45 protein-coding genes and 1 pseudogene are annotated in these 57671 nt (G+C 43.4%); 21 read left to right on the forward strand and 25 right to left on the reverse strand.

Annotated elements, in window-relative coordinates; genetic code table 11:
• The first annotated feature begins 287 nt into the window (after nt 1–287).
• The 4 genes from FTT87_RS09095 to FTT87_RS09110 all read left to right on the forward strand — a co-directional run bounded on the left by FTT87_RS09095 (nt 288) and on the right by FTT87_RS09110 (nt 3809).
• The gene (locus FTT87_RS09095; protein WP_180174715.1) at nt 288–1247 is read left to right on the forward strand and encodes a VacJ family lipoprotein; all 960 of its coding nucleotides are present in this window, start codon (nt 288–290) and stop codon (nt 1245–1247) included.
• Between the two features lie 112 nt (nt 1248–1359).
• Nucleotides 1360–2328 carry an RsbU family protein phosphatase GigA gene (gene gigA, locus FTT87_RS09100; RefSeq protein ID WP_086197449.1) on the forward strand — a complete coding sequence of 323 codons (969 nt, stop codon included), beginning with the start codon at nt 1360–1362 and terminating at the stop codon, nt 2326–2328.
• A 113-nt stretch (nt 2329–2441) separates the two neighbouring features.
• A complete protein-coding gene (gene gigB, locus FTT87_RS09105; protein WP_086197450.1) occupies nt 2442–2960 on the forward strand; it encodes an anti-anti-sigma factor GigB in 519 nt (172 codons plus the stop codon).
• Nucleotides 2961–2984: 24 nt separating this feature from the next.
• Entirely contained in the window at nt 2985–3809 is an 825-nt protein-coding gene (locus tag FTT87_RS09110) for a carbon-nitrogen hydrolase family protein (RefSeq protein ID WP_180174716.1), read from the forward strand.
• 129 nt (nt 3810–3938) lie between these two features.
• On the opposite strand, the gene gspE is transcribed toward FTT87_RS09110, so the two are convergent.
• Nucleotides 3939–5426: a type II secretion system ATPase GspE gene (gspE, locus tag FTT87_RS09115; protein ID WP_180174717.1), complete on the reverse strand. Its 1488-nt coding sequence runs from the start codon at nt 5424–5426 to the stop codon at nt 3939–3941.
• A gap of 93 nt (nt 5427–5519) precedes the next feature.
• On the opposite strand from gspE, the gene FTT87_RS09120 reads away from it, so the two are divergent.
• Complete coding sequence (locus FTT87_RS09120) at nt 5520–6350, forward strand: hypothetical protein (RefSeq protein WP_086197453.1); 831 nt, start codon at nt 5520–5522, stop codon at nt 6348–6350.
• A gap of 9 nt (nt 6351–6359) precedes the next feature.
• Nucleotides 6360–7286, forward strand: a complete 927-nt coding sequence (locus FTT87_RS09125; protein WP_180174718.1) for a mechanosensitive ion channel family protein — start codon at nt 6360–6362, stop codon at nt 7284–7286.
• 100 nt (nt 7287–7386) lie between these two features.
• On the opposite strand, the gene FTT87_RS09130 is transcribed toward FTT87_RS09125, so the two are convergent.
• Nucleotides 7387–10101, reverse strand: a complete 2715-nt coding sequence (locus tag FTT87_RS09130; protein WP_180174719.1) for a DUF2339 domain-containing protein — start codon at nt 10099–10101, stop codon at nt 7387–7389.
• 163 nt (nt 10102–10264) lie between these two features.
• On the opposite strand from FTT87_RS09130, the gene polA reads away from it, so the two are divergent.
• Entirely contained in the window at nt 10265–13030 is a 2766-nt protein-coding gene (gene polA / locus FTT87_RS09135; protein ID WP_180174720.1) for a DNA polymerase I, read from the forward strand.
• A 261-nt stretch (nt 13031–13291) separates the two neighbouring features.
• Here the strand turns inward: polA and FTT87_RS09140 are convergent, their stop codons facing one another.
• Genes FTT87_RS09140 through ppx form a run of 5 tightly spaced genes read right to left on the reverse strand, consistent with a single transcriptional unit; the run spans nt 13292 to nt 18430 of the window.
• A complete protein-coding gene (locus FTT87_RS09140) occupies nt 13292–13861 on the reverse strand; it encodes a YggT family protein (protein ID WP_086197458.1) in 570 nt (189 codons plus the stop codon).
• 27 nt (nt 13862–13888) lie between these two features.
• Entirely contained in the window at nt 13889–14719 is an 831-nt protein-coding gene (gene proC / locus FTT87_RS09145; protein WP_180174721.1) for a pyrroline-5-carboxylate reductase, read from the reverse strand.
• 29 nt (nt 14720–14748) lie between these two features.
• A complete protein-coding gene (gene tilS / locus FTT87_RS09150; protein ID WP_180174722.1) occupies nt 14749–16098 on the reverse strand; it encodes a tRNA lysidine(34) synthetase TilS in 1350 nt (449 codons plus the stop codon).
• Nucleotides 16035–16859, reverse strand: a complete 825-nt coding sequence (locus FTT87_RS09155) for an acetyl-CoA carboxylase carboxyltransferase subunit alpha (RefSeq protein WP_180043821.1) — start codon at nt 16857–16859, stop codon at nt 16035–16037. The genes tilS and FTT87_RS09155 overlap by 64 nt, the downstream gene beginning before the upstream one ends.
• 50 nt (nt 16860–16909) lie before the next feature.
• Nucleotides 16910–18430 carry an exopolyphosphatase gene (ppx, locus tag FTT87_RS09160; RefSeq protein ID WP_086197462.1) on the reverse strand — a complete coding sequence of 507 codons (1521 nt, stop codon included), beginning with the start codon at nt 18428–18430 and terminating at the stop codon, nt 16910–16912.
• A gap of 260 nt (nt 18431–18690) precedes the next feature.
• Between ppx and trxA the strand changes: the two genes are divergently transcribed.
• The 3 genes from trxA (at nt 18691) to FTT87_RS09175 (ending at nt 21281) form a co-directional block, all read left to right on the forward strand.
• Nucleotides 18691–19017 (forward strand): thioredoxin, encoded by a 327-nt coding sequence (gene trxA, locus FTT87_RS09165; protein ID WP_092820879.1) that lies wholly within the window; start codon nt 18691–18693, stop codon nt 19015–19017.
• Between the two features lie 328 nt (nt 19018–19345).
• A complete protein-coding gene (gene rho / locus FTT87_RS09170) occupies nt 19346–20614 on the forward strand; it encodes a transcription termination factor Rho (protein WP_005007569.1) in 1269 nt (422 codons plus the stop codon).
• Between the two features lie 421 nt (nt 20615–21035).
• Complete coding sequence (locus tag FTT87_RS09175) at nt 21036–21281, forward strand: hypothetical protein (RefSeq protein ID WP_180043824.1); 246 nt, start codon at nt 21036–21038, stop codon at nt 21279–21281.
• A 230-nt stretch (nt 21282–21511) separates the two neighbouring features.
• Here FTT87_RS09175 and FTT87_RS09180 read toward each other — a convergent pair whose 3' ends face one another.
• The 3 genes from FTT87_RS09180 to pheS form a co-directional block, all read right to left on the reverse strand.
• On the reverse strand, nt 21512–21808 hold the full coding sequence (locus FTT87_RS09180) for an integration host factor subunit alpha (protein ID WP_086197465.1): 297 nt from the start codon (nt 21806–21808) through the stop codon (nt 21512–21514).
• Nucleotides 21805–24186, reverse strand: a complete 2382-nt coding sequence (gene pheT / locus FTT87_RS09185; RefSeq protein WP_180174723.1) for a phenylalanine--tRNA ligase subunit beta — start codon at nt 24184–24186, stop codon at nt 21805–21807. Before pheT ends, FTT87_RS09180 begins: the two co-directional genes overlap by 4 nt.
• Nucleotides 24187–24323: 137 nt before the next feature.
• On the reverse strand, nt 24324–25304 hold the full coding sequence (gene pheS, locus FTT87_RS09190) for a phenylalanine--tRNA ligase subunit alpha (RefSeq protein WP_086197467.1): 981 nt from the start codon (nt 25302–25304) through the stop codon (nt 24324–24326).
• A 157-nt stretch (nt 25305–25461) separates the two neighbouring features.
• On the opposite strand from pheS, the gene FTT87_RS09195 reads away from it, so the two are divergent.
• Nucleotides 25462–26505: a hypothetical protein gene (locus tag FTT87_RS09195; protein ID WP_180174724.1), complete on the forward strand. Its 1044-nt coding sequence runs from the start codon at nt 25462–25464 to the stop codon at nt 26503–26505.
• 90 nt (nt 26506–26595) lie between these two features.
• Here FTT87_RS09195 and FTT87_RS09200 read toward each other — a convergent pair whose 3' ends face one another.
• Nucleotides 26596–27372, reverse strand: coding sequence for a ThiF family adenylyltransferase (locus FTT87_RS09200; protein WP_180174725.1), 777 nt, complete (start codon nt 27370–27372; stop codon nt 26596–26598).
• 147 nt (nt 27373–27519) lie between these two features.
• A complete protein-coding gene (gene orn, locus FTT87_RS09205; RefSeq protein ID WP_086197470.1) occupies nt 27520–28074 on the reverse strand; it encodes an oligoribonuclease in 555 nt (184 codons plus the stop codon).
• Nucleotides 28075–28199: 125 nt separating this feature from the next.
• Here orn and rsgA point away from each other — a divergent pair, with 125 nt between their 5' ends.
• The 4 genes from rsgA to secB all read left to right on the forward strand — a co-directional run bounded on the left by rsgA (nt 28200) and on the right by secB (nt 30528).
• Complete coding sequence (gene rsgA, locus FTT87_RS09210) at nt 28200–29258, forward strand: small ribosomal subunit biogenesis GTPase RsgA (RefSeq protein ID WP_180174726.1); 1059 nt, start codon at nt 28200–28202, stop codon at nt 29256–29258.
• A 94-nt stretch (nt 29259–29352) separates the two neighbouring features.
• Nucleotides 29353–29760, forward strand: coding sequence for a rhodanese-like domain-containing protein (locus FTT87_RS09215; protein ID WP_086197472.1), 408 nt, complete (start codon nt 29353–29355; stop codon nt 29758–29760).
• A gap of 18 nt (nt 29761–29778) precedes the next feature.
• A complete protein-coding gene (gene grxC / locus FTT87_RS09220) occupies nt 29779–30033 on the forward strand; it encodes a glutaredoxin 3 (RefSeq protein WP_086197473.1) in 255 nt (84 codons plus the stop codon).
• Between the two features lie 39 nt (nt 30034–30072).
• Nucleotides 30073–30528, forward strand: a complete 456-nt coding sequence (gene secB / locus FTT87_RS09225; protein WP_166169354.1) for a protein-export chaperone SecB — start codon at nt 30073–30075, stop codon at nt 30526–30528.
• Between the two features lie 97 nt (nt 30529–30625).
• On the opposite strand, the gene FTT87_RS09230 is transcribed toward secB, so the two are convergent.
• From FTT87_RS09230 to FTT87_RS09275, 11 genes and pseudogenes are all read right to left on the reverse strand, one after another.
• Nucleotides 30626–31432: an enoyl-ACP reductase gene (locus FTT87_RS09230; protein WP_086197475.1), complete on the reverse strand. Its 807-nt coding sequence runs from the start codon at nt 31430–31432 to the stop codon at nt 30626–30628.
• Nucleotides 31433–31605: 173 nt separating this feature from the next.
• Nucleotides 31606–32340: a Bax inhibitor-1/YccA family protein gene (locus tag FTT87_RS09235; protein WP_180174727.1), complete on the reverse strand. Its 735-nt coding sequence runs from the start codon at nt 32338–32340 to the stop codon at nt 31606–31608.
• Nucleotides 32341–32514: 174 nt separating this feature from the next.
• The gene (locus FTT87_RS09240) at nt 32515–33336 is read right to left on the reverse strand and encodes a TatD family hydrolase (protein ID WP_180043838.1); all 822 of its coding nucleotides are present in this window, start codon (nt 33334–33336) and stop codon (nt 32515–32517) included.
• Nucleotides 33336–34331, reverse strand: a complete 996-nt coding sequence (locus FTT87_RS09245) for an RsiV family protein (RefSeq protein ID WP_180080897.1) — start codon at nt 34329–34331, stop codon at nt 33336–33338. The genes FTT87_RS09240 and FTT87_RS09245 overlap by 1 nt, the downstream gene beginning before the upstream one ends.
• 67 nt (nt 34332–34398) lie before the next feature.
• Nucleotides 34399–35223 carry a hypothetical protein gene (locus FTT87_RS09250; protein WP_180174728.1) on the reverse strand — a complete coding sequence of 275 codons (825 nt, stop codon included), beginning with the start codon at nt 35221–35223 and terminating at the stop codon, nt 34399–34401.
• 155 nt (nt 35224–35378) lie between these two features.
• On the reverse strand, nt 35379–36968 hold the full coding sequence (locus FTT87_RS09255; RefSeq protein ID WP_180174729.1) for a peptide chain release factor 3: 1590 nt from the start codon (nt 36966–36968) through the stop codon (nt 35379–35381).
• A 350-nt stretch (nt 36969–37318) separates the two neighbouring features.
• Nucleotides 37319–37861 carry an OmpA family protein gene (locus FTT87_RS09260; RefSeq protein WP_180174730.1) on the reverse strand — a complete coding sequence of 181 codons (543 nt, stop codon included), beginning with the start codon at nt 37859–37861 and terminating at the stop codon, nt 37319–37321.
• A 74-nt stretch (nt 37862–37935) separates the two neighbouring features.
• Nucleotides 37936–41751, reverse strand: coding sequence for an autotransporter outer membrane beta-barrel domain-containing protein (locus tag FTT87_RS09265; RefSeq protein ID WP_180174736.1), 3816 nt, complete (start codon nt 41749–41751; stop codon nt 37936–37938).
• A 574-nt stretch (nt 41752–42325) separates the two neighbouring features.
• Nucleotides 42326–42391, reverse strand: a pseudogene (locus FTT87_RS16235) (hypothetical protein); the annotation flags it as partial.
• Between the two features lie 124 nt (nt 42392–42515).
• The gene (locus FTT87_RS09270) at nt 42516–44585 is read right to left on the reverse strand and encodes a bifunctional diguanylate cyclase/phosphodiesterase (protein WP_180174731.1); all 2070 of its coding nucleotides are present in this window, start codon (nt 44583–44585) and stop codon (nt 42516–42518) included.
• 357 nt (nt 44586–44942) lie between these two features.
• Nucleotides 44943–47141, reverse strand: a complete 2199-nt coding sequence (locus FTT87_RS09275) for a carboxy terminal-processing peptidase (RefSeq protein ID WP_180080889.1) — start codon at nt 47139–47141, stop codon at nt 44943–44945.
• Between the two features lie 199 nt (nt 47142–47340).
• Here FTT87_RS09275 and nagZ point away from each other — a divergent pair, with 199 nt between their 5' ends.
• Together nagZ and FTT87_RS09285 are read left to right on the forward strand one after the other, a co-directional pair.
• On the forward strand, nt 47341–48363 hold the full coding sequence (nagZ, locus tag FTT87_RS09280; RefSeq protein WP_180174732.1) for a beta-N-acetylhexosaminidase: 1023 nt from the start codon (nt 47341–47343) through the stop codon (nt 48361–48363).
• A gap of 183 nt (nt 48364–48546) precedes the next feature.
• Nucleotides 48547–49407, forward strand: a complete 861-nt coding sequence (locus FTT87_RS09285; protein ID WP_086197486.1) for a class I SAM-dependent methyltransferase — start codon at nt 48547–48549, stop codon at nt 49405–49407.
• A gap of 29 nt (nt 49408–49436) precedes the next feature.
• On the opposite strand, the gene FTT87_RS09290 is transcribed toward FTT87_RS09285, so the two are convergent.
• Nucleotides 49437–50768 carry an alpha/beta fold hydrolase gene (locus FTT87_RS09290; protein ID WP_180080885.1) on the reverse strand — a complete coding sequence of 444 codons (1332 nt, stop codon included), beginning with the start codon at nt 50766–50768 and terminating at the stop codon, nt 49437–49439.
• A 303-nt stretch (nt 50769–51071) separates the two neighbouring features.
• Here FTT87_RS09290 and FTT87_RS09295 point away from each other — a divergent pair, with 303 nt between their 5' ends.
• The 4 genes from FTT87_RS09295 to pta all read left to right on the forward strand — a co-directional run bounded on the left by FTT87_RS09295 (nt 51072) and on the right by pta (nt 56589).
• A complete protein-coding gene (locus tag FTT87_RS09295) occupies nt 51072–52337 on the forward strand; it encodes a glutamate-5-semialdehyde dehydrogenase (RefSeq protein WP_086197488.1) in 1266 nt (421 codons plus the stop codon).
• Between the two features lie 126 nt (nt 52338–52463).
• Nucleotides 52464–52865, forward strand: a complete 402-nt coding sequence (locus FTT87_RS09300) for a hypothetical protein (protein WP_016168218.1) — start codon at nt 52464–52466, stop codon at nt 52863–52865.
• A 303-nt stretch (nt 52866–53168) separates the two neighbouring features.
• The gene (locus tag FTT87_RS09305) at nt 53169–54392 is read left to right on the forward strand and encodes an acetate kinase (RefSeq protein ID WP_180174733.1); all 1224 of its coding nucleotides are present in this window, start codon (nt 53169–53171) and stop codon (nt 54390–54392) included.
• A gap of 55 nt (nt 54393–54447) precedes the next feature.
• Nucleotides 54448–56589, forward strand: a complete 2142-nt coding sequence (gene pta, locus FTT87_RS09310; protein WP_180174734.1) for a phosphate acetyltransferase — start codon at nt 54448–54450, stop codon at nt 56587–56589.
• 111 nt (nt 56590–56700) lie between these two features.
• Here pta and FTT87_RS09315 read toward each other — a convergent pair whose 3' ends face one another.
• Entirely contained in the window at nt 56701–57312 is a 612-nt protein-coding gene (locus FTT87_RS09315) for a trans-aconitate 2-methyltransferase (RefSeq protein ID WP_180174735.1), read from the reverse strand.
• Nucleotides 57313–57671 lie beyond the last annotated feature (359 nt).

The following is a 57671-nucleotide window of genomic DNA, read 5'->3' on the forward strand; positions in this document are numbered from 1 at the left end:
ACTTTCTTTCTAAAACCAAATCTCAACACTTCGCGCTAAGTTGCTGTTTTATCAGAAGTTTTAATCTTCATCACCGCCGATGGATGTGCATTCTACACCATCCCAAACCCAATGCAACTCCTTTTTTTAACTTTTCACACCATAAGGGTATTTTTTAGCCATTTTGGTATTTTTTCCTACATATTTTGATCAAATTTGTTTTAATACGCCTGTTCAAAGACCTGTTAATATATTCAATTACGTATTTTGCTTTAAGTACCGGCTTATATAGAACTCTAGGATTTTTTATGCGTCACTTTCATTATATTTGGGCTAGCTTTTTATCTTTAGGGTTAATTTCTCCTGTATTTGCGCAGGATTTAGTTGCTCCTTATGAAGCACAGAATACTTCAGAGCTACAATCTGCTACAGCACAAACTCAATCTGCTCAACATACCAACTCCAGACTTGAAGTATTGAAAGAATTAAAAAACATTAAAGCCAAAGATTTGAAAGTGGATGCAAGTGCAACTCAACCTGAAAACCAGAAAGATCCATTACAACCCTTAAATAGACAGATCTTTGCTTTTAATGAGGTATTAGATCGTAAGGTTGCCCGTCCTCTCGCGATTCAATATAAGGAAAAAGTTCCTAATGAAGTACGTGGCTCTTATCGCCAGTTTCGTAAAAATTTAGGGGAACCATGGAATGCAGTAAACCAGTTGATTCAAGGCCGTCCACTTCGTGCCGCGGAATCTTTAGGTCGCTTTACCGTTAACACTCTAACCACCCTAGGCTTTGCCGACCCTGCTCGTCGTATCGGCTTATATGTCGAAGAAGAAAATTTTGGCACTACGCTAGGTTATTACGGTATTTCTTCTGGTCCTTATCTAGTCCTGCCTGTGTTTGGCCCTAGCACTTTCCGTGATACTTTAGGTCTGATTGTCGATGGTCAAGCCCGTCCCCAAAAGTATATTTTAGAAGATCATGATGGAGTGTACTGGGGTGAGCAAATGTTAGGCGGTATTGATGCACGTTCCCAGCTTTTAGACATTGAAGATGTTTTACAAGGTGACAAATATGCGGCAATCCGTGATATTTATTTACAGCGTAAAAGTTTTTCCATTGCTGAAAAGAGAGGTCTAGAACCTGAAACCATGTTCATTGAAGATGATCAGGACAGCAATGAAGATCAAGATCAACAAAGTAATCCTGATTCATCCAATGATGAAATCCAAGAAGATGACGTAGACACCACAACCAAATAAGTCGTATCTATTTAACAGCAATATGATCAGCACAGCATCTTCCTTTGCTGATCATTAGATTGTTATAGTACAACTCTAGATGATATCAATTTAAGGGTCATACAATTTCTTTATGTATTTCATTCAACCGACTCGCAATATTCCTTATTTAGATCAGGTACTCAGTGCACTTCCCGGTGTGCAAATGATTCACATAGATGATATTAATTTATATGATCCGACCATTTTAGCGATTGCTGATGTACAAGACTATCTGACTCACCAATGGTCACTCCCGACCATCGTCCTGGCTTTTGAAAATGAAGGGATGGCATTGGCTCAGGCATGGGAATTGGGTGCTTTAGCCGGCTGGATCTGGAACAAGCTGCCACGTGATCCGGAAGCTTCCTTATTAAAAATTGATGCCCAATACAAGCGTAATCAGGATAGTCGTGACCTGCCTTCAGCAGCAGAATTACAAAAACGTTTACTTCCCAACCCTCTAGAATTAATAAACTATAAGGTTGAAACCCTGTTTCAACCTTCTGCCTATCTGTCTGGTGACTGGTACGATTACTGGAAAATCAGCGATAAAGAAATCATGTTTTATCTGGCTGATGTTTCCGGACATGGGGTCACCAGCAGTCTACTGACATCCTGGATGGCGGCTTTTCATGGCCGATCCAAAACACCCCGTGAATTGATTAAAAAGCTGAATGGCATGCTGGTTCAGGAAAATATCGAAAAGCACATTACCATGATTGCAGGCGTTCTTAATTTAGAAACCCATCAATTACGCTGGTCCAGTGCCGGACATTATCCTCCTGCCATTATCTTTGAACCCAATCAGCCGCCTAAAATTTTAAACACCAGCAGTTTCCCTTTGGGGCTGACTGAAGACCTGGAAGTGGAAGAATTCGAATGTGTGCTAAATCGACATGCCCGGTTTATTATTTGTTCAGATGGTGCACTGGAACCGTTTGATGGCGGGCTGAATGAACAATTTGAAAAATTAGTCTTTCATTTGCAGAATCAATCCTTTCAGGCCCCTGAACATGTGGCAGACGACATCGCCATCTTAAGTTTACGCCGAATGAATTAATCGTATAATCAATATGTTAACTTTCAACTAAGCGATATACGACTCTAGGCTACTTGAGTCTATAGTGGCCCTATGTGATAATTTTAATATCCTTCTCTGCAAATGGCATTTATATGTCAACAGGTCATGTTGAATATGCAAGCTTGAATGGAACGCATATTTTTAAGCTTATTGGCGAAGTGCGTGCTCAATCTTGTATTAGTCTAGACAAACTTCTTAGTAAAATTGAACAGCAATCAAATGTCGTTGGGGCAATCGTAGATTTAACCCAAACCACATTTATTGACAGCACTGTTTTAGGTGTACTGGCCAAGCTGGGTTTAAAGCTGAAACAGGTCCATCAAATTCAGGCAGTCATGTTATCCACCAATCCGGATATTACTACCTTGGCCAATAGCATGGGCTTGGGACAGGTCTTTGTGATTTTAAATTACTGTGGTGATCCGAAAGTATGTACTCGCGAGCTAATCGAAGAGCACATTACCCATAACGCAATGTTAACCACTGTTCTAGATGCACATAAAACATTGATGAAGTTAAATGAAAGTAACCAAAACATGTTTGAACCTTTGGTGAAACAATTACAAAAAGAACAAGACACCTTAGAACAAGTGTCGCAGCAAAATGTATAAAAATGATGATTTAGAGCTTACACCATGACTTTACTCTCTGTTGCACAAATGAATTCCCAGGATGATATTGAAGCCAATTTCATCGTGATCGAGTCATTGGTACAACAAAGTAAAGCCGATGGTGCAGAGCTGATTGTTTTCCCGGAAAACTTCGTCTGTTTTGCAGGTGGAAAACAACGCGAGACCGCAGCACAGTTTGAAAGCCTTCAGCAACGTCTGGAAAAACTGGCACATCAATATCAAATCTGGATTGTAGCAGGAACACTTCCCTGCCCATTCCGCCCAGATGGTTCCATCATTAGTGATGGCCGTGTACGTACCGTCAGTTTATGTATTAGTCCTGAAGGGACTGAAGCACGTTATGACAAGATTCACCTGTTTGATGTACAAGTGGGTGATGTTGTGGGTGGCTATCAGGAATCTCGATTCTTTGAACCGGGTACTGATGTAGTGATTGCAAAAACCCCGTTTGGTAATATTGGCTTAATGGTGTGTTATGACTTGCGTTTTCCGGAACTGGCATTAACCTTACGCAGTCAAGGTGCAAACATACTTACCGCACCATCAGCATTTACCTACACTACCGGCCAAATGCACTGGCAATTACTGCTACAAGCCCGTGCGATGGACAACCAATGCCAGGTTTTAGGTGCAGCTCAACAAGGCTGGCATGGTGAAAAACGCCAAACTTGGGGGCATGCAGGCGCTGCTAACTCACGCGGGCAGTTGTTGGCAATAGTAGAGAATGAAGGCACTCAACTAATTACCGTACCGTTTGATTTAGCCGAACAAACCAAAATCCGTGAGTCAATGCCTTTGATGCAGCACCGTCGTTTGCTGCAATTCTAAACTTAGATTTTTTAATACCCATAAAAAAGGTTGATCAACAAATACGATCAACCTTTTTAATTTTAAGTACAGTGCCACAAAGCTTTACAGATAGTTTTTACCATTACAGATGATCAGTCATGATCCCACTTATTCGGCAGCTTCATTGGTCACACGCAGTACTTCCTCCAAAGTGGTTTTTCCTGCCAGTACTTTACATAAACCATCATCGCGGATTGAACCGGACTGTTTACGCGCATAACTTTCCAGCTCATATTCCGCAGCATTGCCATGAATCAGACGGCGCATCGGCTCATCCACAGGGACAATTTCATAAATCGCTGTACGTCCCATAAAACCGCTATGCGAACAGTGATCACAACCTTTCGGTTTCGGTAACTTCAGTTCAGCTCCAACATCCAAATGCCTGAAAATTTCGGTTTCAAACGCATCTGCATCATGCCATGTGGCACAGCGTGAACATAAGGTTCGAACCAAACGCTGGGCAATCACTCCAATTAGGGAGCTGGCCAGCAAGAACGGTTCGATGCCCATATCTTTTAAACGGGTGACTGCACCAATTGCGGTATTGGTATGTAATGTCGATAAAACCAAGTGACCAGTTAAGGATGCTTGCACGGCAATTTCGGCGGTTTCCAGATCACGGATTTCCCCGACCATCACCACATCCGGGTCCTGACGCAGCATGGCTTTTAAAGCACGGGCAAAGGTCATGTCTACTTTACTGTTGACCTGAGTTTGTCCGATACCTTCCAGTTGATATTCAATTGGATCTTCAGCCGTCAGAATATTTTTTGAGCCATCATTCAGGTCAGACAAGGCTGCATATAAGGTGGTGGTTTTACCCGAACCGGTTGGTCCAGTCACCAGAATAATGCCGTGTGGACGATGTACCAGATGGGTTAAGCGTTCATAATCCGGTTGCATTAAACCCAGATGGGTCATATTCAGACGTCCGGCCTGCTTGTCCAGTAAACGCATGACCACCCGTTCACCATGTGATGAAGGCAGCGTCGAAACCCGCACATCCACTTCACGTCCAGCCAGTCTTAAAGACATACGGCCATCTTGTGGAATACGCTTTTCAGCAATATCCAGTTTGGCCATGACTTTAATCCGTGACACCAATAATGGTGCCAGTTCGCGGCGTGGCTGCACAATTTCACGCAACTGCCCATCGACGCGTAAGCGTACCGACAGTTTTTTTTCAAAGGATTCAATATGAATATCGGAAGCCCCCACGCGGATAGCTTCAGACAGCAAGGCATTGATCAAACGTACAATCGGAGCATCATCTTCCTGATCCATCAAGTCTTCAGCTTCTGGCACCGAATCTGCCAAACTGAGTAAATCAGGATGATCTTCCAGACCGGCTGCCACTTGCTGCGATTCTCCGGTATCACCAGCAAAACTGGAACTGAGTAACTGATGAAATTCCTGCTCAGAACACAACTGGTGCTGTGCCGGATGCCCCAAATAGCGACGTGCTTCCTGTATCGCCAGCAAGGGCGTATTTTCACGGCGTACAATAAAAGCCTGATTGCCCTCGTAACGCAGCAATACGCCATGACGCTTGGCAAAACTATATGGTATTTGTAATTGTTTAAGTACTTGCATCAAAGTTTATAATGATGAATAAATTGATTTGAGTGTACTCTAAGCATAAGACAGCGTGAAGTCTGTTTTTAATGATTAAGCTATAAAGGAAATATGCCGTTGTCTAAAAACGATGAACTGATAGATGCAGAGCAGCCCAATTTAATCAAATGGTGGGGCGAACAAAGCTTTGAATTGAATCAGCCTAAGGCCTGGCAGTTTGGTTCACTGTTATTTCGTCTGACTCGTGGTCTGCAAGAATGGCGCATGGAATATCATCGTCCACAGGTGCAGTACGACTATGAACAGAAGTGGCATGCGATTGAAGATCCGAATTTTGCTTTTCCGCAACCGCTGAAAGTTGAACGTTATATGTTCAAGTCCACTCACAATAAATTACAGCTGATGCCGCGTCTGGCCGATCGTTCCGTGGTGATTAAACCGGTCGATCCGATTTATATTCCGGCAGGACAGCGCGGTACGCTGTATATCAGCACCCCGTTATGGATTGCAGGCTTTGTCGAAAGCCAAAAAGACCCGCTGTTTGATATTCCGGTGATTCTGCCCAAAGATACCTGGTTCGGGCCCAATCATCGTATCGGTGAAATTTGTTATGCCACCGCGGTCGATGGCCGTACTGAACTGCATCAGCTCAAGCCACGTGCCTTTCGCGCGGTGACTCCAATTGAATTTCATAATACCAGCCATCAGCAGTTACGCTTTGACCGGATGAATGTGCCGGTTTCTGCACTTCCCCTGTTCTACAGTGAAAGTACCGGACGCTTATGGACGTCACAGATTAAAGTTTTGCATGAAGGGTTGGATAAACCGCCACGAATTCGAATTGAAAACCGTACCCCTCCTCATGCGGGTGAAGTAATGTATGTCCATCCACCACGTGAACAGGCAAGTGCTTTATTCAACATGTTTGATTCATTTTTCTAGGGCGGCAATATGGCAGATTCGAATATCCCAAAAGAAATTACCAGCAGCCTCAAAAGTATTTTTACCAATATCAACACAGAACGCCTGACTGAAATTATCGTTGCCGTCGTACTGTGTCTTATTGGTTTTTTAATTGCACGTTTTGTATCCAACACCTTTATCCGCACTGTTGGCTCACGCTTTAATGCCCATCAAAGTCTGGTTTGGCGCCGTGGTATTTTTTATTTCATCTTCCTGATTTTTGTGATGGCCAGCCTGAAAGAAGCCGGTTTTAAACTGAGCGTGTTTTTAGGTGCAGCCGGTATTTTAACTGTGGCGCTGGGTTTTGCTTCACAAACCTCTGCATCCAACCTCATCAGTGGTTTATTCCTGATTGGGGAAGGCTCTTTTGAGATTGGGGATACGGTACAAATGACCCTGATTCGCGGACATACCATTGAAGGTGAAGTGATTTCAATTGACCTGCTTTCGGTAAAACTGCTGACTCAGGACAATGTCTATGTACGCGTACCAAACGAACAGCTGATTCGTGCTCCCGTCTATAACCTGTCCAAATTCCCGATTCGGCGTATTCCCATCACTTTAGCCATTAACTTTCATGAGGACATCATTAAAGTTCGGGAAGTATTGCTGGATGTTGCCAATAAATACCCGCTCGTGTTAGGCGATCCAAAACCGGCCGTAACCGTGACTGCCTTCCGTGAATCCTCGATTGAGCTGTTATTCGCCATCTGGTGTAACCGTGAAAACTTCCTGAAAGTTCGTGATGAAATGCAGGAACGCATCCGTAACGGTTTTCTGGACAATCAGATTGAAATTCCTGTACCGAAAATGGGCTTTGTTGATCGTCCCACAACTGTTCAGCCTTTAAATGAGGAAGATATTGATCAGTATGCCAATACCAAAGAAGTAAAGCGTGAGGCGGGGTTAAAATAATTCTTTTAATCATTTAATCCTCCCCATCCCTCCTTTAAAAAAGGAGGGAGAAATCAATTAAAAATAATTCAGATTTAGTCCCCCTTTATCAAAGGGGTATTTAGGGGGATTTTTCATTCAGATGATGTTCAGGAATCGGTGCAATATAAGCAATCAGCAACATCACAAAACCTGAACCCAGGAATGAGATCACCCGGGTTAAAGTGCCGATATGTGAAAGGTCAAACAGCACCAATTTCAAGGTGACAATCACTAAAATACTGCCGCCTAAAATCCACACAGAGCGTAACTGTTTACGGCTAGCCAAGCTCATGGTCATAAAGGCTAAACTGACCCACAGCAAAGTCAGACTCAGTTGAACGGTCGCATTGCCCCACAAAGCCAGCTCATTAAATGGCGTACCTAAATAAATATGTAATGCACGCAGCACAATATAACTGCTAAGCCAGAGCAAGCTCAGCACCATCAGCACCATCAGCACCGCGACAATACCTTTATCCAGCCCCGATTTAACCTGCAAAGACAGCATCCAGATAAAACACGCCAACATGGCAATACTGACCAGATCAAAAGGATTGATGATCGGCAAGATATAAGCCTGAAAGGCTTGCTGGGTAAAAAGTTGCGAACAGACAATCCAGGTTGCCATCAGCACCAAACTGCTGCGGGCTTGCCAGAACATTTTCCAATCTGGATTATCCAGTTGCCAATAACACCAGGCGCAGAACAGCAAAGGTAAAATTACGATACTGATATAAGGCATACTCGGAAGCAGGGTTAAGCTGGTCATGGCCAGACTGGTCAAGGTGCCAAAACTGACCCACTCTTTTTCAGTTCGCACACCCAACATCGGGCGCAGCCACAATGCAGTCAACATCAATCCGGAAAGTGCAAAACTCAGACGGTCAAACATGGTCGGCCAAATAATCATGCCCTGCTGACTTTGATCAATCACAATAATCAGGGCAAAAACAAACACCGGAATCAGCCCCAGCCATTTCGGAAATAGCCAGGTCCAAGTGGCTTTGCAACGCAGCATCAACTCATTGATCAGCAGATAGAAGCCACTGACAATCAACAGACTCATCACCTGCTGTTGAGGGCCGTCAATTTCATCCAGCAACAATACAATCAACATCGTGGTTGCAGACAGCATCTGCAAACAGTGAAAGGCAATGGTAGAACTGCTTAATTGATTTCTAAAAGATTCTCGACTATTCGCCACCACAACCACAGCAAAATAGCTCAGGCATAAGCCCCAATACATTTCACGGGGAAAATCATTCAGCTCTACCAGATAATACAAACTGGACAAGCCAGCAACAATCATCAGCCCCATGGCCAGATAGCGACTGATCTCTGACTGGCGATACAAGGCATAAATAAAAATGATCAGTCCTTCCACCGCCCAGCCGATCACACTCCACTGTTTATACAACAGAATGGGGGGAATCAGGGCCAGGAAAATCAGCATTAAACTGAAATAACTTTGTGAAATCAGTTGCACCGCCTGATGGCGTTTTGAAAGTTGATAAAAACCTGCATACACGGCAGCAAAGGCTAGACTCGCTCCGGCCTGCCAGCGCGTTTCTTCAAAATGCATCAAATAAATAAAAATATAACCGACCAGAGGCGCACCAAAAATCAGGGCGATATCCAAAGCAGGTTTCAGTTTGAACTGTGCCAGATCTTCTTTGGCCAGTAGCTGGCTAAAACGAAAACTCAGCCAGACAAAAATTGCCGTATGCACCGCAACCAATAAGGTTAAAGCATTTCGTTCAGATTCCTCTCCACGATAAAAAGCGTAACCACCGCCAACAATCACTGTCATTAAAAATGCGATTTGATTCAGCATTTTCCAAGGGCGTAAGGTACTTAAGATCGCAACGGCCAGATTGATCACCACATAATAAGTAATCAGTTCAATCGCGGTCGCGTTGCGAACCGGCAGGGTAAACGGTGCAATATAGGCAATGATCATCGCCATCAACGCCAGTTCAATGGATTGCTGTTTTAAGCTGAGAATCAGGGTCACGCCCATGATGAGAGCAAAACACAGTCCAGCGATGGCGAGCGTCGGAATCACCGCATTGTAATAGGCAAAAAACAGCGTCAGGAATAATGCGGCTAAGCCTAAGCCTTCCAAGGCCAGTGCAAAACTGCGGTTTTTACTCTGCATCCAGTAACCGAGGGCCGTTACAGCGCCACTGACGCCTGCAACAATCGCCAGTTTCATCGCCAAACTGAGTTGCCAATGTTCGGTGGCAAAACGTAGCAACAAGATGATGCCAATGACCAGCACCAAGATGGCTACTTTTAAAACTGGATTACCTTGAAAAATCCACTGCTTTAACTGTTCAATCAATTCCGATGACGATGATGCAGGCTGAGAGTCAAGAAATTGAGACGGTCGATTTTCAACAACCGGAGAAGCCAGCGTTTGAGTGTGCTGCAATTGCGTTTGAATCTGGTTCAATAAACCTTCTAAACGGCGTAACCATCTTAAAAAGAAAAAAATCCACGCTGTGATACCCAATCCTACGGCAAACTCCCAATCCAGAATACCACCGACAATGGCAATAATTGAACAAAGATATAAAGGAACTTTAGAGTTTTCCTGTACTGAAATATTTGTTTCTACAGCAATTTGTGCTGCCGGGGACTGGATCACATCGACATATTGCATCACGCTCATGACAAAAGCCAAGCCACATAAATAGGTGAAGATGCGTACATCCAAAAACCAGGCCCCCACCCCGACAATAATCAGTACCATCAGCCAAATCATCCGGATTTCGCCCTGTCCTTTCCTCATTTTTTCTTTATCTCAATCCTGATTAACTTGATCATACAATAGCTGTGACCTTGATTTTTAAGCATTCATCAGATATTCGGTAACACGCATCTTGAATGATGTATCTATGTTCATGGGCAAAATCACGTACAATAAGGCCGATATTTGAATTAGGAATCCTTCAATGCCACCATTTGTTTTGGTCGATGGCTCATATTTTTTATTTCGTGCATATCATGCACTGCCACCACTAACCACTTCGACTGGTTTACAGACTAACGCAATTCGTGGTGCCATTTCTGCCATTCAAAAGTTAATGCGTCGTATTCAACCGACGCATATGGCGGTGATTTTTGATACGCCTGAGCCGACGTTCCGTCATGTCCTATCACCCATTTATAAAGGTGACCGTCCAAGCATGCCGGATGAACTGTCGCAGCAGATTCCCTATCTTCATAACCTGATTCGTGCTTTGGGCATTCCTTTACACACCCTTCCCGGCGCCGAAGCAGATGATGTGATCGGGACCTTGGCTAAACGCGCAGAAGCCAAAGGTTATCAGGTGCTGATCTCGACTGGTGATAAAGACATGGCGCAGCTGGTCACTGACAAAGTGACTCTGGAAGACAGCTTTAAAGACAAGCCGATGGATGTGAATGCTGTCTTTGAAAAATTTGGCGTATGGCCAAATCAGATTATCGATTATTTAACCCTGATGGGTGATGCGTCGGATGGCATCCGTGGCGTACCGGGTGTCGGTGCAAAAACCGCGGCCAAACTGTTGACCGAATACGGCTCCATTGGCGGCATTCTGGAAAATGTCGATAAAATTAAAGGCAAAGTCGGTCAAAGTATTAAAGATAATGTTGAAGGCATTACCCTGGATCATCAGCTGGCCAGTATTGTCTGTGACCTGGATATGGGTCTTTGTTATGAAGATCTAAAACTTGGCGATCCGAATGTTGAAGAACTGCGCCGTCTGTATACCGAACTTGAGTTCCGTAACCAGTTACAATCCCTCGATCATCCGAATAATCCAAACAATTCAGTTTATAAACAGGCGGCCAAGAGTATTGAAACTGAGATCAATACCACTGCTGTCATCAATACTGAAGATGAGGCAGAGCTGACCAGTGTGGATGATCAACTAGGCAAAGCCAATTATCACACCATTTTAACTCAAGCGGACTGGGACAAACTGTTCCAGCGTTTAAGCACTGAAAAACGCTTTGCCTTTGACACCGAAACCACCAGTCTGGATTATCGCGTAGCGGAAATGGTTGGCTTTTCACTGGCTTTTGATGCCAACGATGCCTATTACATTCCGCTGACCCACGACTATGAAGGGGCACCGGAACAGCTGAATCGTGAAACTATTCTGGCGCAAATCAAACCGATTTTAGAAGATGCATCGGTTGAAAAAATTGGCCATCATTTAAAATATGATGCCCACATCCTGCAAAATCACGGCATTGAACTGCAAGGCTGGTATTTCGATACCATGCTGGCATCCTATGTTTTAAATTCTGTGGCGACCCGTCATGGCATGGATGATGTTGCTCGTGTGTATTTGAGTCATTTGACCACCACCTTTGAACAAATTGCCGGCAAAGGTGTTAAACAGAAGACCTTTAACCAGATCGACATTGAAACAGCAGCGCATTATGCGGCGGAAGATGCCCATGTCACCTATCGTCTATACGAGGTATTGTCGAAAAAATTGCAGGCCATTCCTGAGCTGAACAATATTTTGCACAATATTGAAATGCCGGTAGCGCGTGTGCTGACCATTATGGAAGAAAACGGCATCGAGCTGGACCTGAAATTTTTAGATCAGTTGAGTGTCGATTTCTCCAATACCATTCAGGACTTGGAAAACCAGATTATCGAATTGGCCGGTCAGCCGTTTAATGTCAGCTCGCCGAAACAGGTCGGTGAAATCCTGTTTGATAAACTCGGACTGAAAGGTGGCAAGAAAACCTCGACCGGTCAATACAGCACCAGTGAAAGTATTCTGGAAAAAATCGACCATCCGATTACCGATTTAATTTTGCAGTATCGCGGTCTTTCCAAACTCAAAAGCACCTATACCGATGGCTTGCAAAAACAGGCCAACAATGACAGCGGGCGTGTGCATACCAGTTATCATCAGGCTTTAACAGCAACAGGTCGTTTGTCATCGACTGATCCTAACTTACAAAACATTCCAGTGCGTGAAGAAATTGGCCGTCAGATTCGTAAAGCCTTTATTGCACCTGAAGGTCGGGTTTTGCTGGCTGCCGATTATTCACAAATTGAACTGCGTTTAATGGCGCATCTTTCCCAGGATGAAGCTTTGGTTGACGCCTTTAAGCATGGTCAGGATGTACACCGCCGTACTGCAGCTGAAGTTCTGGGTATTGCACTGGAAGATGTCACCAATGACCAGCGTCGTCAGGCCAAAGCCGTTAACTTTGGTCTGTTATATGGCATGTCCGAATTTGGTCTGATTCGTCAATTAGGCTTTACCCGTGAAGAATCGCAAAACTATATCAAGCAATATTTTCATCGTTATCCGGGCATTTATGAGTACATGCAACGTACGCGTCAGGTGGCTTTGGAACAAGGTTTTGTGGAAACCATTCTAGGTCGCCGTTTATATACACCGGATATTAATGCCCGTAACATGATGGTACGTAAAGGTGCCGAACGTGCGGCGATTAACGCCCCGCTTCAAGGCAGCGCTGCTGACATCATTAAAATGGCAATGATTGAAGTGGATAAAATGTTGCCTAAAGATCAAGCTAAAATGCTGTTACAGGTACACGATGAATTGGTGTTTGAAGTCGATGCCGACATTGCCGATACACTGGCACCAAAACTGGCAGAGGTGATGCAATCGGTGATTCAGCTTTCTGTACCGCTGATTGTCGAAGTGGGTAAAGGCAATAACTGGGATGAGGCACACTAATCTTATATTAAGATCCTTCTCGCTTTTAAAGCTCCTTCTCTTACGCCATATATGGCTCAGGGAGAAGGCTGGGATGAGGGTTTTCTAAATAAACCTAGAATTAAATCTGTTTATAAGAAAAGTGGAATTTTCAGACAAATAATTGATTATCTATCTGATAATTTACCCTCTCCTCACCTCTCCCAGAGGGAGAGGAATTTTTCCAATAAAAAAGGACTCCATCGAGTCCTTTTTTATTATTCAGATTTCACTGTCTGAATTTTAAAGTCCAGTCAGAAGTACAATCGCCACTTCATTCATAATAATTTCGGCAATATACAATGCCAAGAAGGCAACAATTGGCGACAGGTCAATCATACCCATATTCGGCAAAATACGGCGGAATGGAGCCAACAATGGTTCTGCCAGCTCTTGAATGACTTCAATATACGGTGAGCGAGATTGAGTAAACATCACCACCCAGCTTAAAATAATCGTTGCAAAAATCAGGTAACGACAGAAGCGGATCAGATCCTGAATCATGGTGACAAAGGTCAAAATCACCAGATGTACCGGACTGTTCGGCATAGCACCTGAAAGGTACATTACCCCAAAAATCTTGAGTAAATATAAAAGCACCACCAAAGCCAAGGCTGCCGAATTGACACGACCTTTTGCCAAGGTGGGAAAGATACGCCCAAACAGATCGACGATTTTTGTCGCTTTCACAGTAGACATGACCACAGGATTATAAGCATTCACCGCTGCAAGCTGCATCAGAAAACGAAAGAATACGAGCAAAATCGCTACGTTAATAATAATGCCAAAAATCAGCGCAGAATTTGCACCCATACTGGAACTTTCCTAAATAAAAACGAGTTATTTGCTACTTTCACTTAGCTCTTGAGCAAGTTCTTGACTGCGCTTTTGCGCGGCAGCCAAAGCGGCCTGAATATTTTGAGAAATGTGCGCACGATCGAATACTTCCAGTGCAGCTTGAGTTGTACCATTTGGAGAGGTCACATTTTTGCGCAATTCTGCAGGTGTATTTGAACTGGTAATCGCCATTTGTGCGGCACCCAATGCTGTTTGCAACGTCAATGCAGTCGCCACTTTTTCATCCAGACCCAGGTTTTTACCTGCACGAATCATGCTTTCCATCATATAGAAGAAATAAGCTGGACCAGAGCCCGATACTGCCGTTACAGCATCAATTTGTGCTTCCGAATTGACCCAAATGGTTAAACCGGTTGCAGCCAAAACCTGACTGGCCAATTCACGATCCTGTGCATTCACAGCTTCCGTTGCATACAGGCCATGTGCTCCTGTTTGCACCAAAGCAGGTGTATTGGGCATAACACGAACAATTCGATTGGTTTCTAGCAGGTTGGCAATCGTCGCGATTTCAGCCCCAGCCACAATCGACATCACAAGTTTGCCTTCAAACAAACCTTTAAGCGGTTTTAATACGCTGGCCAGTACTTGCGGTTTCACTGCAAAAAGTACGATATCGGCATCACGAATGGCAGCAATATTGTCATCCGTCACATGTACATCTTTTTCTGTTAATAAAAGACGGACTTTTTCGACCGGATCAGAAACTGTAATACGTGTTGGCGGCAAGCCACGCGAAATCAGCCCGCCAATCAAGGCTTGGGCCATATTACCGCCACCAATAAAACTAATATTACAATTTAAAGCTGCACTCATGGATTCATACTCGACTTAGAATTTTTTAACTAAGAGATCAAATTTGGTTGCCATCCACCGATTTCACAATATTCAGATTGGGCTAACCAAAACCCTTTTGGTGTAAAAACACCAAGCATAACATTATCTATGCTTAATATTTGAATTCTATAACGCTGCCAGGGAAAAATTTGTGCTTCCTGAATGGCTTTCTTTAACGGCCAAGCCCCCACTCGTCCATACAAATGAATTTTTTCGCCGCCCTGGCGCATCACTAAATCAAGTTTTTGACCCAGCAATGCTGCTGACAGGCCTACTTTTGCAGTTTCAGCCAGATAATCACCTGACAGTATTTCAAGCTTTTGTCCTAACTCGACAAAGATTGCCTGTTTATTAGCAACCGATTGATTTTTTTCAGCCAAATATTCTGTGGCACTTAAGCGGAAAAGTTTTTGCTGATAACGCACATAATAATATTGATTCCAGTGCAATGCCGCCTGTGCATCAGATTTGGAGCCAATCACTTCAAGCAACAAGCGTTGCACCATTTCAAAACTCGGGCGATAGGTATCCTGTCCTTTCATCCAAGCAGAGAGCAATTGCCTTTGCCGTGCACTTGATAATTGGGATAACTTTTCTAAATTCAGTTCAATTGCCGATCCGCAATGGTTTAAATCCTGCTGTAATACTTCCAGCAAAATGTCTTCTGCATCCTGCATGAGATAACTAGTACGGCTTAAAGCTTGCTGCATTTGAGGATAGCGATTTTGCAGCACTGGCCACAATTCATGACGGCACCAGGCCCGATCATAATGGATATCTAAATTGGTGGGATCTTCAATATTTTGCACACCCAAATGGGTGGCCCATTGGCCAATCTGCTCACGGGAAATATCCAGCAGTGGTCGCCAAATGCTGAATTGCTTTCGTACATCGACCTGCTTCATGGCGGATAAACCATGTACGCCGGCACCCGAAAGCAAGCGTAGCATCAAGGTTTCGGCCTGATCCTGCTGATGATGCGCCAAGACCAAGATTTCATTGGCTTTTAAATGTTTTGAATAAGCTTGATAACGTGCGTTACGTGCCTGATGTTCCAGGTTGCCATCTTGCACTTCAACGGCTTCAACAATACACGGTACATTCAGCGCTGCACATTGATCAGATACAAATTGCCCCCAGTCTGCACTAATTTTTTGCAACTGGTGATCGACATAGATCGCACGGATTTTTTCAGGAAATAAATCAGACATTAAACGCAATAGCAGCATGGAATCCATGCCGCCACTACATCCAATCAAGAAAGTGCTTTCAGGAGGAAAGCACTGGATTTGTTTTAAGATGCCAGACCGGAATTGTCGCTGCCAAACTTCATTAAGCGCTGGTAACGTGCTTCGCATCTCTCATTCACATCCATCGATTGCAATTCTTCTAAAGCCTGTTGTAATACATCTTTAAGATCTTGCATCACTTTTTCAGGCTGCAAATGCGCGCCTTCACCTTCATCAACCACATATTCAACAATACCAAGTTGTTTTAATTTCTCTGCAGTTAATGCCAAGGCTTCACTGGCTTGTTCCGCTTTCTCTGCTGTTTTCCATAAAATGGATGCACAACCTTCAGGAGAAATCACCGAATAGATACTGTGAGACAACATCACCACGCGATCAGCCACACCAATACCGAGTGCACCACCTGAACCGCCTTCACCTAAAACGGTCGCAACCACCGGAACTTTAAGGCTTGAAAGCTGTGCAAGGCTAGTGGCAATCGCTTCTGCCTGACCACGTTCTTCCGCACCGACCCCAGGATATGCACCCATGGTATCGATAAAAGTGAATACTGGCAGTTTAAAACGTTCAGCCATGTCGAGTAAACGCTGTGCTTTACGGTAACCTTCGGGATTACTCATACCGAAGTTGTGTTGCAATTTTTCACGAGTGCTGCGACCACGATGTTGCCCAACAATCATCACTGGCTGACCATTAAAACGTGCCAAGCCACCGATCATCGCACCATCGTCACCAAATACCCGATCTCCATGTAAAGCATCGAATTCAGTGAAGATTTCACCAACATAATCCAGGAATTGCGGACGTTCTGGATGACGCGCAATTTGAACCGTTGTCCATGCTTTAGATTGAGCAGCTTTATTTTTCATAGGTCGACCATTATCCCTAAATTAACAATACCTTGTTAACCAATCACTTGTTAATAGATAAATTGTTCCGACTGAATATTCAATTCAATATCCCAATGCTTAAACTGCATCTGTTCATCATGCAAGTCTGCTACAAGCAAAGGCCATTGTTTGGCATCGCCAGAAACGCTGAGCTGCCATTGTTGCTCATTGATGATACTTAATTCAATGGCAGGAAGCATCTCATCGCTACGACTATGATTCAGTAAAACTGCTAAACGCAGCAATAGACATAAGTACACAAGTTTGCTACCACCGACTTTAGCAACATCAACCCGTGCATCGCCACGAAGTTTACGACGGTGATGAGCGACCAAATGTGACAAATGGTTTTGGTCAATTTGTGAGAAACCGGGAATATCCGAATGCTGCAATAAATAAGCCCCATGGCGATGATAACCACTGTGACTAATCGCCAGGCCAATCTCATGCAAATATGCAGCACGACGCAGTAAGTCACTGTCATCATTAGTTAAATTTAATGATTGTGCAACGCCATTAAATAGTTGCTGTGCCGTATTGACTACACGCTCAGCCTGTTTGCTATCTGCGTTATAGCGTCCCATTAAAGCATGTACAGAACGGTCGCGAACGTCTTCATGCTGGAAACGACCAAGCAGGTCATACATGACACCTTCACGTAACGCACCATCTGAATAAACCAGTTTGTCCAGACCCAGCACATCAAATACTGCATATAAAATGGCAATCCCTGCTGGCAAAACTGCTCGGCGGTCTTCTTTCAGGCCGTCAAATTCCATTTCTGTCACGTGCTTGTATTTGAGCAGCTTGTCTTTGAGTTTTTCCAGACCTTCACGGGTGAGCTCTTCTTTTTCATTGCTCCAGCCCATATTCACGGTAATCTGACGACAGGCTTTAATTGTTCCGCTTGAACCCACCACAGTATCCCAACCAGCGGCTTTATAGGTATTGGCAATCCCTGAAATTTCCTTACGGGCAGCGGTCACCGCTTTATCGAAACTTTTCTGATTGATCTCACCCTCCATAAAATAGGCTTTGGTGAAGGCCACACATCCCATTTGTACAGATTCAGTATGGATCGGCTCGAATGCCTCGCCGATAATCAGTTCAGTTGATCCACCACCAATGTCAATCACCAAGCGGCGGCCACTATTGGCCATGGTATGCGATACACCTAAATAAATCAGACGAGCTTCTTCACGACCGGCAATAATTTCGATCGGTTTAGGTAAAATCTCTGCGGCTTTTTGAATAAATTCATGACCATTCTTGGCCTGACGTAAAGCATTGGTGGCTACAATACGCAACCGGTTGGCCTGTACCGAACTTAAACGCCCGACAAAGCGTGCCAGACAGGCTAGACCCCGTTGCTGTGCCGCCTCAGTCAAATTTTTGTTTTCATCTAAACCTGCGGCCAATTGTACTTTTTCTGACATTGAAGCCACTTTTTTTACTTCGCCATGATCTACACGTGCAATCGCCAGGTGAAAGCTGTTCGACCCCATATCGATGGCAGCAAGTAACTCTTCATCAATCAAAAAATCAGACATTATTCAAACAAACCTATAAGAATTGTGCTTAGAGTAATTCACATGCATGCAATTTAAAAGCCATTTATCAATTCAACTAAAGCAGTTTTTAATTTTTTAATCGCTTAAACAATTGTAGGACACGATAATCAATATCGTGAGCATCAATTAGACAAACTCAATATAATGATTGAAAATTTACATATCCCTCTACATAGTTAAACGAGGCTATGTAATACTTATAGTTATAGAACTAACTTAAAATTTATTTGGAGCATTCCATGTCTGGCAATATCGTAAACACAACTGATGCGAACTTCGAAGCTGACGTTTTACAATCTGACATTCCTGTACTTGTCGATTTTTGGGCAGGCTGGTGTGCACCTTGTAAAGCTATTGCACCTGTACTTGAAGTATTATCTACAGAATTCGAAGGCAAAGTAAAAGTTGTTAAAGTTGACGTAACTGCTTGTGAAGCGACTGCCGTAAACTACAATATCCGCAACATTCCTGCACTATTGATGTTTAAAAATGGTGAAGTTGTCGCTCAACAAGTCGGTGCTGCGCCAAAATCTAAATTGACTGCTTTTATTGAAGAAAATATCTAATTTAAAACAGTGTAATTGAATCCAATGCGCTATCATCAGATAGCGTATTTTTTTCGTCTATAAATTGACAAAAATACGATTAGCTCTTATATTGCTTGTTCAAGGAATAAAGGATTTCTAATCCGTCATTTTCTTACAAGACACAACACATAAGATCGCCGCTCGGCAACAGAAATTGTTTTTACACTTTTCTCTTCGAAACAATGAATCAGACCTCTGAATTGTTATTGTGCAAATACAATTGCGTTACGTTTATTGCGTGTAAGCGGCTGAATGTTGCTCCCTTTTCTCATCTCTATCCCAGAATTTTAATTCTATCTGACCCCCTATGAATTTAACTGAACTCAAGAAAAAACCGATTGGCGAACTCATCAAGATTGCCGAGTTTATGGGCCTGGAAGGAATGGCTCGTAACCGCAAGCAAGACATCATTTTTGCCATCTTAAAACGCCATGCAATGAATGGCGAAGAGATCTTTGGTGATGGTGTTCTGGAAATTCTGTCTGATGGTTTTGGTTTCCTCCGCTCAGCAGCAGGCTCTTATCTTGCAGGCCCAGATGACATTTATGTCAGCCCATCACAAATTCGCCGTTTCAACTTACGCACCGGTGATACCATTACTGGCACAATTCGCCCACCCAAAGAAGGCGAACGCTATTTTGCGCTTTTAAAAGTTAATCAAATTAACTACGACACGCCTGAGAACTCGCGCAACAAAATCCTGTTTGAAAACTTGACCCCATTGTTCCCGACTGAACAATTGGTGATGGAACTGGGTAATGGTACCACTGAAGATTTGACTGCACGTGTAGTGGACTTGGTGGCCCCGATTGGTAAAGGCCAACGTTCTATTATCGTTGCGCCGCCAAAAGCGGGTAAAACCATGTTGTTACAAAACATCGCACAGTCGATTGTACGTAACAATCCTGAATGTTTCCTGATCGTGCTTCTGATTGACGAACGTCCTGAAGAAGTAACCGAAATGGAACGTACCGTTCGTGGTGAAGTGATTGCTTCAACTTTTGATGAATCCCCAGCACGTCACGTACAAGTGGCTGAAATGGTCATTGAAAAAGCAAAACGTCTGGTAGAACACAAGAAAGATGTGGTAATTCTGCTGGACTCGATTACCCGTTTAGCGCGTGCCTATAACACTGTCATCCCTTCTTCAGGCAAGGTGTTGACTGGTGGTGTGGATGCGCATGCCTTAGAGCGCCCAAAACGTTTCTTCGGTGCTGCACGTAACATTGAAGAAGGCGGCTCATTGACCATTATCTCTACTGCCCTGATTGAAACCGGCAGTAAGATGGATGAAGTGATTTACGAAGAATTCAAAGGAACCGGTAACCAGGAAATTACGCTTGATCGCCGCATTGCCGAGAAACGTGTATTCCCTGCAATGAATATCAAAAAATCCGGTACTCGCCGTGAAGAACGCCTGATGTCTGAAGACAACTTACGTAAAGTATGGATTTTGCGTAAATTGTTGCATACTCAAGATGAACTGGCTGCTATGGAATTCTTGCTGGATCGTATGAAAGAAACCAAAACCAATGATGATTTCTTCGATCAAATGAAGCGTAAAGCGACCAACTAAACACAGCATTATTCTTTTTTTCTATAAAAAGGCTATCCTAACGATAGCCTTTTTATTTGGTTGACTTTATTTACATAAAGCTACAATCAAGTCTTTTCTTTGTAAACTTAAGGGACTAGTTCATACCTGTTAAAAATATTAACTTTAAAAAACCATAATTTTTAGCGAGTTATTTAGTATTTATCCAATATAAACTCTCCGATTGATTGTTATTTTCTGTTAAAAAAATGCTCGTTTTTTATCTTTTTTTGCATTTTTTACTAGCCTCCTAGTAGCAATTCAAAATGCGCAGTGATAGCATATTCGCAGACCAGTTAGACTGCCTCTGCATTGTTACTGCCTAACAGATTTTAGGAAGAATAAAAGCACTCAACAGGCTAACATAGGTTTTTTTTAATCTCATATTTTAGAGAGTGATGCCATGTTATTCAAAAAAATCGCTATTGCTGCTGCAGTTGCTACTACTTTAGCTTTCGTTGGTTGTGCTAAAAAAACTGAAGAAGCTCCTGCTGCTGATGCTGCTGCATCTGAAGCTACTGTAGCTGCTTCTGAAGCTACTGCTGCTGCTTCTGCTGCTACTGTTGAAGCTTCTGCTGCTACTGACGCTGCTGCTTCTGCTGTTGACGCTGCTCCAGCTTCTGAAGCTGCTGCTTCTGCTGCTAAATAATCTTTACGATTATTCAGTACAAAAAAGAGAGCCATTGGCTCTCTTTTTTTATGACTAAAATAAAGTTCAATTCTATAAAAACAATTGTATCTCTCCCTATTCTAAGTACAGAATTGATTTCTAATCCCGATTGTCAATTAAATTACAAAGGGCTGAATCTCTCAAATACTTAGGCTCTACTCCACAAATAACGCTTTTATATACAAATCTTATAGCAAAAAAAGAGCAGATCAATCGATCTGCTCATTTCCTACACGCTGGCGGAATTTCTGCCCTGCGCGGAATGTGACTACACGGCGTGCTGAAATTGGAATTTCCTCGCCAGTTTTCGGGTTACGGCCTGGACGTTCACGCTTGTCACGCAACTCAAAGTTACCGAACCCCGAAAGTTTAACCTGTTCGCCCGAGATTAGCGCTTGGCTAATCTCATCAAAGAACAATTCGACCATTTGTTTAGCTTCACGACGATTTAAACTCGTGAGCTCACTTAAATGATCAGCCATTTCTGCTTTTGTTAGTGCTGTCATGAAGCCCTCAATGTCGCTTGGTAAGTGTTTTCCAACACTTGAAGGATATTATCCATACCTGATTTAATTTCAGCATCTTCCAATGTACGGCTTGGATGCTGCCAGAGAAGGGCGAATGCCAGTGAGCGTTTCCCTTCTTCTACCCCTTGTCCAGTATACACATCGAATAACCATGTCGAGTCTAGCAGCTCCCCACCTGTTTTTTCGATAAGTCCCTGAATTTCGCTAACATTAATCTTATCACTAATTAAAAGCGCAATATCACGTCTTACTGATGGAAAACGTGATAATTCTGTAAAATTAGATACATAAGTTTGCAAAACAGCCTTTTGATCAAGTTCGGCAACCCAAGTCATGCCCAAATCAAGTTCGTCTTCCAAAGAGGGATGTAAACGACCCAGATAACCAACAGACTGACCATCAACCAGAATTTCAGCTGATTGTCCAGGATGCAACCAGCTACGCTCTGAACGAACATATTCCACTTGAACCCGTCCAGCTGCCAGAATTTCCTCAACTTCACCTTTTAAGTCAAAGAAATCCATCGGTAGAGCCTTGCCATGCCAAGATTCAGTTGCTTTAGCACCGACTGCAATTAAAGCCAAAGTCGGGATTTGTTTAAGATCGTGGATACTTTGTGCATCCTGATAATCAAAGCGTAAACCGAGTTCAAAGAAACGTACACGGTTTTGCTGACGGTTAATATTGTATTGCACACATGGAATCAAGCTGGACAACAAAGTCGAACGCATTGCCGCCAGTTCACTTGAAATCGGATTGGCCAACATTAACGGATTGACCGCAGGATTCAACTGTTTTTCAAGTTTGGCATCGGCAAAGCTAAAACTGATCGCTTCCTGATATCCCAAAGTCACCAGGGTTTGACGAAGTTGTGGCAATTCAAACTGATCTTGATGTTTGGCAAGTTTTACATCAATCACTGGCAAGCTGATCTGAATGTTGTCATAACCATGAATACGGGCAACTTCTTCAATCAGGTCTTGGTAAATCGCCATGTCGTAGCGATGTGATGGAGGAACTACAGTCCACTCACCTTGTGATTTTACAGTCACCACACAACCTAAGCGTTGCAGTGCATCGGTAATAAAGTCACTTTCAACTTTGTAACCCAATAACTGATCCACTTGAGCTTGATTCAGCTCAATCGCTTCACGTTTTGGTAAAAGCTCAGTTTTTTCTGCAACAGTAATTGGACCAAATTCACCACCAGCAAGATCAGCAATCAGCTGTGATGCGCGGTGCATGGCAATAAGTGGTAATTCAAAATCTACGCCACGTTCATAGCGCTGAGATGCATCGGTATGTAAACCAAAGCTACGTGCACGACCCGCAACATGTAAAGGCGCAAAGAAAGCAGATTCCAGGAAGATTTCCGTGGTTTCATCGGTAACAGATGAAGACAAACCACCCATGATGCCGGCAATTGCCAATGCTTTCACATCATCAGCAATGACCATCACGTTGTCTTGAAGTTCAACTTCTTGTTCATTTAATAGAACCAGTTTTTCAGCAGCAGTGGCTTGACGTACATGCACTGAACCTTGAACCTTGCCACCATCAAATGCGTGTAATGGTTGACCCAATTCAATTAAGACATAGTTGGTGATATCGACCAAAATGCTGTGCTGACGGATACCTGAACGAGCAAGTGCACGTTCCATCCATACCGGGGTCGCTGCTTTTGTATTGACGTTTTTAATCACACGACCCAAGTAACGTGGGCAGCCTTCTGTCGATACTACAACTTTCTTTTCATCTACGATGGTTGCAGCCACTTCCTTGATTTTCGGTGCAGTCACAGCAAGCTGGTTAATGACACCAATTTCACGTGCGATCCCACGAATACTGAAACAGTCACCACGGTTAGGCGTGATACTGATATCAATGACATTGTCATCAAGATCCAGATATTCACGGATATTCATGCCAACGGGTGCATCCGCAGGTAGTTCTAGCAGACCATCAATTTTATCTTCAAGATCAATTTCAGAAGCACCACACAGCATACCTTGGGATTCGATGCCACGAAGCTTACCTTTCTTGATTTTGAAATCACCCGGTAAAACTGCACCAATGGTAGCTACAGGTGCTTTCATGCCTGCACGTACATTCGGTGCACCGCAGACAATCTGTAAAGGCTCACCTGAACCGATGTTGACTGTAGTCACACGTAACCGGTCTGCATCAGGATGTTGTTCTACAGTCAGAACTTCACCTACAACCACACCTGTAAATGGTTTTGCCGCTGGCGCCAGTTCATCCACTTCCAAACCGAGCATGGTGAGTTGGTCAGATAAGGTATCGCTGTCAATTGCTGGGTTGACCCAGGTGCGTAACCAATTTTCGCTAATTTTCATTTCTATAAAAACCTGTAATTTCAATCTCTAGAATTCCCCTCTGACTCCCCCTTTTTCAAAGGGGGAAAACCCCTATCTTTTCGCGGAGTCCCTCTCCTTTTTTAAAGGAGAGCTTAGGAGAGGATTAAATAAAAGCCTTAAGCAAATTGGCGTAAGAAACGCACATCATTCTGGTAGAACATACGCAAATCATTAATGCCATAACGCAGCATGGCAAAACGCTCTACACCTAAACCAAACGCAAAACCTTTATATTTTTCAGGATCAATGCCTGCTGCCTGAAGCACATTCGGATGCACCATACCGCAGCCTAAAACTTCTAGCCAACGGCCACGTTCATCCATGATATCCACTTCAGCACTTGGTTCAGTGAATGGAAAATAAGATGGCCGGAAACGGACGGTTAAATCTTTTTCAAAGAATTCGTTCAGCAAGTTCACCAGCAAACCTTTCAGTTCAGCGAAGCTGGTATTTTCAGCCACGTATAAACCTTCAATTTGATGGAACATTGGCGAATGCGTCTGATCCGAGTCACAGCGATATACGCGACCCGGGCAGACAATACGAATTGGCGGCTGATTCTTTTCCATAGTACGCACTTGCACACCTGAAGTGTGGGTACGAAGCAAGTGGTTGGCATCAAAATAGAAAGTATCATGCATTGCACGTGCAGGGTGATGACCCGGAATATTCAGTGCTTCAAAGTTGTGATAATCATCTTCAACTTCAGGCCCCGTCGCAACCGTGAAACCGGCTTTGGTGAAGAATTGGCAAATGCGTTCCTGCACTTGGGTCACAGGATGAATACTGCCTACGCTTTGACCACGACCCGGCAAGGTAATATCAATCGTTTCGCTGGCAAGTTTTTGTTCTAGTGCAGCTTTTTGTAATTCGGCCTGACGTGTGGTTAATGCACCAGTGATGGCTTCACGCACAGCATGAATTTTTGCCCCGAAAACTTTACGTTCTTCAGGGTCCATTTTACCCAGTGCCTTGGATTGTTCCGCGAGCTGGCTTTTCTTCCCTGTAAATTGCACTCGTACTTGATCGAGTGTAGCAAGGTCCTCTGCTGCTGCAATCGCAGCGAGCGCTTCAGTGGTCAGGGCTTCCAGTGACATAGTAACTCTCAAAGCAACAATTTAAAAATATAATAAAACCCCATATTCTAACAGTTTTTAAGCGCATTGATGAAGTTCCCTATAGAGGAAAAATTAGATTGGCAACCATATTTAGAAAAAGTATAAGATAAAGCCAATATTTATGAGATCAATAACAATGGCACTCGATCAGATTTGGAAACAGCAGCTTACTTTGGTGACCTATGGCAATGAATATCTCAGCCAGAATCTGAGCTTTAATCATTGGGTACAACATGCCATTTTTAACCAGCACAATTTGCGTTTCCGAGATCTGCTGTCACAACATTTATTGGCACAACATTTTCAAATCTGGCTGGAAGGTCTAAAAAAACAGGGAACGCTGCGCATCAGCCTGCACAGTTCCAGTCTGCTCAATGATGAACAGAATCCAAATGCCAATGTTGAACTGCTGGCCATTCCGCATTTTATTGTCAGCCATGAACAAAATAAGAAAACGGCCTGGATTTTCGGCAAGGAGTTGGCGGAGTGGTATAACGCAGATCATGACTATGCAGCACCCAAGCCACAACAGGAACAGTGTCGTCAGGAAACCTTCTGGCGTTTCGAGCTGAATTCAAAACTGGCAAAGCGTATCGATGCCGATCTGCAACAGCCGAAGTGGGATGACATTCAGATTTATACCAACAACGAATTATTTGACAGCAAGTTTGCACAGGGCTTTATCGAGCCTGCCAATCGTGATTTTCCATATTATGGAATGCCGCAAACTGCAACGGAAAATGCCGATGGCTCCCCATTATCCGAGAGTAAATATCTGCCTTTACTGCCAAGCGATTATCAGGCGGATTATGCGCATACCACACTGCATCGCCTGGAAGCATTATCCAGTTATATTCAGCAAAAACAGCAACATCCCTATCATGCGGATGGCAGTGAACTGACAGCAGAAGAGCAGCTAAATCTACGCCATTTCTCGCAAAAACTGGATGATTTAACCGCAAAATTTATAGTTAAAGTTGCCAATCATTATCAATCCGCACGCTTAACCAAAGTTGAAGTCGCCAATCCCCTGGATGATGCACCCAGCACTCCGCATAGCGCTCCACAAGTAAAAAGCCATCCTGCACATGCCTCGCACAAGGTCGGGACATCAGGCGTCATCAAACTGATTCTGCTGACCATTGTGATTTGTGTATTGGCTTATTATTTTGGACTTTAATTTTTATAAGGTTTCAAAATCTGGATGAACCCGATCACATCACATCGGATTCATCCTTTTTATAAGCTTCTAATTTTTATCGTGATGAGGTCATTGCAATTTTTTAGGCTTTTTTAGTGCCAGTTTTTTTAACACTTCTGATACCGCTACCATAGCAAAACTTGAAGTTACCACCACTGCCGAGCCATAACCGCCACAGCGCAGGCCGGCACTGGCACAAACCTCTGCGCCAGAAAATGGATTATCAATCGAATAGACACAAGTAATTCCAAATTTTTCTTTCGGCTTTTTGCAAATGCCTTTGGCTCGTAGCTGGCTGCGCAGTTTGGCCAGCATCGGGTCCTGTTCCGTCTTAGACAAATCGGCAACACGGATTTTTAAAGGATCCAGCTTGCCGCCTGCTCCACCCGAGACAATGAGCGGAATTTTATTAAAACGGCAATGCAGCATTAACGCCAGTTTGGCTTTGACATCATCAATACAGTCCAGAACGACATCAGGGGCATTTTCTAACAGTTCTTTGACATTATCTGGGGTTAGATAGTCATCCACCACGTTAATTTTGATACGTGGATTAATTGAATAACAGCGCTCGGCCATCACTTCAATTTTTTCCCGACCCAAGGTCGAACTCATGGCCGGCAATTGACGGTTAATATTCGATGCCGCGACCACATCCATATCAATCAGGGTCAGCTCAGCAATGCCGGTACGTGCCAAGGCTTCAACCGCCCAAGAACCCACGCCGCCAATGCCGATCACCATCACATGGCTGTGTTCGTAGTGACGAAAAGCTTCATCTCCATAAATTTTTTCTACCCCGGCAAAGCGGCGCTCATATTCATCATCTTCAGGAAGATCAGTCATTCGTCATCTAACAGCTAAAAAATACCGACGCATTTTATCAAATTCCGGCTCAATTCGATAATCTATCTCTTTCGCATCATTCAATAACTGTAGCAGACATAAAAAAAGAGGCTTTCGCCCCTTTTCTATTCATCTATCAATACTGCTTTATTTATTCATGATAAAGAAATATTCACGATAATATTTCAGTTCGGCAATCGAATCACGGATGTCATCCATCGCTAAATGTGAGGCATTTTTCTTCAAGCCACTCATAATTTCCGGACGCCAGCGTTTTGCCAGCTCTTTCACTGAAGATACATCCAGATTACGGTAATGGAAGTACTGTTCCATTTCCGGCATTAAACGGTGCAAGAAACGGCGATCCTGACAAATCGAGTTACCACACATTGGGGATGATTTTGGATTGACCCATTTTTTCAGGAATTCCAGGGTTTGCTGTTCGGCATCTTGTGCAGTCAATTTACTGCGGCGTACCCGTTCGATCAGCCCCGATTGACCATGCTGACGCGTATTCCATTCATCCATCGCATTCAGTACGCGATCCGACTGATGCACAGCCAGCACTGGACCTTCCGCCAGAATATTCAGGTTATCGTCAGTCACAATCGTTGCAACTTCAATAATTTGATCGTTATCCGTATCCAGACCTGTCATTTCAAGGTCAATCCAAATCAGGCGGGTATCAGGGGTGCTGCTCATAAATGTGCAATCTTATTGGGCTTAAAAACCGCTATAGTAGCAAATTTATTGCAACTTGGCTGTAACTCCTACCCCGCTTCATGCTATTTTTGCCATTCTTAGTCCATGCTTTTTTTAGGATATGAATGGCTTTAATTCGTAAACGTCGTTTAACTGAACAGCAGCAACGTCGCATTCAGAAACAACATCAAACACGTCAAGAAGAACCCGACACTTCAAATGATTTAGAAGGCCTGGTGGTTCAACATTATGGCCGTCAACTTGAAGTGCAAGCCTTATCAACGCCCGAAAATCACCCGAGTAAACCTGTCGTTGCAGCAGGTGAACCCGAACCGTTCTGGAAGCCGATTGAAGTCGGCAGTGTATGGCGCTGTCATACCCGAACCAATCTGGAAGCACTGGTCACAGGTGACCGGGTCAAATGGCAGGCCGACCCGAATACCGGACTCGGTATTATTACCGCCATTCATCCACGTAAATCCCTGCTAACCCGTCCTGACCGTTATCACAAGGTTAAACCTGTTGCGGCCAATGTCAGCCTGATTGTGATTGTGTTTGCCTCTTTTCCGGAAGTTGCCCCCAGCCTGATTGACCGCTATCTGGTGGCCTGTGCCGATGCTGAAATTCCGGCACTTCTGGTGCTCAATAAATCTGATTTAATTCAGGAAAATGACCCGATTTTAGACTTAGTCAGAGAATACCAAGACCTGGGCTATGAGGTGATGCAAACTCAATCTGATGGCGATTTAACTGAACTAGCAAAACGCTTGGCCGGTGAAACGGTCGCTTTTGTCGGTCAGTCTGGTGTCGGCAAAAGCTCGCTGATTAATGCCATGGTTCCCGAAGCGGCGCAAAAAACCAATATCATTTCGGAAAACTCGGCGCTGGGTCAGCACACCACCACCTCTACACGTTTAATTGCCTTTGGTGAAGGCGCTGCACTGATTGACTCTCCGGGCATCCGTGAATTTGGTTTATGGCATCTGGACCTGGCCAAAGTGCAGCATGGCTTTCCTGAAATTGAAAACCTGCTGGGACATTGCCAGTTCCGTAACTGTACCCATAAGCATGAAAAGCAATGTGCTTTGCGTCAGGCTGTGGAATCTAGTGAAATCTTGCAACGCCGTTTAGACAGTTATTTGCGTTTAATCGATGAAATTACTGAAGCGCAGCAAAAAAATTAATTTTTCTTAACCCTTAGCCCTTGAAGCAGTGATTTTGATCGCCATATTTATAGGCTATACTCTACGCAATTTTGAAATTGTAATTAGGTGACTTGTGGAACGTTGGTTCGAATTTATGGGGAATCACCCCTTCTTGTTTGGAACACTCGGGGTGTTGGTTGTTTTGTTCTTTATTTTAGAAGGACAACGCAATGGCCGTAAAATTTCACCACAATCTTTAGGTATTTTAGTCAAAGCTAAAAATGCCATGCTGATTGATTTACGTGATGCCAAAGATTTCCGTGAAGGTCATATCAGCGGTAGCCGTAATATTCCCTATAGCCAGATTACCAGTCATATTGAAGAGTTAAAATCTGCCGATCGACCACTGGTGTTTATTTGTAACCTGGGTCAAATCGCAGGAACCGCCTTACAACAAGTGGGACATGCCGACAGTTACCGTCTAGACGGTGGAATCAACAACTGGAAAGTGCAAGGCTTACCCCTGATTAAAAGCAAATAATAGGCTTGGAGATTTTGAATGGCTGAAGTAATTATTTATTCCACCACCGTATGCCCTTATTGCATTCGCGCAAAACAACTTCTTGAGCGTAAAGGCGTGGCTTATAAAGAAATTAACTTATCTAACGAAGCGCCTGAAGTACGTGTGGAACTGATGCAACGCACCAATCATCGTACTGTTCCACAAATTTTTATTAACGACCAGTTTATTGGTGGTTTTGATCAACTTTATGCTTTAGAGCGTGAAGGAAAACTAAACGAACTACTGGCTTAACCCTATATTAAGTCAGCTCTTCATATTAAGGATTAAAGAATGAGTGAACAACAAGCTCAACCACAATTAGCACTAGAACGTATTTATACTAAAGATATTTCTTTTGAAGTACCTGGGGCACAAGTATTTACTAAAGAATGGCAGCCTGAATTAAATATCAACCTGTCTTCTTCTGCAGAAAAAATTGATGCGACGCATTACGAAGTGTCATTACAAGTCGTGGTTCAAGCGAACAATGCAGGTGATACTGCATTTATCGTGGATGTAACGCAAGCCGGTATTTTCCTGATTGACGGTGTTGAAGAAGAACGCCTGCCATATATTCTGGGTGCTTATTGTCCAAATATCCTGTTCCCGTTCTTACGCGAAGCAGTCAATGACATGGTCACCAAAGGAAGCTTCCCGCAATTGCTGCTTACACCAATTAACTTCGATGCTGAATTCGAAGCCAATATGCAACGTGCGCAAGCAGCCGCTGCTGAAGGTCAAGCTTAATTGTTTAAGCCAACCTGATATAAAAAAGACCGCATATGCGGTCTTTTTTATTGCCATATTTCTCCTTCTCCCTTTGGGAGAAGGAATTGACCGATGATTATTCACCATCCATCATTAAATCAGCGCTCATACCCACAGTATTAAAGCCGGCATCAACATACATAATTTCGCCAGTAATACCATTGGCCCAAGGTGAGCACAGGAATAATGCCGCATTACCGACATCTTCAATGGTCACATTACGTTTCAGTGGCGCAACTTTTTCATTCAGGTCTAACATTTTACGGAAAGACTTGATACCTGAAGCTGCAAGAGTACGGATTGGACCTGCCGAAATGGCATTTACGCGAATGCCTTCTGCACCAAGGCTTGATGCCAAATAACGCACACCCGCTTCTAATGATGCTTTCGCCATACCCATAACGTTGTAATTCGGCATTACACGTTCAGAACCCTGATAAGTCAAAGTCAACAAACAGCCTTGGCGAACTTTTAATAAAGGTTTTGCAGCACGTGCCATGGCAATAAAACTGTATGCACTAATGTCGTGGGCAATGTTAAAACCTTCACGGTCGGTAACATCAGTAAAGTCACCATCTAAAGTATGCGCTGGCGCGAAACCGATTGAATGAACTACGCCATCCAAACCATCCCAATGTTTTGCCAATTCTGCAAAAGCCTGGTCAATTTCAGCATCTACCGCCACGTCACAAGGGAAAACCAGTGTTGAACCGAATTGTGCAGCAAACTCATCAACACGTTTTTTTAATTTTTCATTCGGATAGGTAAATGCCAGTTCAGCACCTTCACGATGCAAGGCTTGAGCAATACCAAATGCAATGGATAATTTACTTGCAATACCCGCGATGAGAAAACGCTTACCCGCCAATAGTCCTTGTGCCATGTGAATCTCACTCAAAATAATTTAGCAGCATAATGCCAAGTCTGAAGCATTTGCGAAATTGCATAATGCGCCTTTTTTTAACATGTTGTGTAAAAATCAAAAAAAATGCTCCACCATTGGGGAGCATTTCTGAACTGATCGTGCTATCTAGCTCGCTTTCATGGTTAAAAGGATTAATCATCCCCTTGTAATAAACCCAGCAAGCGCAGGAAGGAATAATACATCCAGACCAAGGTCGCCAATAAGGCAATACCACACAACCATTCCATCGCTTTTGGCGCATACTGTGCAGCAGATGATTCGATCAGGTCAAAATCGAGTATCAGGTTTAAAGAAGCAATGACCGCGACAAATGCAGCAAAGCCAATCCCCAACCAGTTGCTTTCAAAAATATAGGGAATACTGGAACCAAAAGACAGCCCCATGACCATTTGCACCACAAATACAATGGCAATGGCAATCGAAGCAGACATCACTACAGCTTTAAATTTTTCTGTGGCACGAATAATCTGGAAGCGGTATAACCCAAACATGACCAGTGTGGTAACAAAGGTTGCCAGCAAGGCTTGTAAAGGAACACTTGGAAATTTCAGCTGAAATACAACCGAAATTCCCCCTAAAAATGCCCCTTCAAACAGTGCATAAGGAATGGCTAATGTGGGGGCGGTATTCGGCTTGAATGTGACGATGAGTGCCAGGATAAATCCACCAATCGCTCCCACCATTGCGGCAGCATAAGCCATCGATATATTCAGGGTCAGAAAGCTATATAAAAAGAGTGATACACCGACTACAGCGGCAATTACCGTCAATATCACCGACTTTTGAATGGCACCTTGCACCGTCATGGCATGGTTAAAGTCACTCTGGGTTTCGACCCGGGTTAAAATAGGATTATTACTTTGCATAATTCCCTCATTATTGTCATTTAGATTTTTGAATTAGTATAAAACGCATTTAAGAACAGAAAATGAATCTTTGCAACTTTGCATAAAATATCGCTCAGACAAGCAAGCCGATTCATGGCACAACATACCTTAAAAACCCATATTGATGGATAAAATATGATTTTACAATGTTTTTCAAGATGCCAACTTTAAAGCATCCAGGGAGTTTTGCCAGAGTTGTGCGGCGAGAAAAGCCTGATCCAGATTCAGCGATTGTGCCAATCCATCCAGAACATAAGGTAAATTGACTGGCGTATTGCGAGTTCGATGTTCAGTGGAACTTTGACAGCATAAGGGTGTCATATCCGGACAATCGGTTTCCAGGACCAGATGTTCAGCACCTATAGCCTGAACCACGCGATGCAGTTTTTTGGCATTGGGATTGGTAATTTGCCCAGTGACGCCAATTTTAAAGCCCAGTTGAATAAAGGCCTTGGCTTCTTCTATGCCGCCACTAAAGGCATGGGCAATTCCCCCCAAGCTAAATTGTTGCTGTTTTAATATCGCCAGCGTTTCTGCATGTGATTTGCGGATATGCAATAACACTGGCTTATCAAACTGTTGCGCCAATTCCAGTTGTGCAGCAAAAAAATCTTTTTGTTTCTGAAACATGGCTGGCTGCTTGTGCTGTGCTAAAAAGGTATCTAAACCAATTTCTCCCACTGCAACACAATCTTCATTTTTCAACAATGATTCTAAATCGGCCAGATGCGAAGTGTGATGCCGTTCAATATAAACAGGATGTAAACCCGGTGCTAAATAACTTTGTGGAGCATCCTTTAATTGATTTAGAAAATGCTGCGTGTAAAGCAGATCCTGAAAACGCGACTGAACAAAACCTATCAGAATCAAGCGTTCTACCCCAACTGCTTTGGCCGCATGCGCCAGTTGCTCCCGATCGGCATCGAAATCGGGAACATCAAAATGGGTATGGGTATCAAACAGTGAATAAGACATTAAGATTGGGCTTTATTTGCAATAGGTGTACTTGCCGATGCAGCATCATTTTTGACTTCAGCCTGAGGCAAGTACTCTTTCTTCAGTACGGTTTGCAACTGCTCATAAGGAATGGTCAAACGTGGCAATCCCACCACATAAGGCCCAATTTCATATTCGCCATATTGCAAAATCAGACCTTGAGTGGATAGGTAGAAATTATCCGATAAAGTAAATTTCCACGCCTGTTCGTATTCTTCAACGCTATTTGCCAACTTGGAATCAATAACCCAACGTTTAAACTCTTCATGGGCTTTCTGTTCCAGTACAGCTTTCTGCTTGGGCGCCAGAATATCATCCAACTCGACCAACTTTTTCTTTTTCAAATCAAAGTTATAATAATACTGTGAGGATGAACCATGTGCGCCGCCCAGATAACTGCTGGAATTTAACACCACAGTTGCCAAAGGTTGGCCTGCATTGAGAATCTTCGGCTTGATCATCAGGCTAATCTGATGATTGGCACTTAACGCTTTCAGTTCTTTATCCAGCGATAAAAAGGTCTGTAGATAAGGCGCCACCTGTTTTTCCAGTTTCTGTTTCGGCGTTTCAATAGTTTCTGATGCAGCAGCTTCAGATGCCTGAGCTGGATTTAAATCTTTCGAATTTCCGCTTGCTGTAGTCGCCTGCTGCTCTGACTTCAACGATTTCGGCGAAATATCTAAAATTTGATCCAGCTGCTTTAAAACTTGTTGATCAATAAATTCATCAATAAATGCCTGGTTACTGGAAAGACGCTCGACATTTATTTCAGGACAACTATTTCCATCACATTCAGGCAAATTTAAAGTCAGCTTTTCCGTGTCGCCTGCCAATGTTAAAACTTCGGCTTGAGCAGCTTGCGATTGGGCTACTTTGTCCTCTTTTTTAGGCTCAGGCTGTTTAGGTTGGCATGCACTCAAGGCAATTGCCGCCGCAACAACACTGAGGGTAAAGATCGTTTTATTTTTTAGCATCATCTAACCTATAAACTTAAATCTGGTAAATGGACGTTCACTCAATGTCTGAATTGATTACCGATAACTAAAACATATGCTGATAAGCGTCAGCTTTCAATATCTGCTTGGTTTGTTCTTTGGTTAAATAAATATCCAGCTGGGCACCATCTTTAACAATTTCATGGGTGCGATAATGCAAACCGATACCTTCCTGATCAAAGAACCAGTCTGCCTGTCCCCAGTACAGTTTCTTTGGCGCTTTCTGTCTGACTTCAGCCTTTTGTTGCTTTAACCATTTTTGATAAGCCTGCTGCACAATACTATTCATGGCGGTTTGCTGCTGAGGTTCCAGAATATCCAGCAACGTCACTGTTTTCTGTTTTTTACGGTCAGCCACAAAGAAGTAATATCGCTCTTTTACTTTTACTTCTTCTTGCATCGTGTCAACGCCTAATTGCATCAGCACATACTGGTTCCGCTGATAGGCAATTCGGGTATACATTGACAGTTCATAGGGCTTATTTTTAGCAAATTTTGCCTGCCAGGCATCCGACTTTTTCACATAGGCATTTACGGCCTGCTGCAGGCTCATATCCTGTTTTAAGCCAATTTGATCTTGAATAACCTTGGCTTGACTCTTGGCAATCCAGTCATTTAACCAGACATCTTCGGTATGTACCGTTTGAATACTCAGGTCAATACAGTTCTTTGTTTCACAAAAAGGCAAGGCAATTTTTGCCGGCTGTTCCTGAATGTTTAAATAGGGTAAGACATCTGCCTTTTCGGTTTTAAATACCGAAGTGGATGACTGTTCCTGATCAGGTTGTTTGGATTCTTGTTTTGAAGCATCACAGGCACTGAGCATCAGCCCCATGATGATTACGGATGTAGCCCCGAGTTTTCCGTTCATGCTGACCACTCTTTTTTTCAAGCAATTCATTTATCTTAATAATTTTACACAGGGTCTGTTGACACTTCATCTATGTTTGCGACGATACATATTGATGAAATGTCATCAACTCCCTAAAAAAACAGCTTCATAAAGAAGCTGTTTTATTGGTTGTCTTAGTGTTCACGGGTATTACGGAACACGATATCCGGATAACGCTCCTGCATCAGCTGCAAATTCACCCGGCTTGGTGCAAGATAAGTCAAGTGACCGCCCCCATCAACTGACAACTGATCATGGGCTTTTTTCTTGAATTCGTTGAATTTCTTCTCATCTTCACAAGATACCCAACGAACGGTATTGATGCTGACCGGCTCATAGACACAGTCCACTTTATACTCTTCTTTCAGCCGGTACGCGACCACTTCAAACTGCAGCACACCGACTGCACCCACAATCAGGTCATTGCTGTTTTGCGGCATGAATACCTGGGTTGCACCTTCTTCTGAAAGCTCTTTTAGACCTTTTTGCAGCTGTTTCGACTTCAATGGATCTTTCAGACGCACACGGCGGAACATTTCCGGAGCAAAGTGTGGAATACCGGTAAACTGTAGTTTTTCACCTGAAGTAAAGGTATCGCCAATCTGGATGGTACCGTGGTTGTGTAAACCAATAATATCGCCCGGCCAAGCTTCTTCCAGGTGCTGACGGTCACCGGCCAGGAAGGTCAAGGCATCACTGATGCGCACGTCTTTATCAATACGTACATGCTTCATTTTCATGCCTTTTTCGTACTTGCCTGAACAAATTCGCATGAAAGCAATACGGTCACGGTGTTTCGGATCCATATTGGCCTGAATCTTGAAGACAAAACCGGTAAAACCTTCTTCAGTGGCGTCTACTTTACGGTCTTGAGTCGGATGGGCTTTAGGTTCAGGTGCATAGTTACTGAAAGCCTCCAGTACATGATCTACACCAAAGTTACCCAGCGCCGTACCAAATAAAACAGGTGTTTGACGACCCGCCAGGAATTCTTCACGGTCTAATGGATCATTGGCCATTTGCACCAGTTCCAGCGATTCTTCAAATGCAGCCCAAGCCAGTTCGCCGACTTTTTCACGCAGATCGGCATGATCATAGCCATCACGCACTTCGATATCGGTAATCACTGAACCAAAACCGGCTTTGTAAACGTAGAATTTTTCTTCGATCAGGTTATACACCCCAGCGAAGTCGCGCCCGGTACCGAGTGGCCAGGTTAATGGCACACATTTGATTTTCAGGACGTTTTCAATTTCATCCAGCAGCTCTAAAGGCTCACGGATTTCACGGTCCATTTTGTTGACGAAAGAAATGATCGGCGTGTCACGCATACGACACACATCCATCAATTTAATGGTCCGTTCCTCGACCCCTTTTGCGCCATCAATCACCATCAGTGCTGAGTCGACCGCGGTCAAGGTACGGTAGGTATCTTCCGAAAAGTCTTCGTGTCCCGGAGTGTCCAGCAGGTTGATCATCTTGTCTTTGAACGGGAACTGCATTACCGAGGTGGTGATCGAAATCCCACGCTCTTTTTCCATTTCCATCCAGTCAGAGGTGGCGGCACGGTCCGATTTACGGCTTTTCACCATCCCTGCAACCTGAATCGCCTGACCCCATAACAGCAGCTTTTCTGTCATGGTGGTTTTACCGGCATCGGGGTGGGAAATAATGGCGAACGTCCTGCGAGTCGCGACTTCTCTAGCGAGTTGCTCTTTAAACATAGGGAAAATCTTCAATATGTACACCGTTTTTTACACACGTATCAATGTGTATCAAGCCAGTGAAGTGATAACTTAAAATTGGCGCAATTGTAGCAGATTTATAGTTATTGTATTGGGCTGTTGTGATTAAAGCACTCTGATCACCACTGATAGACGGTTCATATCTCTAGATGGCATCCTTCTATCCCCTAGCTATCTATTCAGTGAAAATTAAGAAGAATTGCTTTAGAAGTAAGGCTGCTGTTCACACATGAACATCATCAGCATGAGAGAATGATTCTACACAACAATAAAAGCTGTAGATAAACAAAAGCCCGGATGATTTCACCCGGGCCCAATTAACACTTAAATTATTCTGCTTTCTTCACACCAGTAACATCAACTTCTACCCGGCGATCTGGCTGCAAACAGGCAATCAGTGTTGCCGTTGCCTTATTGCCCACACAATTGGTGGTTTTAGGCTGACTTTCACCGGCACTTGCCACTTCCATCGCCACATTCACACCTTGGCTCATCAGATAATCCTTGACCGTGGTTGCCCGGGCCAGGCCCAGACGCTGGTTGTAGCTTTCCGAACCAAGACGGTCAGTATGGCCGGTAATACGAATCTGTTCAATCCGTACATAACCATTACTGATGCGGCTCGCCAATTCATCCAGCTGATGGCGTCCTTCAGGTAACAGATCCGCAACAGTGGAACGGTCGAACTTAAATAGGGCATCCGCAGACAGTTCCACACGTTCCATCTGTACAGGTGCTGGTGGAACCACAACTGGTGCAGGAGCCGCTTCTACCGGCGGACACCATTTATTATCAACATTCTGCAGGCTGGCACACGCTGTCAAACTAAGCAAAGCTGAAGCCGCACATGTCATTATCAGTTTTTGTTTCATCACGATTTCCTTCTATTTCATGCTTGAATGGTCATCCCCGGCATGGCATATGCCGGGAATGACCTGCTTCAGAATTACCAGCTGTGTTTCAGACCAATCGTGCCGGTGTAACCATTACGGTCTTCACCAGACAGCTCTTGCTGATAGCGTGCATCTGCATAAACATAGGCAGATGTGGCAATCGGCAACTGCATCCCTAAACCAACCTCACCCCAAGTACGGCTATAGTCTTCATTCAACTTGTCACGGCCAATATTGACATCAGTCGGTTCAATAAAGTCGCTCAGTACATTGGCAACTGCATAGAAAGTTTTGGTACGGTAGTCTGCAGTCGGTGCGTTATAGGCTAAACGTGTACCAATACGACCTCTCAGGCTGTGTTGATCATCCTGATCTACATGTGCACTGCCATCATTGAAGTCTTCCAAGCTAACAAACTGATAAGACAATTGAGCCTGCGGTTCAATCAGCCAGTGGCTGTTGCCCAATTTGTACGGACGACCCACCTCAGCGGATAAGCCAGCACCCCAACCGTCCTGATCAGCATTATGACCATCACGAGCTTTATATTCGTTTTGCAAATAAGACACTTGACCAACTAAATCCAGATAGCTGCCATTTTTATCGTAATAAGTCGAGTACAATCCTACACTTGCTGCATCGGTAGTGCCTTCACCGGTAAATTTATCTGCAACGATCTGTGCATTTTCGGCGCGGTATTGGTCAAAGAAGTCGATCTTGCTTTGGCCATAGCCCAGCATGAAACCGGTATGACGACGTGAACCATTGTCCGGATTGTAGTTGACTGAAAAATCATAGCCCAGTTGCGCTACGAAGTTATCCATTTCCATATCCAGACGGTTATCACCCGTTAACTCGGTATTGCCGCCACGTACTCGTGCCCATACCTGGTTGCCCTGAGTTTCCTGGCATTCACCACACTTGTCCCAAGCCCAAGTCTGCTGCTCACCGACACGATCATGCAAGGTACCCAGCATGTCATAGCCCAGCAAGGTGTTGGCATATGGCATTTGGGTATAGCCCGATACTTCCGCTTTATAGATTGGAGTACCTTCTGCATTCAAGGCATTCAGCGTCCAGCTATATTCCGTTCCTAGTTCATTTGATATTAGTTGACCTTCACCAGCATTTGACGTTCCTGCCATTCCAGTAAATGTACCACCACCTGTTGGATCTGTAACAATGACCGTCGGAAGTTGAGTGATCTGATCTGCCGCAGTAACATCGCCTAAACCGTTAATCGCGGTCACATGGGTATTCCCTGTTGCAGTCCCATTAATCACAAGTTGATCTGATGCGCCTGTAGCCAGATTCACATCCACAATTAAATCTGAACCAGCAGCATAATTCCCTTCAACGGTTAACGTGTTGACAGGTGCTGCATCACCACGATGCAAGTCGATAGTACCAAAATTGTTCACATTCGCAGTTACTGTCGATGCAAGGGTTCCTGGTGCCAACGCGAGCGTACTACCCTCTTCAATATTCAATGTACCTGTTGTAGTTGGCGCGAGCATCATGATTGTTGGCACAGGCTCAGAATCACCTGATAAATTAAGATCACCACTCAGGCTAAAGACTGCACCATCCTGCACATTAACGGTTTCCCAGCCTACCAGTGCGACATTACCCGCTGCACCTGGCAAGATAGGCTTATCAGGATAAGTCACTTCGGCTGGCTCTTCGGCTGAAAAACCCGTCAAATCCACACCGATATTTAAGGTATCCGCTTGCGAACCGCCGTCCAGATAGCTAAGTTCTGAAACATCAGTTCCTGCTTTCAGGCTCAGGGTATCTGAACCAGCTTCCATCCAGATATCACCGACTATTTTACCGCCAGTTGCAATCAGCGTATCGTCACCTGCTTTCAGATTAATACCACCGACTAGCGTACCACCTTGCTGATTAACCGTTTCGTCACCAGCGCCACCTAAAATGGCGTACATATCTGCCAACTCCCAATTCGCAGGATTTTCTGGTTCGTTAGGGAAAGGTAAATCACCTTCAACTGGGACATAATCTCTAAAAGCAGCCGTAATATTTGCAGTATTGGTAATTTCAGCAGCACCCGCGGTATTGACACGAATACCATTACCAATAGCACTGATTATATTTCCAGATGTATTGACGACAACTTTGTTGGCATTCACAAACTCGGTGCCATCGTCATTATGACCACCTGAGTGAGCATAGATTCCATCTTCATAGGCCAACAAATCACCTGAAGAATTTACTGTAACGGTTCCACCGCCAGAATGGGCATGAATCGCACGTCCACCATTGCTAATATCCTGCATAGCGGTTGAACTATTGGCATAAACCACTTCATTATTGATAGGCTCAAGCGTTGCAGCCACAATATCAGCAGCATTATTGACAATCACGTTACCACCACCGGAATGGGCATGAATGCCGGATTCAGCAGCTTGAATCGAGCTACCATCAGCGGTGACGACAGTCACAACACTTTTATTACCCGATGCTAATCCATCTTCGCCTTTATAGTTGCTAGTATGGGCATGAAGACCACTTTCACCAGCAACAATTTGCGCAGTTGAAGCCAGATTCACTGTTACATCGCCTGCGCCCGCATGCGCATGAATACCGTTACCGCCAGAATTAATCGTGCCAGCCATCGCTACAGTGACATCACCGGCTTCACCTTCTGCAGCGATACCACCATCACCAGCACCAATGACGGCACCCGCATCCTGACTAATACTCACGGTGCCCAAGCCACCTGCAACTCCCTTAATTCCAGCACCGCCAGCCGCAATGGTACTCGTAGACAGCTGTGTGATAGAAATGGCTTGTGGCGTTTCAGGATAAATTCCTGTTGGTGATAGAGTATCGACATAAACACCATGACCACCACCGGCAGTCACTACAGCTACTTCGCGGGTATCCCCGGTAGGCTCCATGACCTGAAGATAAACAGGATCACCATTTTCATCAAATACAGGTTTGTCGTGTTCAATTAACTGGACATAGACAGGATTATTGAACTCATCAAAAACCAATTCACCATTTCCATCGGTTTGCTGAACATAGATAGGATTGCCGTTTCCATCCACAGCAGGGCCTAATACATTTCCGGTATACGTGGCACCAAACACACGATCTGGAGTAGTAATATCTCCCGCAATGGTTACGTTCACATTACCGGTCTGGTTGGCTGCATAAATACCATGTGCAGTACCTGTAGCGGTCAAACTACTTTCAGCACCTAAATGAATTAAAGTATTGCCTGCATCTGCAGCTTGCCCGACAGTTCCAAAAGTACCATTGCCAACAATCTGTACAACACCGGCAGGAACAGCGGCAAGCTCTAATTCACCATGCTTACCTTTGGTGGTCTTGGCCATATCGGTAGCATTTTTATCTAGGTACGCTTGCTGGGCTTCAGATAATAGTGTTCCCTGAGCCGGTGCATTTACAGAGTTAGCTTCGGTATCCCCTAATAAAGCAAATGCAGTTGTTGCATAGTTATTGGTTGCATCTAAAGAGCTGTAATTAAACTGCGCGCCATTGGCCACGACAATAGTTGAATCTGGCTGAGGATCTGGCAAAGTTTCAGGATAAGATCCAATTTCAGCATCAATCGGTCCTACAACAACAGGCGTTGTTGCAGAAGTCAGAGTAACGCTCGCATCACTTCCATCTACAATAATTTGTGAATAACTGGCTGCTGGTAAATCAACTGCAAAAGCTGCAGAGCTGCCTACGGTTCCCGCCACAGCAAGGCTGGTCGCCAAAATGGTTTTTGCTAAACGTCCCCGGCTGCGCTTGCCCTTTGCCTGTGCTAGCTCACTAACAGCCACCCATGTACCTAATGCTTCATTATATATACAACGATAAATCTTATTCATAACCTAGTCCTCTCAACAAAATGAGGTGGAAATTAGATGCCTTTGACCAGCATCCTTTTTTCTTAAATTGAAACGTTTTATTTAAAAGTTAATGATTTCGTGAAAATACATTTAAAGATTACTAAAGTGTTTCCTTCACTTTTTATTCATAATGTTTACAATTTAGAGCTTTTCCAACAACACAAATATGGCTTTTTGTATCATTTTTAGAAAAAATCATCTAAGCAACCTAAATCGGAAACAATACTTTAATTTTTTGTAAAATGTATAAATTTCAACCATATACATTATCTCCGACTAAAGTTGCACAAAAAAGCCCATTGAATAAAAAATAATTATATTTATTTATATCAACAACTTAGTTAAAAAATAACTTTTTTAAAGATGATTGGAACTGGTAAAAGCAATCATTATTATTTTTATCTTATATTTGTAATGCTGACATTTTATTCCATTGTAACTAGACCAAATCAAAAGCAGCTGAATATAGTTGAAATATAAAGTGGATTTTCAAACTACTCTTCAGCCAGACTATGAATTTATCAAATAAACTTAATGATATTATTCACCCTAGGTGGGAAATAATGGCAAATGTACGTCGCTGAGCGACCTGCACCGCTAACTCATCTTTAAAACTTATGGAAAATACTTACTGCAGAACCAGAGTGCTCAAGATCAAATACGATCAATATGAAAAATTGACCATATTTCAACAGATCATAAAACTTTTGAAATAAACTAAACCTGTTCAACCCGCATCAAGTTTAAGTAAATAGTGCCTTGTCCATTGTTTCCAGACGGTTCACATCCATTGGCATTCCCAACAGAAAACCCTGCAATTGCTGACAGCCTAAACGGGTCAGGATGTCTGCCTGCAAAGGTGTTTCAACCCCTTCTGCAGTGACCACCAAACCCAGTTTTATGGCCAGCTGGATAATACTTGCCAGAATGATTTCATCTTTTGAGCCGACTGCCAGATCCCGGATAAATTCCCGGTCTATCTTCAACTCATCCACAGGCAGGTTCTTCAAATATAAAAAGCTGGAATGCCCGGTTCCAAAATCATCAATCGCCAGTTTAATTCCCATCTGACGTAACCGCTCAAAACTCCGAATGGTAGAGTCCACGTGATGCATAGCTGTCGATTCTGTAATTTCGATGGCTAAATGATTAGGATTAATCTGATATTGAGCAAATAATTTTTCTAGTGTTGTAAACAGATGTTTATGTTCAAATTGTACGGCGGATAAATTCACTGCGACTGGAAAATAGTTGGAATCGGTCTGTTCCCAGATTTGAATTTGCTTACAGGCTTGCTCGAGTGCCCAATAGCCCATTTGAATAATCAGCCCAGTTTTTTCAGCCCCCGCGATAAACATGTTTGGCGTCAACATTCCCAAGCTTGGATGATTCCAGCGGATCAGGGCTTCTACGCCGCAAATGGCATAATCCCCAGTGGTAAATTTGGGCTGATAAAACAGAACAAATTGTTGTTCTTCAACTGCTTTATATAAATCATTAATCAGCTTGGTCTGACTTTTGGTCTCCTGCTGATCAGCACTGTAACTAAACAGCGAATAGGTATTTCTCCCTTGATATTTCGACGTCAACATAGCTGCATCCGCATTAATCAGCAGATCCTGCAAATTATTACCATGATCGGGATACAGGGCGATGCCAATGCTGCTAGAAATATTAATTTCTTTACCGGCAATCAAAAAGCTGTCCTGGATTTGTTCCAATAACTGCTCGGCCTTTTCAACTGCATGTTCGAGGGTAGCCTGTTCCAGCACCATCAAAAACTCATCTCCACCTAGACGAAGCAGCTTTTCGTTTGGTTTCAGATTCTGCTGAATGCGAGTCGCCAGTTGCACCAGCAACTGATCACCGATATGATGCCCAAATACATCATTGACCGCTTTAAAACGATCTAAGTCGATATAGAGAAAGGCAATTTTATCATCCCTATAACGATGATCGGTAAATAAAAAATGTGAATATTCCGCCAGGAATAAACGATTGGGCAACTTAGTTAAATTGTCCTGCACAGCCTGATTGGCCAGTTCACGATTAGCTTTAGAAAGCTGTATATTTCGGATTTCCAGTCTTTGTTCCAGCACAGCAACACAAAATGCAGCGAGAAAAATTAAACTGGTGACTAAAATCACACTTAATAAAATTAATCCTTGGCCAATTTGATAAGGTGCAATCTGTTGATCTGCAGAAACTTCATAAAAAGCGATTGCCCACATACCGACATAGTGCATCGCGACAATGGTTAGCGCCATCATCAATACCAGAAAAATCTTGATCATCAGCTTTTGCTGTACTGCATTTTTATATTTAAAAATAAGCCAGAACGTTAAACCTGAACCTGCAATTGCAATTAAAACAGAAAAAATTGTCAGCAAAGGATCATAATAAATCCGATGCTGATTGATGATCAGCGCCATCATGCCAGTATAGTGCATTCCGGCACTACCTATTCCCATCAGTACCGCACCTAAAACAAGCCGGCCAAAGGGTAAGGTTTCTCGTGTAGTCAACCAAATGGCAAAAGTAGATGCAATGAACGCAATAATATAGGAAACAAAAGTAAGACTATAATCAAAAGAGTAATCTGCCGGTAAATGACAAGCGAGCACACCAGCAAAGTGCATACACCAAATTGCAGCTCCAAGCATCAGACCACTGATGATGAGAAGCATTTTTTCATATTTCTGACGCAGGCCACGGAATAATAATTGTTCGAATGAAACAGTAAAATAACAGACCAAAATAGTAACAACTATCGAAGCAATCACCAGACTAAAATCATAATGTATATGAACCATATTCAGTTCCGTATAAGGTATCTTTCTTGTTTTAATCCACGTGATTGATACTTTTCATACAAGCAAGAAAATTTTTATCTTTAAAGAGTGGTTATAAAAACAATCAATTAAAACAAGAATCTAATACTACTCCATTTTGGTCAAGTGATAATTGCTCTATTCTTTTTTATTTCTAATGTATTCATTTTACAATAGAAACATAGTTCAACATTTTTATCATTATCCTCACACCGTTCATATTTTTAAAATCATTTTAAAACTAATGCCTCTGTTTGCTCATGCATCAATAAAAAGCCAGTCAGATCAACTAACTGGCTTTTTCGGAAAATTTAAATGAAAAATACCAAATTACAGCGCCTACTGGCCAGCAGCCTTAGTGGATTGTAATTTTGCATAATCTAATAAAATATTGGCAGATTCCATAACAAAGCTTTCTTCTTCGGGTAAAGCAGGTCGTTGTGTTGCTTTCATTTTCGCACGCGACTCGATTAAAGCATCCATTGAGGCTTGATAACTTTCCCAATTAGCATAAGGCTTTTGCCCCGTCAGGCTGCGGCGCTGATTTTCCGCCTCTAAAGTTTTCTGCTCAAGTGCGTTCAGCTCGGCTTTGCGCTGATCAATATCCAGCACTACACGCTTTTGCTCATCGGTTTTTTTCGCAATCGCTTTACGTTGCTCCAGATATTTAAATTGCGGATCAACACTTACACGCTGTTGTGACATTTGTGCCAGATTTTGCACATAAGGTTGTACCGAACCTTCACGCTTAAATGGTGCAGTTGGAATGGTATCCCATTTCAAGGCATTCTTCGCCTTACGCTCGCCAAACTCTTCATTGTAGATATCAACCAGCTTGATATCAGGTACTACCCCTTTATTTTGGGTACTTCCACCCGTAACACGATAGAACTTACGCTGGGTCAAGGTTGCCTGACCATAGGCCAAAGTATCCAGTTGAACCTGGGCTGTACCTTTACCTGTGGTGGTACTGCCAATCACGATACCACGCTCATAATCCTGAATAGCAGCAGAATAAATTTCACTGGCCGATGCTGAAGCCAGATTAACCATGACCGCCAGTGGACCGGCATAGGTTTGTGCACCACCGTCATCGTCCTCAAATACGCTGACATTGCCATTACCGTCGCGAATTTGCACCACTGGACCAGATTTGATGACTTGTCCCAGCATACGTGCAACTTCTTCCAGCGAGCCGCCCGGGTTATTACGCAAATCGATAATAATCCCTTCTACATTCTTGGCTGCCAGGCTTTTTAAAGCATTGTTGGTGTCTTCAGAAACCGAACGATAATCCGCACCTGCACGGCGCGCACGATAATTCAAATAAAATGACGGAATTTCAATTACACCAAAGGTATGGTTTTTGCCATCCCGTTTGATCTCAACTGTACGTGAACGAACACCCGCATCTTCTTCCTGAATGACATCACGCACCAGGCTGACTGTACGTGCCTGCCCCATTGATGCACCCGCACCCAACAAACGTAGACTCACCTTGGTTCCACGCTTGCCACGGATCAGGCCGACCACTTCATTACTAGCCCAACCGATCACATCGACCATTTTATCGCCGTCTTGTGCTACACCAATAATACGGTCTCCCGGTTTAATCTGACCTGATTTACTGGCCGGACCACCTTCAACAATCGTTTCAATCTTGGTGTAATCTTCATTACCGCGTTCAGGACGAATCGAAACCCCGATCCCCTCTAGCTGCAAGGTGGTTTGACGGTTCAATTCCATCGCATCAACCGGCGGGAAATAATTGCTATGCGGATCATAGGTCAGCATCATCGCATTCAACGTCTTATCGAGAACATCATCACTTTTAACACGGGTAATGCGTTCAAGTTGACGGGTATAACGCTTGGTCAAGGTTTGAACTGGAGTTAAATCTTCAGGGCTAGCCAGATCCTGACCATTGGCCAGTGTCGGATCATCTTTTAAGGCTTTTTGCTTCGCAGACTCTTCTTCTTTACTAATGTTTAAGTTGATGAGTTGCGATACCAGCATTTTTTGCCAATGTGCGCGCTGCTCTGCTGCGGACTTGAAATAAGGCGCTTTTTCGCGATCAGTATCAATATAGACATTGGTTTGTTTCAGGTTTTGCGGCTTTTTCAATTCCGCCAACATGAACTCATAAAACTGTTTCAAGCGGTCACGATATTGGGCATGAATCAAGTAAGGGCCTGATAAATCGCCTGCTTTTAATGCTGCACCAAAATTTGCACCATACTTTTTCTTATATTGTTCAACTTCAGATGCCAAAAATAATGAATGGTCTGCATCCAGACTATCTAGATAAAAGTCAAGAATACGATTGGAAGTCGCCGCGTCTAAACGCTGATTTAAATAATGCTGACGGTCAACCAAAGTCGCCAATTGGCGTGATACAAGGGCTTGTTCCTGCGTTGGCTGAATGCTTTGAGAAACTGCAATGGTATTGTTTGCAGCAATTGCCTCATTTACTACATGAGTAAAGAAAAACCCTCCAGTCGCAATTGCAACTGCACAAGCTAATGATTGAAGTTTCATAAATAATTCGTACTTCCTTGGTCTTTGACCAATATTACAACGTCGTTTTTCGACATGAACGCAGTATATTCAAAATCTTAAACAACTTAATATGTGTATGTCGTGTAGTTTTATCATATTCTGTACTGTCAAAATGTAGCAAATCATTGCAGAATTCGGGTATTGTTTTTCTTTATAAAATTCCAACACGGACACCGATATGATTGGCGCATTGATGCTAGACATCGCTGGCACAGAACTTACTCAAGAAGATATTGAACTATTACAGGCACCGCAAGTAGGCGGCATGATTTTATTTTCACGAAATATACAATCACCTGAGCAGGTTCGTGCTTTAACCGATCATATGCGTCATATCAGACCCGATATTTTAATTGCCGTCGATCAGGAAGGCGGTCGGGTGCAGCGTTTAAAACAGGGCTTTACCTTGCTGCCTGCCATGGGTCGCTTAGGCGAACTTTATCTGACTGAACCTGAACGTGCTGTGGAATTGGCTGAACAATGTGGCTGGCTGATGGCCACCGAAGTGCTTGCTGTTGGGATTGATTTCAGTTTTGCCCCGGTACTGGATTTGAATGATGTCAGTGATGTGATTGGTGATCGCGGTTTTGCCAAAAATATTGATGATATTGTTCCCCTTGCCCGTGCTTTCATCAAGGGTATGAAACGTGCGGGCATGGCCAATACCGGTAAACATTTCCCGGGCCATGGTTCGGTTAAGGCCGATTCACATATAGCCGCACCAGTAGATTCACGTTCCTATGAAGAAATCTATCATAAGGACATGGAAACCTTTATCCAGCTGATGCCGCAACTGGATGCCTTGATGCCCGCACATGTGATTTATGACCAGGTTGATCCGAATCCTGCTGGTTTCTCACCCTACTGGATTCAAAATATTTTGCGTCAGCAACTCAACTTTGATGGCGTGCTGTTCTCCGATGACTTAACCATGCAGGCAGCCTGTGTTGCCGGTGGTGCCGATGCCCGTATTCAGGCTGCACTCAAAGCTGGTTGTGATATGGGTCTGGTCTGTAATGACCGCTCAGCAGCATGTACGGCATTAGAAGGGATTCGTGATTTGCCTTTACCGAATCAAACACGTCTGGAGCGTATGCGTGGTAAAATTCCAGAGATTAGTGTTGGGCAAGCGCTGGACTTGGGAGCAGAATGGCAAAAAGTTCGCGATAGCATCGAAAACTTTAAAAAATCATTGAATTAATACGACAAAAGGAACACGACAAGGTGTTCCTTTTTCTTTATGATAAACAAAAATAAAAGTATGCTTAATTCAGCTCATTTTGCTTTGCATCAAAACTAAAAATAAGCAAAACTGGCAACGTAAGATAATCGACCAATAAACAACCAAAGTTAAAAACTAAAAAAAAGATAAGATCAAGATGACATGACACAACAACTTTCAGAACATCGACATATTTCATTTACTGCCCATTACACTGGTTACATCTGGTATACCATGGGAATTTCTCATCCAGTTTTTGCGACCTCTAAAGGGAAAATGCTGGCCAAACTGGTGCATCCTTTAGAAAGCTGGGCTGAAAAATTTGTCGGCGGCAGTATGCGTACCACCTTAAAACAACGCCACTGCATGATTGATCAGCATCTGGCCCAACTGATCGAACAGCATCCAGATTTACAGGTGCTTGAAATTGCCAGCGGGCTTTCTCCGCGTGGCTGGAGTTTCCGGCAGAAATTTCCTGATATTGATTATCGTGAACTGGATTTACCCGATATGGCAAAAATCAAAACCCAAGCTTTAAAACAGATTGATGCCCATAGTCCGGAAGTTTTATCGGTAGACTTATTCACTGCGGATTTTGAACAGGCTTTTCATGTATTTGATCCCAAGCGCCCCTTGGTGGTGATTAGTGAAGGCCTGATCAACTATTTTAACCAAGACATGTTATTACAATTGCTTAAAGCAATTCATCATTATGGGCAAAACTTTAAAGAACTGCATTACCTTACCGACATCTATCCAGAACCGGTGAAAAATAAACTGGCCAATTTTATTTGGGCCAGCAGTAAATTACTGAAATGGATGTCCAAGAGTGCATTTAGTTTCCATTTTATTAATCCCCAGCAAGCCCAGGCATTTTTCCAGCAAGCCAGTTTTGAACAGGTCAGTATTGTACAGCCACAGCAGTATTTTCAAAATTCAGCTGTACCCCTCACCTCTAACGAAGAACACTTAGGTGATCTGGTCTGGATGATTCATGCAAGCAAAAAAAACAGCGTTATATAACGCTGTTTTTTTTTGGGATGGATCACAAATTAACTGACCGATTCTAAAACCGTCATCACTTCTTTTTGTCGTTGCACATAACGCAATAAACGTTCCGCCACATCAAAACTGCCATGCTTGAATAAAGCCCGAACTCGTGTTGGATAAACTTCAAAAATTAAGCACTCAATTTTAAATTGACCTTCTTCATCTTCCAGATGCAAGGCCAAATCACGTGGATACTGTGCAACTTTGTCAGTCACCCCAAGAGTAAACTCAAGTAAAACGCCAAAAAAGTTTAAATCGACAATATGCGTGGAAAAATGCAAATCTGAATGACGATGAGTTAATACGGTCATCGGTTTTTGTACGGCAATTCGTTCTTCGCCACGGCGCTCCAGGGTCAGCAACTGGGCACGTGTCATCGGGATAATCCCTTCTACAGTCTGAATAGATTGTCCCTGCAGGAAGGTTGCAAACAGGCTCATGGTTTCTTTACGGCGCTGTAATTGCGGTACATGGTCGGCATTTGCAATCATTGCAAATTCCATATCTGGACATTGCAAAGCAAAATTGGCATTTTCATGTGGCAAGGTAAAACTGTCATATTGCCCACATGCCACCAGTACTTTACATTGCGGAATAGGGACATCGGTTAAACGCAATAAGCGGCTACAGTTAATTTCATAGCGGTCTTGCTCGGTGGCGGTAAATTCGGCCATTTGCCTAAAGAACAGACGTTTAGCTGTCGGTGACATACGGGTTTGGTCGATTTTGGCATGATTGACCAGATACAGAATCACCGCCTGACCAAACTCATCCATGCGCTGTTCATTCATTAAATGCAAAGATTCTTCCAGCAACATACGCCAGCTTTTACGCGTTTTTTGCATCACGCCCATCAGAATCATGCGATCGACCAGTTCCGGACGTTGCACGGCAAAACTTGAAGCCACAACCGAACCTAGCGACATGCCCATCACTGAAACTTTGGGTAAATTTTCAATATCGACCCACTCACCCAACATTCGAGCCAAATCAGGTAATTCCAGTGTTCCCGCAGAAATACCGGTATCGCGATTGGTAATTTGCTGATTGGCACCCATGGAAGGCAGGTCAATTAGAATGATCGGGCCTGCACTGAGCAATTGTTCCACACAATATTTATAAGAATTAAAATTTTGAAAAGCCCCCCCAATAATGACAATGGGAGTGTTATGGATGGTTTCTGGCTGAGCAATAGCCATATATTCAATTTTCCAGCCATCAATCCAGGTGGTACGTGCCGGTTGTTTAAAACTGTTCCTATGGTAAAGATCAAAAAAACCAGAATTTGAGTTTGATTCTTCTACTTCCGAGTCCATTTGGATCATGGAATTCATATCCCTTCCTCCATTCTTGCCTTATTGTTATTTTGCAAGAAAATAAATATAGAATTTCTGCGTCATGCTGCGTCCATTCTTCGCTGTAATTATCAGACTTCACTGTCTTTATCTTTTCATAATATACAGAGGACGCTTGCTCAAGCAACTGATTCCATAACCACTTATCTAAATTTAGCTAGAAAAGGATTTCAAAATATTAACAGTCCGAAAGTTTCAGGGACTTTTTTCTGAGCAGGTGCTTCATTGTCGGGTTCCAGACTGTTACTATCGAAGATGTAATTTCTAAGTGATCAAACCGCTATGCAAGATTCGATTGAACAATATATGCAAACGGTAGGACAACAGGCACGCCAGGCTTCTCGCGTGTTAGCAAGCGCTTCTACCCAAACCAAAAACAATGCCTTATCTGCAATTTACACTGCATTACAAGACAGTGAAGCTGCAATTCTGGCTGCCAACCAAATCGATATGACCAATGGTCGTAACAATCATTTGGACAGTGCATTACTTGATCGTTTAGAACTTACCCCCAGCCGCTTTAAAGACATGCTGCATGGCTTGAAAGATGTGATGAACCTGGTTGACCCGATTGGCGAAATCACTGACCTTGCCTATCGTCCTTCAGGCATTCAGCTCGGAAAAATGCGCGTACCTTTAGGTGTGGTGGGCATGATTTATGAATCGCGTCCGAACGTGACTCTGGAAGCCGCCTCACTTGCCTTGAAATCAGGCAATGCCATTATTTTGCGTGGCGGTTCGGAAGCGTTGCAATCGAACAAGGCGATTGCTGAAGCAATTCAGCATGGTTTAAAGGCTTCAGGCTTGCCTGAAACTTCGGTACAGGTCATTAATACAGCTGATCGTGCCGCAGTCGGCCATCTGATTACCATGTCTGAATATGTGGATGTGATTGTTCCACGTGGAGGCAAAGGGCTGATTGAACGGATCAGCAATGAAGCACGTATTCCGGTGATCAAGCATCTGGATGGAAATTGCCATGTCTTTGTTGAAGCACAGGCCGATTTGCAAAAAGCCCTGCCCATTGCACTCAATGCCAAGACCCATCGTTATGGCGTATGTAATGCCATGGAAACCTTGCTGGTGGATGAGAAAATTGCAGAAGATTTCTTGCCAAGCATTGCTGAACTGTATGCAGAAAAGCAGGTCGAGCTGCGTGGCTGCCGTGAAACCCAGCGCATTCTCGGTTCAAGCGTCAAACCGGCCAGCGAAGAAGATTGGTACACTGAATATTTAGGTCCAATTTTGGCAGTTAAAGTGGTGAGCGGAATTGATGAAGCCATTGATCATATTAACAAATATGGTTCACACCATACCGATGCCATCATTACCGAGAACTTTAGTCTTGCGCGTCAGTTCCTGGCCCGTGTCGACTCAAGCTCAGTGATGATCAATGCCTCTACCCGTTTTGCCGACGGTTTTGAATATGGTCTGGGTGCTGAAATCGGCATTTCCACCGACAAGATTCATGCACGTGGCCCAGTCGGTCTAGAAGGTCTGACTTCGCAAAAATGGGTGGTATTTGGGGATGGTCAAATTCGCCAATAATTCCTCTATCTAAAGTATCTTTAAGTGTTCAGTTTCAACCCTGAAGCTGGACACAGCGACTACACTATCCCTGCCCTAAATTTTGTAACATGATAAAAAAACTGAAAAAGATAAAAGGGAAATCACATGTTTTATTATTTGATCATTTGTACCTTTTTACTGGCATTACTGGTTTCTTTTACAGTGATGAAAATTTTTTCCAATTCGATTAATGCCATTCTGGCACGCATTATTCACGATCCGATTCATGAAGCCTGGGCAAAATACACCAAATTTGCCGGCATGGTGGTCGGAACATCTTCAGGCATTCGTATTTACGATATGGAAAAATATATCACGCCGCTGACGTATACCGAGAATGACAAGAAAATTGTGATTGAACTGACTCAAGAGCGCTGGGTACTGGAAATTTACCGGACAATTATTGAAACCTTGCAAGGTCTGGCCTGGATGATGCTGGTGTTTTTTATGGTGGCATTGATTGCCTATGTTATTGTACGCTGGTCAGAAATCAAGTATCAAAACTAAGCATAAAAACAACACTTAGCTCCTGCTCAAAATTCATTTCTCATGCTAGGGTTAAAGGCGTACAGGAAAGAGCGTTTATGCTTGAGTACTATTTTATTAATAAATGAAAACCATCAACCAATAAATTCTATTTATTATTATTTCACTGGTCGATAGTGCTTAAGTCTAATCTCCTAAAGTCTATCTAGGACAGAAAATCAACACATGATACAACATGCAGACTGATCTGAATTGCATTGAAATGTACTGCATAAAGATCACTTTAGGGACGACTTATTTCAATTAAAATTCGGGTATTAAAACGTGTCTACATCAGTATTAGTTATTAACTGCGGCTCATCTTCTATTAAATATGCACTCGTTTCAGAACGTCGTGAAGATCGTATTTTTGGTTTAGCAGAAAATTTAGGTTCTGCTGAAGCACGCATTAAGGGTGTCACTGTTGGTGGCGCGCCACTCGAACTGTCTATTCCACATGCCGATCATGAAAAGGCTTTGGAAACCATTTTAGAACGTCTTTCTCATTATAATCCTCAAGCGATTGGGCACCGTGTCGTACATGGTGGCACATTGACCAAAGCTGAGTTATTAACACCAGAAATCATTGATCGTATTCGTGAAGCGACGCCACTTGCCCCGCTTCACAACCCTGCTCACCTTGTAGGAATTGACGCGACCATGCGTTTGTTCCCGGACCTTCCACAAGTGGCAGTATTCGATACAGCATTCCACCAAACCATGCCAGCGCATGCTTACCATTATGCTGTACCAAAATTCTTATATACAGAGCACAACGTGCGTCGTTATGGCTTCCACGGTACCAGCCATGCTTACGTGTCTGAACGCGGTTCAGAATTGGCAGGCAGCTTAAAACAAGGTGGCTGGTTAACTGCACATTTAGGCAATGGTAGCTCGACCTGTGCCATCTGGAATGGTCAAAGTGTAGATACGTCAATGGGCCTGACCCCGCTTGAAGGCATTGTGATGGGTACCCGTAGCGGTGATGTCGATCCAAGTTTGCACAGCTTCCTGGCTGCCAACTTGGGCTGGGATGTGTATAAAATTGACAGAATGCTGAACAAAGAAAGTGGTTTGCTCGGTCTATCAGACAATCTTTCAAATGACATGCGTACCTTGATTGAAGCATCAGAACAAGGCAATGAAGATGCAACGCTGGCCATTGAAGTATTCTGCTACCGTTTGGCTAAATCTCTGGCTGCTTTAAGCTGTGGCCTGCCACGTCTTGATGGTCTGTTCTTTACCGGCGGTATTGGCGAAAACTCGGCTTATATCCGTGAAAAGACCATGGCTTACTTACCTCACTTCGGTTTCAACTTAAGCAAAGAACAAAACAATAATTTAAAACGCGGTACAGAAGGTCGTATTGATGCTGGCACAGGTCCTCAAATCTGGGTCATTCCAACCGATGAAGAAGGCCGTATTGCCAAAGAAACAGCACACGTTGTAGAAGGCGAGGTAAATCAGTCAGCTGCAAAAAAGCCTGAATGTGAGACTACGATTGCTTAAGCAATCGTAGCCTACTTATGCTTTCAATAAATCCCTTTATGATTTAGAAAAAATTATGAAAACAATACTTTTGGTTCCTACAGAAATTGGTGTTGGCTTAACGTCTGCATGTCTTGGTTTAATTTATGCATTGGAATGCCAAGGTGTAAAAGCAGGTTTTCTAAAGCCTTTCTCTCAAGAATTACAGCCTGAAGCAGATCGCACCACTGCACTGTATCGTCACCTGTTCAAGCATGAAACCGTTGAACCGATTTCCTATGCGGCCCTGACTGAACGTTTAAAAAATGATGAAAATGACGAGCTGCTTGAAGATGCAGTACGTTTACACCGTGAAATTTCCAAACATCACGATGTCATTATTGTAGAAGGCGTGCTACCAAACGGACGTGATCCTTTTGCGACAGAACTCAATGCCACTCTGGCGAAAGCGCTTGATGCCAAAGTGATTATTGTCAGCAATGCCGACATTAACAATGCGGCAAAAACCGCGGCAAAAGTTGACAATCAATTACGCTTCTTTGGTGGTGCGACTTGCGAGCGTACTGCAGGCGTATTGTTCATGCGTACCAAAGGCTTGCCGGAAGATTCTGCACAGATTCCTGTGACGCTTGATCCAAACCTGCGTTTAATTAGCGATACCAACCGATTTGTGAGTGCAATTCAAAGCACGCACCCAATGATTGGTAAAGACTGTATGCCAGTCATTGGCTTAGTTCCATTTAGCAACACTTTAAGTGTGCCACGCATGTCTGACTTGGCTGTGCATATTTCTGCAGAATGGATTAACCAAGGTGAAGCAGCACAACGCCGTGTATTACACAGCAGCTTAATTGCATCAAATATTGAACACGAAATGCATAAATTCGTGGCAGGTGAACTCATCATCAGCGGTTCTGATCGTATTGATGTCTTGCTTGCAAGTAGCTTGGCAAGCAGTAATGGCATTCCACTGGCAGGTTTGGTTTTAACTGAACATCAGGCACCAAGCACTCAAGCTTTAGAATTCTGTCAAACAGCAATCAAAAATGGCTTGCCAATTTTACACACCAAATTGAGCACTTTTGACACAGCACAACAATTGCTGAATTTAAGCAATGAAATTCCGGTAGATGATACCGAGCGTGCTGAGCAGGTGACCCGTTTCGTGGCCAGCCACATCAATGCAGACTGGTTAACACAGTTAATCAGCGATACACATAAACCACGTTTATCTCCTTCTGCATTCCGTCATGAACTGGTGCAAAAATCAATTGCAGCGAAAAAGCGCATTGTTCTTCCTGAAGGGGATGAACCACGTACCATTCAGGCCGCAGCAATTTGTCAATCTCGTGGAATTGCCCACTGTATTCTGCTGGCAAAACCTGAAGCTGTGGTTGAAGTAGCAAAAGCACGTGGAATTGAATTACCGCATGATTTAGAAATTCTTGACCCAGACCTGATTCGCGAGAATTATGTCGGAAAAATGGTTGATTTACGTAAAGGCAAACTCAACGAGTTACAAGCGCGTGAACAGCTACAAGACACGGTAGTTTTAGGCACCATGATGCTGGCTCTTGATCAGGTTGATGGCTTGGTATCTGGCGCAGTCCACACGACAGCCAATACGGTTCGTCCTGCATTCCAGTTAATCAAGACTGCACCGGATTACTCACTGGTATCTTCAGTATTCTTTATGCTGTTGCCGGATGAAGTTTATGTTTATGGTGACTGTGCGATTAATCCTGATCCAGATGCAGAACAACTGGCTGAAATTGCTATTCAATCTGCAGACTCTGCTAAAGCGTTTGGTATTGATCCGCGCATCGCGATGATTTCTTATTCAACCGGTACTTCAGGTGCAGGGGCGGATGTAGAAAAAGTAGCCAAAGCGACTGAAATTGCCAAGCAACGCCGTCCAGACTTACTGATTGATGGTCCATTGCAATATGACGCAGCTTCGGTTGAAAGCGTAGGTCAGTCTAAAGCACCAGGCTCGCCAGTTGCAGGTCGCGCGAATGTATTTATTTTCCCTGACTTGAACACAGGTAACACTACCTATAAAGCAGTGCAACGTTCTGCCAATGTGGTGAGTGTTGGTCCAATGTTACAAGGCCTGAACAAACCTGTGAATGACTTATCACGTGGTGCATTGGTCGATGACATCGTGTTCACGATCGCACTGACTGCAATTCAGGCAGAGCAACAAGCGGCTCAATAATTCGTAAATTTAAGTTTTCCAAACCATCTGATTGAAAAATTGGGTGGTTTTTTTTTGATATTTTAAAATTTAACTTATCTATTCACCGACATTTTATTAAGCATGGCTTAATCAAAACTTTTGCGCCAACCACACCGTATGTCCTGTACAGTCCTGATCTTCCGCGACCATCTTTACCACTTCAAAACCGTGATCTTTCAATAATTGGCGATATTCATCTTGCGACAAACTGGCATGATACAGTACATCACCAAACAGATCTCCAAGAGCCTCTCCATGACTTGGCCCACTGGTGAACATCAAAGCTGCCCCTGTTTCAGCCAACTTAGAAAACTGAGCAAACATCTTGCGCTGATCATCTTGAGTCAAATGAAAAAAACTGTCCCACGCTAAAATCCCTTGAAACTTTTGACCTAAATCCAGCTGACGCATGTCTGCCTGAATCCAGTGCTGTTTAGGAAAGTTGTGCTTTGCCATTTCAATCATCGTATCTGAGCTATCCACACCCGTCACGGCATGACCTTGTTCAATTAAATAAGCCGCAACTGGTTTTCCCGAGCCACAGCCCAAATCCAGTATTTGAGCATGTTCAGGAATCAACGAAAGAAAATGATCGAGCCAGGTTTTTTCATACAGAAACTGGCCGCGTAATTCTGTCCATGCACGTGCATGTTTCTTATAAATTTTAATGATATTTTTCGCAAACTCAGACTGATCTTTCATGAGCAGTTTTTCTAAATGTTATTCTCAAGAGTATAGGCAGATTTAGATCCAGATTTGAAGATTTGAAGATTTGAAGATTTGAAGATTTGAAGATTTGAAGATTTGAAGATTTAGAATGTTTTTATTTTTGAGAAAATTTAAAGCAAAAAAAGAAGATAAAGCCTGTGCCTAATCTTCTTGCTGACCGAAACCCTATCACTGCAGGATATAAAGAAAAATTCATGACGGGAGCAATTGAAGGACGTCTGTATTTATCAGATGAGATTTGATGCACTTATGATGTAAAAATTTTAGGGCAAATTTATGACAACTTGACCACCTTTAACCCGAATAAGAAAACAGAAAAATTAAATTTTACT

Origin of the sequence: Acinetobacter sp. YH01022, assembly GCF_013420235.1 — a bacterium.
Taxonomy (GTDB): domain Bacteria; phylum Pseudomonadota; class Gammaproteobacteria; order Pseudomonadales; family Moraxellaceae; genus Acinetobacter.

Bases quoted from the DNA above. Each gene is read 5' to 3' on its own strand.
- trxA (WP_092820879.1), top strand. From the start codon at position 18,691: ATGTCTGGCAATATCGTAAACACAACTGATGCGAACTTCGAAGCTGAC.
- FTT87_RS09285 (WP_086197486.1), top strand. From the start codon at position 48,547: ATGACACAACAACTTTCAGAACATCGACATATTTCATTTACTGCCCAT.
- FTT87_RS09095 (WP_180174715.1), top strand. From the start codon at position 288: ATGCGTCACTTTCATTATATTTGGGCTAGCTTTTTATCTTTAGGGTTA.
- FTT87_RS09240 (WP_180043838.1), bottom strand. From the start codon at position 33,336: ATGTCTTATTCACTGTTTGATACCCATACCCATTTTGATGTTCCCGAT.
- FTT87_RS09180 (WP_086197465.1), bottom strand. From the start codon at position 21,808: ATGACAGCACTAACAAAAGCAGAAATGGCTGATCATTTAAGTGAGCTC.
- FTT87_RS09200 (WP_180174725.1), bottom strand. From the start codon at position 27,372: ATGACTGATCTTCCTGAAGATGATGAATATGAGCGCCGCTTTGCCGGG.
- FTT87_RS09315 (WP_180174735.1), bottom strand. From the start codon at position 57,312: ATGAAAGATCAGTCTGAGTTTGCGAAAAATATCATTAAAATTTATAAG.
- FTT87_RS09275 (WP_180080889.1), bottom strand. From the start codon at position 47,141: ATGAAACTTCAATCATTAGCTTGTGCAGTTGCAATTGCGACTGGAGGG.
- pheT (WP_180174723.1), bottom strand. From the start codon at position 24,186: ATGAAAATTAGCGAAAATTGGTTACGCACCTGGGTCAACCCAGCAATT.
- FTT87_RS09260 (WP_180174730.1), bottom strand. From the start codon at position 37,861: ATGAAACAAAAACTGATAATGACATGTGCGGCTTCAGCTTTGCTTAGT.
- FTT87_RS09245 (WP_180080897.1), bottom strand. From the start codon at position 34,331: ATGCTAAAAAATAAAACGATCTTTACCCTCAGTGTTGTTGCGGCGGCA.
- FTT87_RS09130 (WP_180174719.1), bottom strand. From the start codon at position 10,101: ATGAGGAAAGGACAGGGCGAAATCCGGATGATTTGGCTGATGGTACTG.
- FTT87_RS09290 (WP_180080885.1), bottom strand. From the start codon at position 50,768: ATGAATTCCATGATCCAAATGGACTCGGAAGTAGAAGAATCAAACTCA.
- FTT87_RS09175 (WP_180043824.1), top strand. From the start codon at position 21,036: ATGTTATTCAAAAAAATCGCTATTGCTGCTGCAGTTGCTACTACTTTA.
- secB (WP_166169354.1), top strand. From the start codon at position 30,073: ATGAGTGAACAACAAGCTCAACCACAATTAGCACTAGAACGTATTTAT.
- polA (WP_180174720.1), top strand. From the start codon at position 10,265: ATGCCACCATTTGTTTTGGTCGATGGCTCATATTTTTTATTTCGTGCA.
- FTT87_RS09235 (WP_180174727.1), bottom strand. From the start codon at position 32,340: ATGCAAAGTAATAATCCTATTTTAACCCGGGTCGAAACCCAGAGTGAC.
- FTT87_RS09255 (WP_180174729.1), bottom strand. From the start codon at position 36,968: ATGTTTAAAGAGCAACTCGCTAGAGAAGTCGCGACTCGCAGGACGTTC.
- gigB (WP_086197450.1), top strand. From the start codon at position 2,442: ATGTCAACAGGTCATGTTGAATATGCAAGCTTGAATGGAACGCATATT.
- FTT87_RS09120 (WP_086197453.1), top strand. From the start codon at position 5,520: ATGCCGTTGTCTAAAAACGATGAACTGATAGATGCAGAGCAGCCCAAT.
- FTT87_RS09140 (WP_086197458.1), bottom strand. From the start codon at position 13,861: ATGGGTGCAAATTCTGCGCTGATTTTTGGCATTATTATTAACGTAGCG.
- orn (WP_086197470.1), bottom strand. From the start codon at position 28,074: ATGAGCAGCACCCCTGATACCCGCCTGATTTGGATTGACCTTGAAATG.
- pta (WP_180174734.1), top strand. From the start codon at position 54,448: ATGAAAACAATACTTTTGGTTCCTACAGAAATTGGTGTTGGCTTAACG.
- FTT87_RS09195 (WP_180174724.1), top strand. From the start codon at position 25,462: ATGGCACTCGATCAGATTTGGAAACAGCAGCTTACTTTGGTGACCTAT.
- nagZ (WP_180174732.1), top strand. From the start codon at position 47,341: ATGATTGGCGCATTGATGCTAGACATCGCTGGCACAGAACTTACTCAA.
- rho (WP_005007569.1), top strand. From the start codon at position 19,346: ATGAATTTAACTGAACTCAAGAAAAAACCGATTGGCGAACTCATCAAG.
- grxC (WP_086197473.1), top strand. From the start codon at position 29,779: ATGGCTGAAGTAATTATTTATTCCACCACCGTATGCCCTTATTGCATT.
- FTT87_RS09155 (WP_180043821.1), bottom strand. From the start codon at position 16,859: ATGAAAAATAAAGCTGCTCAATCTAAAGCATGGACAACGGTTCAAATT.
- FTT87_RS09125 (WP_180174718.1), top strand. From the start codon at position 6,360: ATGGCAGATTCGAATATCCCAAAAGAAATTACCAGCAGCCTCAAAAGT.
- ppx (WP_086197462.1), bottom strand. From the start codon at position 18,430: ATGTCTGATTTTTTGATTGATGAAGAGTTACTTGCTGCCATCGATATG.
- tilS (WP_180174722.1), bottom strand. From the start codon at position 16,098: ATGCGAAGCACGTTACCAGCGCTTAATGAAGTTTGGCAGCGACAATTC.
- proC (WP_180174721.1), bottom strand. From the start codon at position 14,719: ATGAGTGCAGCTTTAAATTGTAATATTAGTTTTATTGGTGGCGGTAAT.
- FTT87_RS09250 (WP_180174728.1), bottom strand. From the start codon at position 35,223: ATGAACGGAAAACTCGGGGCTACATCCGTAATCATCATGGGGCTGATG.
- gspE (WP_180174717.1), bottom strand. From the start codon at position 5,426: ATGCAAGTACTTAAACAATTACAAATACCATATAGTTTTGCCAAGCGT.
- FTT87_RS09295 (WP_086197488.1), top strand. From the start codon at position 51,072: ATGCAAGATTCGATTGAACAATATATGCAAACGGTAGGACAACAGGCA.
- gigA (WP_086197449.1), top strand. From the start codon at position 1,360: ATGTATTTCATTCAACCGACTCGCAATATTCCTTATTTAGATCAGGTA.
- FTT87_RS09230 (WP_086197475.1), bottom strand. From the start codon at position 31,432: ATGGCACAAGGACTATTGGCGGGTAAGCGTTTTCTCATCGCGGGTATT.
- rsgA (WP_180174726.1), top strand. From the start codon at position 28,200: ATGGCTTTAATTCGTAAACGTCGTTTAACTGAACAGCAGCAACGTCGC.
- FTT87_RS09270 (WP_180174731.1), bottom strand. From the start codon at position 44,585: ATGGTTCATATACATTATGATTTTAGTCTGGTGATTGCTTCGATAGTT.
- FTT87_RS09300 (WP_016168218.1), top strand. From the start codon at position 52,464: ATGTTTTATTATTTGATCATTTGTACCTTTTTACTGGCATTACTGGTT.
- pheS (WP_086197467.1), bottom strand. From the start codon at position 25,304: ATGTCACTGGAAGCCCTGACCACTGAAGCGCTCGCTGCGATTGCAGCA.
- FTT87_RS09265 (WP_180174736.1), bottom strand. From the start codon at position 41,751: ATGAATAAGATTTATCGTTGTATATATAATGAAGCATTAGGTACATGG.
- FTT87_RS09110 (WP_180174716.1), top strand. From the start codon at position 2,985: ATGACTTTACTCTCTGTTGCACAAATGAATTCCCAGGATGATATTGAA.